Below are 56,669 nucleotides of genomic sequence, written 5' to 3'. Positions count from 1 at the left end.
ATCCCAATGGGTGGCGATCAGTCCCTGAACCTGGACGGTAACATCTACCGCACCACCGACACTGGCAGCTCCAAGGCTGGTGAGATCAGCAACACCGCGTTCTCCCTGGCAGCTGCTTTCTCGTTCCTGAAAGCGCACACCATCACCGTTGGCTTCCAGAAAATCAACGGCGACACGCCGTTCGACTACATCGGTGTAGGCAAGAACAACCGCGGCGGCGACTCGATCTTCCTCGCCAACTCCATCCAGTACTCTGACTTCAACGGTCCTAACGAGAAATCTGCCCAGGTCCGTTACGACATCAAGATGGCTGAGTACGGCGTTCCTGGTCTGAGCTTCATGACCCGTTACGTTAAAGGTTGGGACATCGACGGTACCAACACTCCAGCAGGCAGCCCTTACGCTGGTCTGTACGGTGCAGACGGCAAGCACAACGAAACCAACTTGGAAGCCAAGTACGTTGTTCAGTCTGGCCCGGCCAAAGATCTTTCCTTCCGTGTTCGTCAAGCCTGGCACTACGCTAACGCTGACGAAGGCGAAGGCGATATCAAAGAGTTCCGCCTGATCGTCGACTACCCGATTTCGGTTCTGTAATCACCGAAAGCTAGTTCGCGGTAATCAAAAAAAGGCCCATCCTCGGATGGGCCTTTTTTATTGGCTTTAGTTAACCGACCCACTCTTTCTAAAAATTTGATCAAGCGGTCAAACATGAGCCGAACGACTGATCGTTACACCGATGTCGATTCCTGAACCACCCGAATCACTCGCTGTGGGAACGGAATATCAATACCGGCGTCCTTCAAACGATCGCGCGCCTGCTCATTGAGCATGAAGATCACGCTCCAGTAATCCGCCGTTTTCACCCATGCCCGCAACGACACAGTGATCGAACTGTCGCCCAAGGTGGAAATCACCGCTTCCGGTGCTGGATCGGCCAGCACGCGCTCATCCTTGGCCAACGCCAACAACACTTCCCGGGCTTTCTGCAGGTCAGCCTGATAATCCACGCCGACATCGAACACTACCTTGCGGGTCGGCTGGCGATTGGTGTTGGTGATGATGCCGTTCGACAGATTGCCGTTTGGCACGATGACGGTCTTGTTGTCACCGGTGCGAATCACGGTGTGGAAGATCTGGATGCTGTCGACCGTACCGGCCACACCCTGGGCTTCGATCCAGTCACCGATGCGGAACGGGCGAAACAGCAGGATCAGCACGCCACCGGCGAAGTTCGCCAGGCTACCTTGCAGGGCCAGGCCAATCGCCAGGCCGGCCGCACCGATAGCGGCGACGAACGAAGTGGTTTCCACACCGATCATCGAAGCAACACTGACGATCAGCAATATCTTCAGGATGATGTTTGCCAGGGTACTGATAAACCCTTGCAGCGCCAGGTCGGCGTTACGCAAAGCCAGCAGCGCGCCCAGTTTCTGTGTCACCTTGTTGATCAACCACCAGCCGATGGCCAGGGTGATGACGGCCAGCAGCACGCGGCTGCCGTATTCCATGATCATGGGGATCCAGGTCTGGGAAGCCTTGACCAGGTTGTCCACTTCAGCATTCAAATCCATCTTTCTCTCCTATTCCTGTTGCACGCGGCATTTTGTGGCGCGGAGATTTATCCCCGCGCCACAATGTTTAATACAACCCAGTATCAGTCGCGGAAGTTGTTGAATTGCAGCGGCATGCCGAATTCCTTGCCCCGCAGTGCCGCAATGGCTTCCTGCAAGTCGTCACGCTTCTTGCCGGTGACTCGCACCTGTTCGCCCTGGATGGCGGCTTGCACCTTGAGCTTGGCGTCCTTGATATGAGCGACGATCTTCTTCGCCAGCTCCTTGTCGATGCCTTCCTTGAGCACGGCTTCCTGCTTCATCAGCTTGCCCGAGGCATAGGCGTCCTTGACCTCAAGGCACTGCACGTCGATCTTGCGCTTGACCAGCGCCAGCTTGAGGATCTCGATCATCGCCTCGAGCTGGAAATCGGCCTCGGCGGTCAGGTTCACGGTCAGGTCTTTTTCCTTGAACTCGAAACTGCCCTTGCCCTTGAGGTCATAACGACGGTCGAGTTCCTTGACGGCGTTTTCAACCGCGTTGGTGACTTCGTGCTTGTCCAGTTCGGATACCACGTCGAATGACGGCATGTAGTGTTCTCCAAATAAAAAGGCGCGCCAGTATCAACGGCGCGCGCTTGGCTTGTGGTTAAAATCGGGCTCATTATAACGGCTCTTTTCCTGCCGACACTGCGAGCCCTCAGATGCCTGCGCCAATCCGAGTAAAAAACTGATGTCTACCACCTGGCATGTCCTGGGGGCCGGCAGTCTCGGCACGTTGTGGGCCACGCGCCTGGCCCGGGCCGGGTTGCCGGTTCGGCTGGTGTTGCGCAACGAAGCCCGCCTGCAGGCCTACCGCAGCGCCGGCGGCTTGACGCTGGTGGAACAGGGCCAGGCGCAGAGCTACCCGATACCTGGCGAAACGGCGGACAACCCGGAACCGATCAGGCGCCTGCTATTGGCCTGCAAAGCCTACGACGCGGAAGCGGCCGTGGCCTCGGTGGCCCATCGCCTGGACGCCGAATCGGAGCTGATCCTGTTGCAGAACGGCCTCGGCAGCCAGGATGCGGTGGCCAATTGCGTGCCCCAAGCCCGTTGCATCAGCGCCTCCAGCACCGAAGGCGCGTTCCGCGACGGTGACTGGCGCGTGGTATTCGCCGGCCACGGCTACACCTGGCTGGGCGACCCTGCTCACCCAGTGGCGCCGTTCTGGCTCGACGATCTGGCCGCTGCCGGCATTCCCCACGAATGGAGCGCCGACATCCTCACCCGGCTCTGGCGCAAGCTGGCGCTCAATTGCGCAATCAACCCGCTGACCGTGCTGCACCACTGCAAGAACGGCGGCTTGCAGGAACACCGCTGCGAAGTGGCGACCTTGTGCGCAGAGCTCACTGACCTGCTCGAACGCTGCGGCCAGCCCGCGGCGGCCGAAGATTTGCAGCCGGAAGTCGAACGGGTGATCCAGGCCACCGCCGCCAATTACTCCTCGATGTACCAGGATGTCGCCAATCGGCGCCGCACCGAAATCAGCTACTTGCTCGGTTATGCCTGCAAGGTCGCCCAACGCCATGAACTGAGCGTGCCGCACCTGGAACAACTGCGACAGCGACTGATTGTCCACTTGCACAACCTCGGATTGCCCAGCGACTGAGCAGCGGCTACGCTGGCCCTCGTATTCCTTTTTAGCGACGAGTCTGATGCCATTGCGCCAGCGCCTTGAAAACCTCCCGGTCGGCCAGAAACTGCTGGCCGCCCTGTTGGTGTTGTTGACCACTGTCCTGCTGGTGGCCAACCTGACCTTTATCAGCGCCGCCTACTACATCTCCCAGGAAAGCATGGCACCCCAGGCCCTGCAGACCATTGGCCGACTGGTGGCCAATCCGAGCCTGATCTCCGACGCCCTGCAATCGCCACAAAGTGCCCAACGCTTGCTCGACGAGCTCAACAGCTACGCACCGCTGCGGGCGGCGGCGCTGTACGACGGCCAGGGCGAACGCCTGGCACAACTGCAACAGGGCGAAAAGCTCAAGCTGCCGGACCAATACCGCAACATACAAACCTGGCAGGCGGGCGAATTTCGCAGCAACCAGGTCATTACCCTGCCCCGCCCCGGCACGCTGCCCGGCCATCTGTTACTGGTGGCCAGCAGCGAATTGCCGACCGCGTTCTACACCGGCACCCTGACTGCCAGCCTTGGCATCCTGATTTTCAGCGTGTTGCTGTGGCTGATCATTGCCCAGCAGATCAAGCGCCTGATCACCCAGCCGATTCATCAACTTGAAGAACTGTCACGCCAGGTCACTCGCGAAGAGAACTATGCCCTGCGTGCCGCACGCGGCAACCACGATGAGATCGGCAGCCTGGCCGAGGCGTTCAACACCATGTTGTCGCGGATCGAAGCCCGGGAGCAGCAACTCAAGCGCGCGCGGGACGATTCCCAGGCCGCCTACGACCAGGCCCAGGGCCTGGCGGAAGAAACCCGCCATACCAATCGCAAGCTGGAGCTGGAAGTCCAGGTGCGCAGCAAGATCGAGAAAAAGCTCACCGGTTTCCAGAATTACCTCAACAGCATCATCGACTCCATGCCGTCGGCGCTAATCGCCCTCGACGAGCAGCTCTACGTCACCCAATGGAACCAGGAAGCCAGCGCCCTCTCCGGCACACGGCTGGACGAGGCGCTGAACCAGCCGATCTTCCTCGCTTTCGAACCGCTCAAGCCGTACCTGCCCCAACTCAAGCAGACCGTCGAGCAGCACACGGTGGCCAAGATCGAACGCGTCACCTGGACCAAGGACGACGAAGCCCGCCACTACGCCCTCACCTTCTACCCACTGATGGGGGGCGCCGGGCGTGGCGTGGTCATCCGGATCGATGACATCACCCAGCGCCTGTCGCTGGAAGAAATGATGGTGCAATCGGAGAAAATGCTCTCGGTCGGCGGCCTCGCGGCGGGCATGGCCCATGAAATCAACAACCCGTTGGGCGCGATCCTGCACAACGTGCAGAACATCCGCCGACGCCTGTCGCCGGAACTGCCCAAGAACCTCGAACAGGCCGAGCTGCTGGGTATCCCGTTAGAGGAGGTCAATCGTTACCTCCAGGGTAGGGAGATCCCGCAGCTGCTCGACGGCATCCAGCAAGCCGGCGCCCGGGCGGCAAAAATCGTTACCCACATGCTCAGTTTCAGTCGGCGCAGTACCCGGCAAATGGCGCCTTGCGACCTGCCCGCGCTGATCGACCAGGCAGTGGAAATCGCCGGCAACGACTTCGACCTGGCCATCGGCTTCGACTTCAAGGGCCAGGCGATCACCCGTCAATTCGATCCGAACCTGGGCCCGGTACCCGGTACGGCCAACGAGCTGGAACAGGTGCTGCTCAATCTGCTGAAAAACGCCGCCCAGGCGATCCATCAACGCCAGGACGACAGCGAGCCGGGGCGTATCATCCTGCGTACGCGGTTGAATCCACCGTGGGCGGAAATCCAGGTCGAGGACAACGGCATCGGCATGAGCGAGAACGTGCGCAAACGCACCTTCGAGCCTTTCTTCACCACCAAGGAGATCGGCCAGGGCACGGGCCTGGGGCTGTCGGTCTCGTATTTCATCATCACCAACAATCACAAGGGCCAGATGGAAGTGCAGTCGGCGCCGGGTCAAGGCACCTGCTTCACCTTGCGCCTGCCCCTGGCGGGCACTTCGATGGTGCCGCAGGAAAACAGACAACTGGAGCGCTGAGCATGGGTTTTCGCCTGTCGAAGATTTACACCCGCACCGGCGACAAAGGTGAAACCGGGTTGGGCGATGGTCGCCGCGTGGCAAAGGACCACCCACGGGTCGAGGCCATCGGCGAAGTGGATACACTGAATAGCCAGCTGGGTTTATTGCTGGCCGGGCTCGCCACTGAAACGACCCGACATCCGGGGCTGAAGGAGGTCAGTGACGTGCTGGCGCCTTGTCAGCACCGTCTGTTCGACCTCGGCGGGGAACTGGCGATGCCGGCTTATCAGGCCTTGAACGTCGCGGAAATCGAGCGGCTGGAAGCGGCGATCGATGGCTGGAACGAGGAATTGGGCCCCCTGGAAAACTTCATCCTGCCCGGTGGCTCGACGCTGGTAGCCCAGGCCCACGTCTGCCGCAGCCTGGCCCGCAGCGCCGAGCGGCGTTGCCAGCAATTGAACGCCATGGAGCCGCTGGCCGGGCCGGGGCTGGCCTATATCAATCGGTTGTCGGATCTGCTGTTCGTGGCCGCGCGGGTCATTGCCCGGCGGCAAGGGGTGGCGGAAGTGCTTTGGGTGGCGGCGGCCAAGCCTGGGGGCTGAATCGTTCTTGAGGCCGCCATCGCGAGCAAGCTCGCTCCCACACGGGATCTTCGACGCTCACAGAACCCCTGTGGGAGCGAGCTTGCTCGCGATGGCGTCAGCGGTTACACCACAAAATCAAGCCTCAGGCCAAAACGCCCGAATCCCCGCCACACCCTGCGCCCCGGCCTCCCAGGCTTTTTGTCGCTCGCCAGGCCCGACCCCGCCCAACAGATAAACCGGCCTGTTAAAGCCCTCGATCAACCGCGCCGCCTCTGCCCACCCCAACGGCTGTGCGTCAGGATGAGTCTGGGTCGGCTGCACCGGCGAGAGTGTCACGAAATCCACGTCCATCTGCTGCGCCAGGGACAGTTCCTCGGCGTTATGGCAGGAGGCCGCCAGCCAGCGGTCCTTGCCGAACGGTCGACCGGCCGCAGCATGCTTGCGCAGTTGTGCGGCGGTAATGTGCCAGCCAGCGGAAGGAAAATCCCCCAGCCATTCGAACGGCCCCTTGAGCATCAACTGGGCCTTGCCGGCACACAGCCCCGCCGCGTCCACCGCCAGATCGCGGTATTGCGGGTCGTAACCGTTGGGGGCACGTAGCTGGACCAACTTGATCCCACCGGCAATCGCCTTCTGCATGCCGCGCAGCAAGGCCGGCGTCTCAAGACCTTCAGGGGTAATCAGGTACTCACCCGGCAAACGGGCCGCCGCGACGATCGGCTGATTGGCCGCCGGAAACTCATAGTTCGTCAGGTCGCGGGCCGTCACCCAGGCCAACGGCTGCCCTTCGGCGCCGTGGGGCTCACCGGTGAACGCCGAGACTTCCCAGACATCCAGCAACACCTGTTTGTCCGGGTAGTCGTGACGCACCTTGATCAACGGTCGAGCAGCCTCGACGACAATGCCCAGCTCTTCATGAAGTTCGCGGGCCAGGGCAGTTTCGACGGACTCATCGGCCTCGACCTTGCCACCGGGGAACTCCCACAGGCCGCCCTGGTGCTGGGTGTCGGCCCGTCGGGCGATCAGGATTTTACCGGCGGCATCGCGGATGACCGCCGCCGCCACATGGACTCGTTTCACCGCGCAGTGTCCTCCAGGCCAGCTTGTTGCCACGCCTTGAACGCTGGCCATTGATATAGGGTTTCGACGTAGGCCTCATCGACCTCCGACAGTTTCACCTGATAAGTGCGCAAGCGCACGGCAACAGGAGCAAAAAACGCATCGGCCAGGCTCACGCGGCCAAACAGATAGGGACCGGTTTCGGTCGCCGTGGCACGGCATTCGGCCCATAGCGCCAGCATCCGCTGGATTTCCGCCTGCACATCAGATGGCATCGGCGACAACGGCGCATCGTGCAGCAGGTCCATGGGCATGTGGCTGCGCAGGGCAAAAAAACCGCTGTGCATCTGCGCACAGGCCGAGCGTGCCTGGGCCCGGGCGGCCACATCCTTGGGCCAGAGACTGGCCTCGGGAAACTGTTCAGCCAGGTATTCGGCAATCGCCAGGGAATCGGCGATCACGCCGAACTCGGTCTTGAGCAACGGGACCTTGGCCGTGGCCGAATACTTGAGCAGCTTCTCGCGGGTGTCGGGTTGATCGAGCCTGACCAGCTCTTCGGTGTACTTCGCGCCGGTCAGCGCCAGGGCCAACGCGCCGCGCAGGGACCAGGAAGATAGATCTTTGTCGCCGATGATCAGGTGCAGGCTCATGTGGATTCCTTTCTTGTGGTTCTGAGGTGTCTGTTCTGGCGCCATCGCGAGCAAGCTCGCTCCCACAGTGGATCGGTGGTGTGAACACTTTCTAAGTCACCCAACAAATCCCTGTGGGAGCGAGCCTGCTCGCGAAAGGAGCGACTCGGTCCCGAGCCTGTTAAGTCCGGTACTCAGCGTTGATCTTCACGTACTCGTGGGACAGATCAGTTGTCCAGATGGTTTCGCTGCAATCCCCCCGTCCCAGCTCGATACGGATGGTGATTTCTTCCTGTTGCATGACCGCCGCGCCCTGGGCTTCGGTGTAGGTCGCAGCGCGAGCGCCTTGGCTGGCGATGCAGACTTCACCGAGGAACACGTCGATCTTGCTCACGTCCAGCTCAGGCACGCCGGCACGGCCAACGGCGGCGAGAATGCGGCCCCAGTTCGGGTCGGAGGCGAACAGCGCGGTCTTGATCAGCGGCGAGTGGGCCACGGTGTAGCCAACATCCAGGCATTCCTGGTGATTGCCACCGCCGTTGACCTGCACGGTCACGAACTTGGTCGCGCCTTCGCCGTCACGGACGATGGCCTGGGCCACTTCCATGCACACTTCAAACACCGCCTGTTTCAGAGCCGCGAACAGCGGGCCGCTGGCTTCGGTGATTTCCGGCAGGCTAGCCTTGCCGGTGGCGATCAGCATGCAGCAGTCGTTGGTGGAGGTGTCGCCGTCGATGGTGATGCGGTTGAACGACTTGTTGGCACCGTCGAGCATCAGGTCTTGCAGCACCTGGCGCGAGACTTTGGCGTCGGTGGCGATGTAGCCGAGCATGGTCGCCATGTTCGGGCGGATCATGCCAGCGCCTTTGCTGATACCGGTGACCGTGATGGTCACGCCATCGTGCTCGAACTGGCGGCTCGCGCCCTTGGGCAAGGTGTCGGTGGTCATGATGCCGGTGGCGGCCGCGGCCCAGTTGTTTTCCGACAGGTCATCGAGCGCGGCTTGCAGCGCGCCTTCGATCTTCTCGACCGGCAGCGGCTCGCCGATCACGCCAGTGGAATACGGCAGCACCTGGCTGGCGTCGACACCGGTCAGCTCAGCCAGCTTGGCGCAAGTACGCTCGGCAGCGGCCAGGCCTGGCGCGCCGGTACCGGCGTTGGCGTTACCGGTGTTGGTCAGCAGGTAACGCACCGGCCCCTGCACGCGTTGCTTGGCCAGGATGACTGGAGCGGCACAGAAGGCGTTGAGGGTGAACACGCCAGCCACCGTCGAGCCTTCGGCGCAACGCATGACCACGACGTCCTTGCGCCCGGGGCGCTTGATGCCCGCCGAGGCAATACCGAGTTCAAAACCGGCAACCGGGTGCAACGTTGGCAACGGACCAAGACCAACAGCCATGAATGCGCTCCTAAATGAGATGTCTATCGACGCCGTCCTCATCGAGACGGCGAATCAAAATGGCAAAACGCCGCGACGGATAAAATCCGGTCGCGGCGCGGGTGGATCAGCGTTGGAACGGGATTATTGGATCTGCCCGTGGCAATGCTTGTATTTCTTGCCCGAACCGCAATAGCACAGTTCGTTACGGCCCAGCTTCTGCTCGTTGCGCACCGGTGCGGTCGCCAAGGCGACATCCACATCGACGCCCTCTTCGGCAACCACTTCCAGGCCCGGGGCCTCGGCGTGTTCGAACTGCATGCGCGCAGCCAGGGCTTCGGCTTCCTGGCGCAGGCGGGCTTCTTCTTCGGCCGGGTCTTCGCGGCGAACCTGAACGTGGGACAGCACACGGATCGAGTCGCGCTTGATCGAGTCGAGCAACTCGGAGAACAGCGTGTAGGACTCGCGCTTGTACTCCTGCTTCGGGTTCTTCTGGGCGTAACCGCGCAAATGGATACCGTGACGCAGGTGGTCCATGGTCGACAGGTGGTCTTTCCACAAGTCGTCCAGTACCCGCAGCACAATCTGCTTCTCGAAGGAACGCAGTGCCTCGGCGCCCGCCTGGTCTTCCTTCTCGTTGTAGGCCGCGATCAGTTCGGCCAGCAGTTTCTCGCGCAGGGTTTCTTCATACAGGTGATCGTCTTCGTCGAGCCATTGCTGGATCGGCAATGCCACGCCGAAATCGTTCTGCAAGGCGGATTCCAGGCCGGCGACGTCCCACTGTTCCGGCAGCGATTGCGGCGGGATGTGGGCGCTGACGGTGGCGTTGAGCACGTCCTGGCGGAAATCGGCGATGGTTTCGCCAATGTTGTCGGCGGCCAACAAACTGTTACGCATGTGATAGATCACTTTACGCTGTTCGTTGTTGACGTCGTCGAACTCGAGCAATTGCTTACGGATATCGAAGTTGCGGCCTTCGACCTTGCGCTGGGCCTTCTCGATGGCGTTGGTCACCATGCGGTGCTCGATCGCCTCGCCTGGCTGCATGCCCAGGGCCTTCATGAAGTTCTTCACCCGGTCAGAGGCGAAGATGCGCATCAGGCTGTCTTCCAGGGACAGGTAGAAACGGCTGGAACCGGCGTCACCCTGGCGACCGGCACGGCCACGCAGCTGGTTGTCGATACGACGCGACTCGTGACGCTCGGAAGCGATCACCTGCAAACCGCCGGATTCGAGTACCTGCTGGTGACGTTTCTGCCAGTCAGCCTTGATCTGCGCGATCTGCTCTGGGGTCGGGCTTTCCAGGCTGGCGACTTCCACTTCCCAGTTGCCGCCCAAGAGGATGTCGGTACCACGGCCAGCCATGTTGGTGGCGATGGTCAACGCACCCGGGCGGCCGGCCTGGGCGATGATCTCGGCTTCCTTCTCGTGGAACTTGGCGTTGAGGACCTTGTGCTCGATGCCTTCCTTGTTGAGCAGGGCGGACATGTGCTCGGAGGTCTCGATGGTGGCGGTACCCACCAGGATCGGACGGCCCTGGGCCATGCCGTCCTTGATGTCGTTGATGATCGCCGCGTACTTCTCTTCGGCGGTCAGGAACACCAGGTCGTTGTAGTCTTTACGGGCCAGCGGCTTGTTCGGCGGAATCACCACCACTTGCAGGCCGTAGATCTGGTGGAACTCGAACGCTTCGGTATCAGCGGTACCGGTCATGCCGGACAGCTTGTTATACAGGCGGAAGTAGTTCTGGAAGGTGGTCGAGGCCAGGGTCTGGCTCTCGGCCTGGATGTTCAGGCCTTCCTTCGCTTCGATGGCCTGGTGCAGGCCTTCGGACAGGCGACGACCCGGCATGGTACGGCCGGTGTGTTCGTCCACCAGTACGACCTGGCCGTCCTGCACGATGTATTCGACGTTGCGATGGAACAGCTTGTGCGCACGCAGGCCAGCATAAACGTGGGTCAGCAGGCCCAGGTTGTGGGCCGAGTACAGGCTCTCGCCTTCGGCCAGCAAACCAATACGGGTGAGCATTTCCTCGACGAACTGGTGACCCGCTTCGTTGAGCTCGACCTGACGGGTCTTCTCGTCAACGGTGTAGTGCCCGGCCTGGGTCACTTCGCCTTCGACTTCCTCGACGTGCAACTTGAGCTGCGGGATCAGTTTGTTGATCTCGATGTACAGCTTGGAGCTGTCCTCGGCCTGACCGGAAATGATCAGCGGGGTACGGGCTTCGTCGATGAGGATGGAGTCGACTTCGTCGATCACGGCAAAGTTGAGTTCACGCTGGAATTTTTCTTCCATGCTGAACGCCATGTTGTCGCGCAGGTAGTCGAACCCGAATTCGTTGTTGGTGCCGTAGGTGATGTCGGCAGCGTAGGCGGCGCGCTTCTCTTCCGGCGGCTGGAACGGCGTGACGACGCCGACAGTCAGGCCGAGGAATTCGTAGAGCGGGCGCATCCAGTTGGCGTCGCGACGGGCCAGGTAGTCGTTGACCGTCACTACGTGCACGCCCTTGCCGGACAGCGCGTTGAGGTACACGCCCAAGGTCGCCACGAGGGTCTTGCCCTCACCGGTACGCATTTCGGCGATCTTGCCTTCGTGCAAGGTCATGCCGCCGATCAACTGAACGTCGAAGTGGCGCATGCCCATGATCCGCTTGCCGGCTTCACGGGCGACCGCAAAGGCTTCAGGCAGGAGCTGGTCAAGGGTTTCCCCCTTGGCGATGCGGTCCTTGAATTCGGCAGTCTTGGCGCGTAACTGATCGTCCGAAAGGGCCACCATTTGCTCTTCGAAGGCATTGACAGTCTGTACCGTCTTGAGCATGCGCTTGACTTCACGCTCGTTCTTGCTTCCAAAAAGTTTCTTTAACAAAGGCGCAAACATATCGGCAGGATCTTCCACACTAAAGGGATGGAGGGCGGCCCCGTGAGTCGCCCGTGCAGCCCTCATGGCCGCATGCGAACGAGCATTCTACCCGGAAACGATGGAGAGGAAAGTGGCGTTATTCCACGATGCTGGCACAGCGCTGTGACGGGGCTTGCATAAAATAAGGGCTTTTGCGCGAACTTCAACCCATCCAGAGCAGAAGTTACTCATTGATTGTGCAGCCAAAAGCCGCTGGGCGAGAGGGTCGAGGCGCATCCGGCGCTTTCTGCTACCATGGCGCCTCTGTCACTTGCGGTATTCATTCATGGCCTTTCGCCCTCTTCCAGCCAAGGCGCCCGCCGTTCTGCTGCGCGAAGCCAAGCCGCTGAAAGCCATCTTTGGCCACGCCAAACGCCTGGGTCACCTGCAACGCCTGCTCGACAGCCAGTTGCAACCGGCTGCGCGCGAGCATTGCCACGTGGCCTCCTGGCGCGAAGGCAGCTTGCTGCTGATCGTCACCGACGGCCACTGGGCCACACGCCTGCGCTATCAGCAAAAACGCCTGCTGCGCCAACTCCAGGTCTTCGAAGAATTCGCCAACCTGACGCGGATCCTGTTCAAGGTACAACCGCCCACCGTCCAGGTCGGCGTCAAGGGGCACACGCTGGATTTGTCCACCGACGCCGCGGCGACTATCCAGGCCACGGCGGACGGCATCACCGACCCCAACCTGCGGGCGGCGCTTGAGCGATTGGCGGCGCATGCCAGGCCCAAGGGCTGAGATTTTCGGCGGCAGTTAGATAGCTATCGCGAGCAGGCTCGCTCCCACAGTAGATGTCTGCCAGACACAAAATGTGTGTACGACGCTGATCCAGTGTGGGAGCGAGCTTGCTCGCGATAGCGGCGGGTCAGCCAGCCTATTTTTCGCCTGCTAGACCGCTTTCGCGAGCAAGCTCGCTCCCACAGGGGATCTGCGGCGGGCACCTGTTTCGTGCACGACGCCGATCCCTTGTGGGAGCGAGCCTGCTCGCGAAAGGGACAACTCGGTCCTGACTACCGGCGCTTGCTGCCACCGAGCAACGACCCCATCAACCCACGCACCAATTGCCGGCCCAACTGATTGGCCGCCTGGCGCATCGCCGATTTAAGCGCCTGGCCGGCTGCCGTGCCGAGGAATTCCCCGGCCTTTTCGGTGAAGCTCGGTTCTTCCGCCGTCGGCTTGCCCGGCGCCTCTTCGGCCTGCGGCTCCAGCCCTTTGCGGCCCATCAGCACTTCATAGGCCGATTCGCGATCAATGGGCTTGTCATAGCGCCCTTGCAACGGCGAACTGGCGATCAACCCGGCGCGCTCGGCTTCGCTCAGCGGCCCGATGCGCGATTGCGGTGGCGCCACCAGCACGCGCTGGACCACTTCCGGCGTACCTTTTTCCTGCAAGGTGCCCACCAAGGCTTCACCGATGCCCAGTTCGGTCAGCACCGCCAGGGCATCGAACTGCGGGTTGGGCCGGAAACCGTCGGCCACCGCCCGCAGGGATTTCTGCTCCTTGGCAGTAAAGGCCCGCAACCCGTGCTGGATGCGCAAGCCCAACTGCGCCAGCACGTCGTCCGGCAAGTCGCCCGGCGACTGGGTCACGAAATACACCCCCACGCCCTTGGAACGGATCAGCCGCACCACTTGCTCCAGGCGCTCCTGCAAGGCCTTGGGCGTGCCGGCAAAAAGCAAATGCGCCTCGTCGAAGAACAGCGCCAACAGCGGTTTGTCTGCATCGCCGCGCTCGGGCAATTGCTCGAACAGCTCAGCCAGCAGCCATAACAGGAATGTCGCGTAGACCTTCGGCGCCTCGTGGACCAGGCGGCTGGCGTCGAGCAAGTGGATGCGGCCACGGCCATCGCTGGCCGGTTGCAGGATGTCTTCGAGCTGCAAGGCTGGCTCGCCGAACAACGCGTCCGCGCCCTGCTGTTCCAGGGTGGACAAGCGTCGCAACAACGCCTGGCTGGAACCGGTGGTCATCAAGGCCGCGTCGTCCCCCAGCAACTCGGGATTGTCCTTGAGATGGTTGAGCAGCGCCTTCAGGTCCTTGAGGTCCAGCAGCAACAGACCTTCGCGGTCGGCCACCTTGAACGCGGCGTAGAGCGCCGACTGCTGGCTGTCCGTCAGTTCCAGCAGACTGCCGATCAACAACGGGCCCATTTCACTCAAGGTGGTGCGCAGTGGATGACCGGACTGGCCATGGATATCCCACAAGGTCACCGGGTAAGCCTGGGGCTTGTGGTTGAGCCAAGGCATGCCGGCGATGCGCTCGGCGATCTTGCCCTGGGGGTTGCCCGCCGCGCCCAGGCCGCACAGGTCACCCTTGATGTCCGCCGCGAACACCGCCACGCCGGCATCGCTGAACATTTCGGCCAGGCGCTGCAAGGTGACGGTCTTGCCGGTACCGGTGGCACCCGCCACCAGACCATGACGGTTCGCCAGGCGCATGGCCTGGGCGATGGGCTGGCCGCTAAGGTCGGCCCCGATAACGAGTTGCGATGAGTCAGGCATGTGGTCACCCGTGGTGTTTGCGATATGACGCCATTTTGCACGTTTATATAAAAGCATGCCTGGCGCATTAAGCCCCTGGCGCCAGGAATAATAGCCGGCGAACCAGGACTGGCCCTATCGCGAGCAAGCTCGCTCCCACATGGGATCGGTGCCCCTCCTGTGGGAGCGAGCTTGCTCGCGATAGGGCCCTGTCAAACCCGGCAATACTCCACTGACACCCCACCCCCACAACCCCAACCGAACATCTATTCTTACTAAAGGTCAACACAGGAGAACACTGACCGGAGGGACGTTCATCGTGCATATAGCGGACATAACCATGTTCTACGCCCCCGCCAGCGGAGGCGTGCGCACTTATCTGGATGCCAAGCACCGGCGCCTGGGCGATCGGCCCGGTATTCGCCACAGCCTGTTGATCCCCGGCGCGCATTTGAGCGAGCACGATGGGATCTACAAGGTTCCTGCCCCTGCACTGCCGTTCGGCAAGGGCTATCGCTTCCCCCTTCGCCTGGCCCCCTGGCGCAATGTCCTGCGCGATCTACAGCCCGATCTGATTGAAGTCGGCGATCCCTACCTCACGGCCTGGGCCGCACTGGATGCCCGTCGCCAGCTCGACGTGCCCGTCATCGGTTTCTATCACTCCGACCTGCCACTGCTGGTCAGCAACCGCATGGGCAACTGGTTCACCCCCAACATCGAAGCTTATGTCAGCAAGTTGTACGGCAATTTCGACCGGGTCCTGGCGCCGAGCCAGGTCATGGCCGACAAACTGACCGGGTTGGGGGTCAAGAACGTCTACGTGCAACCGTTGGGCGTCGACCTGCAAACCTTCAACCCGGCCGCCCGCGACCCGGAGCTGCGCGCCGAGCTGGGCATCGCCGAAGACGCGCGCCTGCTGATTTTCGCCGGGCGCGGCTCCAAGGAAAAAAACCTGCCGGTGCTGCTCAAGTGCATGAAACGCCTGGGCGAGCGCTACCACCTGCTGCTGGTGGGCTCGTCGATGCCCGCCTTGGTGCCGGACAACGTCACGGTGATCGATGAATTCTGCCCGGCACCGCAAGTCGCCCGGCTCATGGCCAGCTCCGATGCCCTGCTGCACGCCGGCGACCAGGAAACCTTCGGCCTGGTGATCCTCGAAGCCATGGCCAGTGGCATTCCCGTGGTGGCGGTGGCGGCCGGGGCCTTTACCGAAATCGTCGATGAAGACTGCGGCCTGCTGTGCACACCCAACAATCCACAGGCCATGGCCAATGCCGTGCGCCAACTGTTTGCCGAAGGCTGCCAGCGCCGTGGTGTGCTGGCGCGCCAGCATGTGGAGCAGCATTACGCCTGGGATACCGTGGTCAACAGCTTGCTGGGGCACTACTACGCGGTGCTCGGCGGGCAGATGCCACTGCTGGCCAATGGTTGAGGTGAGGTCCGTGTCGATGAACCGCTCGCCCCGCGCGCTCCTGCTGGTGCTGCACGACGTGGCACCGCAAACCTGGCCCGACTACCAGCCCTTCGTCGAAGCCGTCGACGCCCTCGGCCAGGTGCCGATGACCTGGTTGGTGGTGCCTGACTTTCACCGCAACAACGCCCTGGAGGCTCACCCCGGCTTTCGGCGCCTGCTCGACAGCCGGGTCGAGCGCGGCGACGAACTGGTGTTGCATGGCTACTACCATTGCGACGACGGCCCTGTCGCCCGCCACCCCAAGGACTGGTTCATGCGCCGGGTCTATACCCATGAGGGTGAGTTCTACAACCTGTCCGAGGCCGCCGCCCTCGCCCGCCTGCGCGCCGGTATCGAAACCTTTGAACGCTACCACTGGCCGTTGGAAGGTTTCGTCGCCCCGGCCTGGCTGATGAGCGAAGGCACGCGCCAGGCCTTGCGCCAGTTGCCGCTGAGCTACACCAGCGACACCCGACACCTTTATCGCCTGCCTGACTTCACCGCCATCGATGCGCCGGGGCTGGTCTGGAGTGCCCGCAGCGCCTGGCGCCGTGGCCTGTCGAAAGTCATCAGTGACCAACGCGAACAGCGCTGGCGCCAGGCCCCGGTGATTCGCCTGGGCCTGCACCCGGTGGACATGCGCCATGCCTTTTCCCGGGACTATTGGCTGCGCACCCTCGAACGCCTGCTCAACGACGGTCGTGTACCCATGACCAAAGTCGACTGGCTGGCGACCCAGGGGCTGCGGGCCCGCAGCGCCGCATGAAACGGCTGATCTGGTTGGGCGCCGCCCTGCTCACGGCGCTACTGGTGCCGCTGCTGGTCGGTGGCGGGGAAATGTGGTCGCGGGTGCAGCGCTTTCCCTTGCCGCTACTGCTGGCCATGCTCGGCATGATCGTGCTGTGCTGGGGCTTGAACTCCGTGCGCTTGCGCCTGCTGCTGGGGGAGCACCGTGGGCGCATCGGCGCTCTGAAAAGCATCGGCGTGGTGATGTCCACCGAGTTCGCCATGTGCGCGACGCCCGGTGGCAGTGGCGGCCCACTGACGCTGATGGCCTTGCTGGCGCGCAACGGCGTGCGCCCGGCCCATGGCAGCGCGGTGTTTGCCATGGATCAGTTGAGTGACTTGCTGTTCTTCCTCTGCGCCTTGGTGGGCATTCTGTTTTACGCGCTGTTCCAGAACCTCAGCCAGCGCATGGAATGGATGCTGGCGTTAAGCGCGATTTCATTGTTTGGCGGGTTGTTCGGCTGCGTGCTGGTGGCCCGCTATCACCGCAGATTGATTCTGCTGGGCGCTCGACTGCTGCGCCACTTGCGTGTCAAAGCTGTCACCCGTCGGCGCTGGGCCCGCAAGATCCTGAGCTTTCTGGCGGCGTTCACCGACACCTTGAAACTGCCAAAACAGACACTGTTCCAGGTCTTCGGCCTGACCTGCCTGCATTGGGCGCTGCGCTACAGCGTGTTGTACCTGGCATTGAAGGGGCTGGGGGCAGATTTGCAGTGGGCCTGGAGTTTCCTGATCCAGATGCTGTCCCTGAGCGCGGGACAGTTCAGCCTGCTACCGGGCGGCGCCGGGGCGGCCGAATTGACTTCCGCGGCGCTGCTGGCACCCATGGTGGGCAAATCTACCGCGGCGGCGGCGATTCTGATCTGGCGGGCGGTGACCTATTACTTTTATCTGGTGGCCGGTGGGCCGGTGTTCTTCCTGATGGTCGGGCGGCCGTTGCTCAAGAAACTGATCAGGCTCAGACAGGCCTGACGTATCACGGCTTCTGCTCGGGCTCGTCCTGGGGATGCAGTTGCTCCCACAATTGCGCAGCATCGGGAAACTCAGTGCCGTCCTCCGGGCCCAACGCATCTGGGTCATAGCGGCTGAGGCAGCCCTCGCCCAAGGTCGCCGGCGCCTTGGAGGTGGCTTTGTCCAATGGATCGGTCATGGCGCAATGCTGCTCCCGTAAGAAGGTTGCATGAATGCTGCGCCTGTAGGAGCTGACGAGCGAAGCGAGGCTGCGATCTTTCCCCTACCGCTTGAGTCTCGAGCGAAAGATCAAAATCAAAAGATCGCAGCCTTCGGCAGCTCCTACAAGTGCCCAAAGCCAGTCAGAACACCACGGTCTTGTTGCCGTGCACCAGCACCCGGTCTTCCAGGTGATAACGCAGTCCCCGGGCCAACACCATCTTCTCTACGTCACGGCCGAAACGCACCATGTCTTCGATGCTGTCGCTGTGGCTGACGCGCACCACGTCCTGCTCGATGATCGGGCCGGCATCCAACTCTTCGGTCACGTAGTGACAGGTGGCGCCAATCAGCTTCACACCACGCATCGACGCCTGGTGATACGGCTTGGCACCGACGAACGACGGCAGGAAACTGTGGTGGATGTTGATGACCTTATGGGCGTATTCGCGGCACAAGGCCGGCGGCAGGATTTGCATGTAGCGGGCCAGCACCACCACCTCGGCATCGTGCTGCTTGACCAGCCGCGAGACTTCGGCGAACGCCGGCTGCTTGTCCTGCGGATTGACCGGCACGTGGTAGTAAGGGATGCCGTGCCATTCCACCATGCTGCGCAAGTCGTCATGATTGGAAATCACACAGGCGATGTCGCAATCGAGCTCATCGCTGTGCCAGCGGTGCAACAGGTCGGCCAGGCAGTGGGACTCACGACTGGCCATCAGCACCACGCGTTTTTTCTGCGCGGTGTCGGTGATACGCCAGTCCATTGAGAACTCTTCGGCAATGGGGGCGAATGCTTCACGGAAGGCTTCGATACCGAAGGGCAGCGAATCGGCACGAATCTCGTGACGCATGAAAAACCAACCACTTTGATTGTCCGAGTGATGGCTTGCTTCGGTGATCCAGCCGTTATGGGACGCCAGAAAGTTACTGACTTTAGCAACGATGCCGACGCGGTCCGGACAAGCAATCACCAGACGAAAAGTGCGCATTAGGGAAACTCCAGAACTTCGCAAAGGCGGCCATTCTAGCCATTGCGCGGCAAAACTGCAGTATCGATGAGACGCCAAATCTCGACGATGGCCCCAAAGCCACGACCGGCGTGACCCGGAAAAGCAGGCTATATGTGTGAACAGATGTGAAGACTCTGTCGCGGTATTTAACTGCAACAGGCGTTTTTGTGGCGCAGCACTAATTAATTAAATAAAACACCGGTTAAATGTTTACTTGATGAAACTGTCTGATTACTATTGCCGCACTGTGTCCTTGTCACCCGCGTCCTACATAAGGTAGTCCACATGTCCTTGATCAATGAATACCGCGCCACAGAAGAAGCTATCAAAGAACTGCAAGCTCGCCTGAAAAACCTGTCCCAAGACGACAAACTGCAAACCGAGCTTGAATTCGAAGGCAAACTGCGCACTCTGATGGGCGAATACTCCAAGTCGCTGCGCGACATCATTGCCCTGCTGGATCCAGAAGCCAAGTCGAGCAAAGCACCACGTGGCGCCGTGAAAACTACTGGCACCAAACGCGCTCGCAAAGTTAAGCAATACAAGAACCCGCACAACGGCGAAGTCATCGAAACCAAAGGTGGCAACCACAAGACTCTGAAAGAGTGGAAAGCCAAGTGGGGCGGTGACGTGGTGGAAGGCTGGGCAACCCTGCTGGGCTAAGCCTCACCGGTTCGCACCGTTCTTAGCGAACAAAAAAACGCCAGCGATTGCTGGCGTTTTTTATGCCTGTCATCTTTTTACTTCATCACGGTTCAAGGCTTAAACGTTTGCGCAATTGCTGACTGTAGCCCTGCCACTCCCTGAGTACTTCTTGCTGCACGGGTGTAGACAGAGCCATCCACTCCCCCATCGCCGCATCAAAACTTTCCAAGGTATTAGGCGCGCCCCACTCCGGGGATGACAGCCGCTGTTGACAGAAAAGTCTCCAACGCGCCTGCTCTTCAGGACTCAACGTGTCTGGAAAGTTGCGCGCGCGATATCGGAACAATAGTTCTGGCAAACGCTCATCATCGAAAGGCCAGCGTTCTTGAGCCAATTGCGCGGGGTCAGCCATACGCACTTGTTCACATAAACGTCGATCGCGATCCCCCAGGAAGCCCGCGTATAACTGTTGCTCGGGATCCTCGCTGGCGGTGAAATCCTCCCGACCATAAATAGCCTGAAGTTTATCCTGCCAAACTTTCTGTGCGTCAGTTAGCCGCAATGCCCGTTGCTGATAGCCCTCCATGTCCAATTCCAGTCGCTGCTGGTCCTCGGCACGCAGCACCGACAATGGCGCGATCACCGGGCATTTGTTGATATGGATAAGCTTGAGCGGCACCGGCAACTCACCTTCGAGCAATTCTTCACGGCGGGTATATAAACGCTGGCGCAGGCTTTCGGCATCGTCGTCCAGCAGGCCCTGGGGGTCCAGGTGCAGGTCGCAGACGATCAGGGCGTTGCGATTTTTCGGGTGCCAGGCCAGCGGCAAGACCACACCGATGTAGTTGCGCGCCGCCGAGAAGCGACCGGAAATATGCACCATGGGCTGCAACAGGCGAATCTGGTCCATCACCTTCTGTTTGCTGCGTAACTGGAACAGCCAGTCGTAGAGCCGGGGCTGCTGCTGACGGATCAGCCGCGCCAGGGCGATGGTCGCGCGCACGTCCGACAACGCATCGTGGGCCTGGCCATGGTCGATGCCATTGGCGGCGGTCAGGCGCTCGAGCTTGAGGGTCACGCGACCGTCTTCTTGCGGCCAGACAATGCCTTGCGGGCGCAGCGCATAGGCCGCACGCACCAGGTCGATCAAATCCCAGCGACTGTTGCCGCCCTGCCATTCCCGTGCGTACGGGTCGAAAAAATTCCGATAGAGGCTGTAGCGGGTCATTTCATCGTCGAAGCGCAGGGTGTTGTAGCCGGCGCCACAGGTACCGGGCGCGGCCAGGTGGCCGTGGACACGGGTCATGAAATCGGCTTCGCTCAAGCCTTTTTCGGCCAGGCATGTCGGGGTGATGCCGGTAATCGCACAGGCCGCCGGATGCGGCAGGATGTCATCGCTGGGCCGGCAATACAGGTTCACCGGTTCGTCGATTTCATTGAGTTCGAAATCGGTACGGATACCCGCCACCTGCAAGGGCCGGTCGCAACGCGGGTTGATGCCGGTGGTTTCGTAGTCGTACCAGAAAATGGAAGTCACGGGCTGTTCCTGAACTGAAGACTGGCGAAGTCTAGGCGCTCGAACCCGCCTGCGACCAGCAGTCCTGTAACTTTTGAATGCCAACACGAGGCGCTTACACAGATCATGCTGTTCATTTAAGGCATTCAATAAACCCGTGGCGAGGGAGCTTGCTCCCGCTTGAGTGCGAAGCGCTCACAAAAGGGGCCGCTACGCAGCCCAGCGGGAGCAAGCTCCCTCGCCACAGGTTCATCATTTACTTAAGTGAACAGCAACTGGGACAACTGGATAGTACAGACAGTGTTCGCCCTCTCAATCCTGTTGCAAACCATGAATGACACACACAGCTCTATCGTTTGCCCGCACGAAGACTGCTAGCATCTGGGCCGAGATTGAACATTCGGTCTGGCCCATCACAGGTTGCCCATGCTCGAGACACCAGCACTGCAAAGGAACGCGACGCTGCCCGCGCCCCTGGACACGCGCTATCAGGTTGAAACGCCCGAAGGCATCGACCTGCCGCTGCGCCCGGCGGGACTGATGCCGCGTGCAATCGCCTTCTCCATCGACCTGGGCATACGCGGGCTGGTCCTGGGGCTTTTCTTCCTGGTCCTGGCGTTTTTCGGCGAACTGGGGATGGGCCTTGGGTCCATCCTGCTGTTTGTCGTCAGCTGGTGGTACATGGTGCTGTTCGAGGTGCTCAACCAGGGGCGCTCTCCCGGCAAGCAGATCATGGGGCTGCGCGTGGTGCAGGACGATGGCCGGCCCATCGGCTGGTCGGCGTCGTTGATCCGCAACCTGCTGCGTTTCGTCGACATGCTGCCCTTCGGCTACACCTTCGGGGCCATCAGTTGCCTGCAGCATCCGGCGTTCAAGCGCTTGGGCGATCTCGCGGCCGGCACGCTGGTGGTGTATCGCGAACAGCCGGTCAAACGCCCCGCCTTGCCGATGGCCCCGCCGATACGCACGCCTTTCACCCTCAGCCTGCATGAGCAACGCGCCGTGCTGGGCTTCGCCGAACGCCAGGCAGAACTGTCCCAGGCGCGAGTCAACGAACTGGCTGCCATCCTGGCCGCGCCACTGAACGTCCAGGTGCCAAACGCCGCGGCCGAACTCAATGGCGTCGCCCGCGGCCTGCTGGGGCCAACATGAAGCAAAGCCTGTTCGAAAGCCGTCACCAAGGGGAATGGGAGCACCTGACCCGGCAACTCGACCAACTGGAGCGCAGCCGCAGCGTGCCCCAGAGCAGCGACTTCCCTGCCACCTACCGACGGCTTTGCCATCACCTGGCACTGGCCCAGGCCCGGGGCTACAGCAGCTTGCTGGTCGACACACTGCAACAATTGGCGTTGCGCGGTCACCAGCAACTCTATCGGGACCGCAGCCGGCCCTCGGCCAGTCTCTCGGCGTTTATCCTGGCCGGTTTTCCCCGACTGGTGCGTGAACAATGGCGATTCGTGCTGGCCGCCAGCCTGATGTTCCTGGGCAGCCTGGTGGGCATCGGGCTGCTGGTCTATCTGTTCCCGGAACTGGTCTACAGCGTGCTCGGCGCTGACGAAATCAGCCAGATCCGCAGCATGTACGACCCCGCGTCCGGGCACCTGGGGCGCTCGGTCGAGCGGGCCGCCAGCGAGGACTGGGTCATGTTCGGTTACTACATCATGCACAACATCGGCATTGCCTTTCAGACCTTTGCCAGTGGCTTGATGTTTGGCCTGGGGAGCGCGTTTTTCCTGTTTTTCAATGGCCTGACCATTGGCGCGGTGGCCGGGCACCTGACCCAGATCGGCTCCGGGGGAACGTTCTGGTCGTTCGTGATTGGCCACGGCGCCTTCGAACTCACCGCCATCGCCCTCGCCGGGGCCGCAGGCCTGCAGCTGGGCTGGGCCTTGATTGCGCCGGGACGCCTGACCCGAGGCGAGGCCTTGCGGCTCGCGGCGGGCAAAAGCGTGCTGATGATCGGCGGTGTGATGCTGTTCCTGCTCATTGCCGCGTTCATCGAGGCCTACTGGTCTTCCAGCGCCGTGACGCCCGCCACCAAATACACGGTGGGCGCCTTGTTGTGGCTGTTGGTGATCAGCTATCTGTCGCTTGCCGGACGGGTCCGCCATGCGCCTGAGTGACGCCACCGTCGTCATCCGCCCACGCACCACCTGGGAAGCCATGGACCTTGGGGTGTTGATGAGCCAGCAGCATCGCCGCCTGCTGATGACCAGTTGGGCGCTCATCACGCTGCCGGTGTACCTGTTGCTGACCCTGCTGCTGTGGGACTCACCGTCGCTGGTGGTGATGCTGTTCTGGTGGTTGAAGCCGGCCTTCGACCGGCTGCCGCTGTACATTCTGTCCAAGGCACTGTTTGGCGAAACCCCCACCTTGCGCCAGGCGTTGCGCCAGTGGCCTGCGCTGCTCAAGCCGCAGTTGTTGGCCAGCCTGACCTGGCGCCGGCTGAGCCTGAGCCGCAGCTTCCTGATGCCGGTGGTGCAACTCGAGGGGCTTAGCGGTGAGGCGCGGACGCAGCGCTTGCGGGTACTGCTGCAACGCAACCGCGGCGCGGCGCAATGGTTGACCATCATCGGCGCGCACCTGGAAACCGCCTTGTGGTTCGGCCTGATGGCCCTGTTCTACCTGTTCGTGCCGCAACAAGTCGAACTGCAATGGGATTGGGAGACGCTGGTGTCAGCGGCCGAGCACGACTGGTTGTGGTTCGAACACCTGGTCAACTTCCTCTACCCGCTGCTGCTGATTTTGTGGGAGCCGGTGTATGTCGCCTGCGGCTTCAGCCTCTACCTGAACCGGCGCACGATCCTCGAGGCGTGGGACATCGAACTGGTGTTCCGGCGCCTGCGCCAGCGCCTGAGCGGCGTGGCCCCGGTGTTGATGCTGCTGGCGCTCATGCTGCTGCCGCTGACGCCCCCGGCATTTGCTGCAGAAGACAGCGACGCCCCCGATAGCCCGCGGCTGCTCAACCAGCCCCTCACCAGCGAAGCCTCCCGGGACGGTATCAAGGCAATCCTCGACGCCCCACCGTTCAAGAACCCCGAGACCGTCATCCGTTATCGTTTCGGCGAAGAAGCGACCGAATCCCCCGAGACCGAGACCGAGGCCAAACCGAGCTGGCTCAAGGACCTGTTCAAATGGCTCGGCAGCCAACGTTTCGACATCGCCGCCGCACTGATCCAGGTGGTGCTGTGGGCCTGCCTGGTGGCGGCAATCGTCTGGCTGGCCTGGCGCTACCGTGAAAGACTCAAGGCCCTGGCCAATCGCCGACCGAGGCAGCGCCTGCCGGTGGAACGCGCCGTACCGGCGCGCATGTTCGGCCTGGATATTCGCGAAGAGAGCCTGCCCGCCGACGTGGCCACCAGCGTCGAACAACTGTGGGCCACGCAACCCCGTGAAGCCCTGGGCCTGCTGTACCGGGCGCTGCTCAGCCGGTTGCATCATGACTTCAAGATCCCCTTGAAGCCGGCCGACACCGAAGGCCAGGTGCTGGAACGCGTCGAACAGCTCAAGCAGGACAACCTGCTGGGCTTCAGCAAAAACCTGACCCTGCATTGGCAGAACATTGCCTATGGGCATCGTCCACCGCCGACACACCTGCAACAGGAATTGTGTGACGGCTGGCGCGAGCTGTTCGGTCCGGGAGCCTCTCGATGAGCCGGCACGCAGGATGGCTGATCGGCGCCGTGCTGGCCGCGCTGGTGTGCGCATTCGGCCTCTACCTCTACACCAAGGCCGAGCCCTATGAAGAGGTCGTCGAGCACGGCCCCTCCCCTGAAGCCCAGGCCAATCCTTACCTGGCCGCCGAACTTTTCCTGCGCCAGCGGGGTATCAATGTCGAGCATGCCAACAGCCTGGACGTGCTGCCCACCCTGGAACCTCGCCAGCACAGCCTGCTGTTGCTGGGCGAGCGAACCCACATGACGCCACGGGAAGTCGAACAACTGATGAACTGGACCCGGGCCGGCGGGCGCTTGCTCTTCGTTGCCGAAGCCTTGTGGGACGACAGCACCGGCAGCAGCGGCGACCTGCTGCTCGACCGCGTGCGCCTGCGGCAACTTTTGAGCAAGGACCTCAAGGAACCGGCCCCTGAATTGATCAAGGACCATTACCCGGAACTGACCAAGCTCTACCTGGAGGACGAAGAGGCGCCGGCGTATATCGGCTTCGACACCGACTTCCACCTCGAAGACCCGCATAACCTGGCCCAGGCCTGGGCCAACAGCGCGCTGTCGACCCACATGATGCAGTTGAACCTCGGCCTGGGCTCGATCACCGTGATCACCGACGCCGAGCTGTGGAAGAACGAGTCCATCGACCAGTACGACAACGCCTGGCTGCTCTGGTATTTGAGCGCCGACACGGACGTCACGCTGCTGTTCAACAGCGACCACGACAACTTGCTGACCCTGCTGCTGCGCTATTTTCCCCAGGCATTGGTGGCACTGCTGGCCTTGATTGCCCTGTGGTTCTGGCGTTCAGCGGTGCGCCATGGCCCACTGCAACAACCGGCCTCCAAGGCGCGGCGTCAGTTGGAAGAGCATGTGCAGGCCGGCGCCGGTTTCCACCTGCGGCACAACGGCCAGGAGTACCTGTTGCATGCCTTGCAACAAGACGTGCTGCGCCGGGCACGTCATCTCCACCCAGGCTTCGAACAACTGGCCGTCGCCGAACAATGGCAGGTACTCGCCCGCCTGACCCGACAACCGACGCGAGCCATCAGCCAGGCCTTGAGCCCACGGCCGAAACAGCGCCTGTCCCGCGCCGATTTCTGCCGCCAGGTTGCCCATTTGCAAACCCTTAGGAATGCCTTATGACTGAACAGAACGAACCTGTCGACGGCCAGGCCCACGCCGCCCAACAGCGCCAGCGCGCCAGTCAGTTGGCCCAGGCCATCCGCACCGAGCTGCGTAAAGCGGTGGTCGGCCAGAGCGCGGTGATCGACGATGTGCTCACCGCGCTGATCGCCGGCGGGCATGTGCTGCTCGAAGGCGTTCCCGGGCTGGGCAAGACCTTGCTGGTGCGGGCCCTGGCCCGGTGTTTCAACGGCGAGTTCGCGCGTATCCAGTTCACCCCCGACCTGATGCCCAGCGACGTCACCGGGCACGCGGTGTACGACTTGCAGACCGAGCAGTTCAAACTGCGCAAGGGCCCGGTGTTCACCAACCTGCTGCTGGCCGACGAGATCAACCGCGCACCGGCCAAGACCCAGGCCGCGCTGCTCGAAGCCATGCAGGAACGCCAGGTCACCCTCGAAGGCCGCGCCCTGCCCATCAGCCAGCCGTTCATGGTCCTTGCCACCCAGAACCCCATCGAACAGGAAGGCACCTACCCGCTGCCGGAAGCCGAGCTCGACCGGTTCATGCTCAAGGTGCGCATGGACTACCCGGACGCCGACCAGGAGCTGGACATGGTGCGCCAGGTCAGCCGCTCGACCCGCGCCGACATGCTCGACGTGCAGCCGCTGCGCATGGTGTTGCAGGCCAAGGACGTGCAAGCGCTGCAACGCATTGCCAGCGACCTGCCGATGGATGATCAGGTACTCGACTACGCCGTGCGCCTGGCTCGCACTACCCGCAGTTGGCCGGGCTTGACCCTCGGCGCCGGCCCGCGCGCGTCGATTGCGCTGGTCCGTTGCGCCCGGGCCCGGGCGTTGTTGCGTGGCGGCGAGTTCGTCGTGCCGGATGACATCAAGGGCTGCGCCCTGGCCGTGCTGCGCCATCGCGTGCGCCTGGCGCCGGAACTGGACATCGAAGGGCTGTCGGTGGACCAGGTGCTGGGGCAACTGCTCGATCAAGTGCCGGCGCCGCGGTTGTGATGAGGGCGTCTGTGCCAAGCGTGCTTTTTGTGCCAGGAATACCTTCTATGGCAGGAATGTCTTCTGTACCAGGAATGCTATTTGTGCCAGGAAAATTCTTTGTGGCAGGCATGCTTTTTGTGGCGAGGGAGCTTGCTCCCGCTGGGCTGCGAAGCAGCCCCCAAGTTCTATCTGACACACCGCCAGGGGACGCTGCGCGTCCAGCGGGAGCAAGCTCCCTCGCCACAGGAAACCTCACTGCAGTAAATTTCCTTGCCAAGGCCAACATCCCCTGCAAGGGCACGCACCCATGAAACCCTCGCGCCTGCTGCTGACCTGGCTCGCCGTGCTGCTGGCCGTGAGTATCGTGCTCGGCGCGCTGCGGGCGTTGGGCATGGCGGTGCCATCGGCGCTGCTGTCGATCAACTGGGGGCTGCTGTTGGCCTTGCTGGCCCTGGCGCTGCTCGACGCGGTGCGCGTCAGGCGCCTGCCCTCGCCGCGGGTACAACGGCAGATGCCCGGCAGCCTGGCCCTGGGACGCTGGGGTGAAATCCGCTTGAACATCAGCCATGACGTTGCCCAGCCGTTGCACGTGCAGCTCTTCGACCATGTACCCAACGGCCTGGACTTCGAAAACCTGCCGCTGTCGGTCGAGCTGCAACCCGACCGGCGCAGCCAGGTCGGCTACCGCCTGCGCCCGCTCAAGCGCGGGCACTTCGCCTTCGAACATTGCGAAATCAACCTGCCGAGCCCGCTAGGCCTGTGGACCGACAAGCGTCTGCTGGACGCGGTCGATGAGACTCGGGTCTACCCGGATTTCGCCAGGCTCTACGACGGTCAACTGCTGGCGGTGGACAACTGGCTGAGCCAGCTCGGCATCCGCCAGCGGCAACGACGCGGCCAGGGCCAGGAATTCCATCAACTGCGCGAATTTCGCGAGGGCGACAGCCTGCGCCAGATCGACTGGAAAGCCACGGCCCGCCATCGCACGCCGATTGCCCGGGAATACGAAGACGAGCGCGACCAACAGATTATCTTCATGCTCGACTGCGGTCGGCGCATGCGCAGCCAGGACGGCGAGCTGTCGCACTTCGACCACGCCCTCAACGCCTGCCTGCTGCTCAGCTACACCGCGCTGCGCCAGGGCGATGCCGTGGGCCTGAACACGTTCGCCAGCGATCAGACCCGCTACCTCGCCCCGGTCAAAGGCACCGGCCAGCTCAACGTGTTGCTCAACACAGTGTACGACCTCGACAGCAGCCAACGCCCCGCCGACTACCAGGCCGCCGTCACCCAGCTGTTGGCCCGGCAAAAACGCCGGGCCCTGGTGGTGCTGGTGACCAACCTGCGGGATGAGGACGACGCGGATCTGCTCGCGGCCGTCAAACGCTTGGGCCAGCAGCATCGGGTGCTGGTGGCCAGCCTGCGGGAAGAGGCCCTCGACCGGTTGCGCCAGACGCCGGTGCAAACCTTGCCCGAGGCCTTGGCCTACTGCGGGACGGTGGATTATTTGAATGCACGGGCCGAACTGCACAAGCAGTTGGCCGCCCACGGCGTCCCGGCCCTGGATTCGCGTCCTAGTGAATTAGGTGCGGACCTGGTGACCCAATACCTGGCCTGGAAAAAGGCTGGGACGGCCTAGGTCCTACAGCGAGCCGGCAAAACTCCGGCTGACTACAGCGTCTTGCGCAACGGACTACAGATCCGCCAGAATCCGCCGGCTTGTGCGCTTTGACGTCGCCCCGTAACTTGATTCGCGTCGCTGATATCCAGCGATCGGGTTTAGTCGCCCGGGCAGTAGTAGCGTGTGCACAAGCGTCATCCAGTCAGGCCTCCCTATCCCTGCACTTGATGGTGGCTGTACGCAGGGCGCTCTCGGGCGCGCCGGTTTTGCTACTCCTCCCGGTCGACTAACCTGCGTATAGCCGCCACCCCCATCGTTTAGTCGCGAAAAAGTGACGGCTCCATTTCTAAAGGAGCAGTAAATGATCAAGCCGACCCCAAATCCACCCCACGAAACCCTCGACCCCGAAAAGCTCGACGAAGCCGCTCAAAGAGCCCTCGACTACTACCTCAAGCCCAACCACGGCCAACCCGACAAAAGGCCTTACAAACAACCGGACTACTTCATCGTCGCCCCCGACGCCGACCCCGAAGGCATGCTCGCGCACACCTACGAAACCTTCTGCTCGGTGAGCACGTTGATCCTGGATTTATCGGAAGACCTGGAAGGCGCCCCGCGCAACCTGGCCCTGGCGATTCACCAGATGGGCGAGATGGGGGTGTTGTTGCTGGAGAAGATGCTGGATAACGAGGCGAAGGTTCAGCGCTAAAGCTTTGGACTGTTTCTGAGTAACCTGTGGGAGCAAAGCTTGCTCGCGATGGCGACCGTGAAATCGCCATCGCGAGCAAGCTTTGCTCCCACAGAGGTATCAACCAGGCTGGTTATTCCATAGCCCGATCTCAGGCCGATTCCGGCAACGGATAAAAACTGAAATATTGCTGCAATGCGCTGATCAGTTGCCCGTACTCCGGCGGCGCCCATTTCAGGCTGAAACCGGCGTCGAAATGCTGCGGCGTCACGTCTTCGTGGCACCACAGGCAATTGGCCCTGAGCACAATGTTCTGCTGCGGTCCCTCATCGGCAGGGATTTTCAGGAGCAGGTCAAAGTCCGCGCCGACCATTAACGGTAAATGGCTGATCAGCATCAGGCCATCTGCGGAGACATTGCCCAGGAAACCGATAGGCCTGCCGTTGACACCATTGAACACTCTCAGGAAACACGGCAGCTGATGCCGTTCGATTCGCCGCTTTTTGTACATGTCCTGTATCGCTTTTTGAACGACCCCGAATCGGGGCAACCTGATACTTCGGAACGAGCACACGCCAGCTCGCTCTCCCCGATCCCGGTGCCAGACGCTCACAAGCGTTCAGGCCCTAGTGCTGCCGGTCACAGGTGCCGCTTGAAGTTAGAGATTTAGCTCTAATGACGATTTGTACAAATATAGCTCAAGGTGGTGTGGAGGCCAGTCCTTGTGCAAACCTTTCATAAACAAAAACATGCCAGGCGCTTGTGGCCGGGGATCGCCCCGGCCAATGGCTTGGTGAGCCTGTCAGGACGCCGTCGGGCGGATCGCCGAGGCGCTGCGGGTCGGATAATGGCCCAGGCTCTGCAGGGTCTCGAGCCGGGCGCGGGCGCGGAAGGCGTATTCACTGTTAGGGTATTGCATGATGATGAACTGGTAGGTCTGCGCCGCATCGACAAACAGCTTCTGCCGTTCCAGGCACTGGCCGCGCAGCATCGAGACTTCCGGCTGCATATAGCGGCGGGCACGGCTGGCGCGGTCGACCTGGGACAGTTCGAGCATGACCTGCTCGCAATTGCCGCGGTCATAGGCCTTGTAGGCCAGGTTCATGTGATGGTTCATCGACCAACGGGTGCAGCCCGTGACGCTCAGGGCCAGGGCAACAAAAAGCACGAATCGCATGGGAGGTTCTCCTGTCTTGAGCTCTGTATCGACCTGGCTGGGAAAATCTGTAGGAGCTGCCGAAGGCTGCGATCTTTTGATCTTCCGCTTGGGATCCAAGTGCCTGGGGAAAGATCGCAGCCTCGTTGCACTCGGCAGCTCCTACAGGATGAGTTCACATGACAAAGGGGTCACCGCGTCACAAAAGGCGCAAAAATTTTCAGGAATGTTCATTTCGAAAAACAAACGAAAAAGTAGTGCATATGAACAATGACTACACCCAAAGAGCATAGTAGCCTTCGCTGGCGCTTGAACTTGAGGAGTCTTGCATGTCCGTCCGTCGCACCAAAATCGTCGCTACCCTTGGCCCGGCCAGTAATTCGCCGGAAGTTCTCGAACAGCTGATTCTGGCTGGCCTGGACGTTGCCCGCCTGAATTTCTCCCACGGTACCCCCGACGAGCACAAGGCTCGTGCCAAGCTGGTGCGCGACCTCGCCGCCAAGCACGGCCGCTTCGTTGCCCTGCTGGGTGACCTGCAAGGCCCGAAGATCCGTATCGCCAAATTCGCCAACAAGCGCATCGAGCTGAAGATCGGTGACGCCTTCACCTTCTCCACCAGCCATCCGCTGACCGAAGGCAACCAGCAAGTGGTCGGCATCGACTACCCGGACCTGGTCAAGGACTGCGGCGTGGGCGACGAGCTGCTGCTCGACGACGGTCGCGTGGTGATGCGCGTCGAAACCGCCACCGCCACTGAACTGCACTGCGTCGTGACCATCGGCGGCCCGCTGTCGGACCACAAAGGCATCAACCGTCGCGGCGGTGGCCTGACCGCTCCGGCCCTGACCGAAAAAGACAAGGCCGACATCAAGCTGGCCGCGGAAATGGAAGTCGACTACCTGGCCGTGTCCTTCCCGCGTGACGCTGCTGATATGGAATACGCCCGTCAACTGCGCGACGAAGCCGGCGGTACTGCCTGGCTGGTGGCCAAGATCGAACGCGCCGAAGCCGTGGCCGACGACGAAACCCTCGATGGCCTGATCAAGGCATCCGACGCCGTGATGGTGGCCCGTGGCGACCTGGGCGTGGAAATCGGCGACGCCGAGCTGGTGGGCATCCAGAAGAAGATCATTCTGCACGCACGCCGCCACAACAAAGCGGTGATCGTCGCGACCCAGATGATGGAGTCGATGATCCAGAACCCGATGCCGACCCGCGCCGAAGTGTCCGACGTAGCCAACGCCGTGCTCGACTACACCGACGCCGTGATGCTCTCGGCCGAGAGCGCCGCCGGCCTCTATCCGCTCGAAGCGGTGCAGGCCATGGCCCGCATCTGCATCGGCGCTGAAAAGCACCCGACCAGCAAGACCTCCAGCCACCGCATCGGCAAGACCTTCGAGCGCTGCGACGAGAGCATCGCCCTGGCGACGATGTACACCGCCAACCACTTCCCGGGCGTGAAGGCGATCATCGCCCTGACCGAAAGTGGCTACACGCCGCTGATCATGTCGCGCATCCGTTCCTCGGTGCCGATCTACGCGTTCTCCCCGCACCGCGAAACCCAGGCGCGCGCGTCCATGTTCCGTGGCGTCTACACCGTGCCGTTCGACCCGGCCGCCCTGCAACCGGGCGAAGTCAGCCAGGCGGCGGTGGATGAACTGGTCAAGCGTGGCGTGGTGCAGACCGGCGACTGGGTCATCCTGACCAAGGGCGACAGCTACCACACCATCGGCGGCACCAACGGGATGAAAATCCTGCATGTTGGCGACCCGATGGTCTGAGTGACCGAGCGCTGAAAAACAAAAGCCCTGCCATGTGAATGGCGGGGCTTTTTGGTTTTTGCTCTTGGAGAATGTAGTGCCTGAACTGCCGCTATCGCGAGCAAGCTCGCTCCCACAGTTTCAGGACGCCCCCATATGGAGTGCTCCCCCCACTCCTGTGGGAGCAAAGCTTGCTCGCGATGGCGCCAGCCTGCCTGCCCTCTTCTTCAATCACCTTGCGCAACTGTTCCCGGTCTGGAAACGCTCAACCACGGGGCAGGAAGACGTCGGCCAGCAGTTGATTGCGCGGCAAGCCGGCCAGGTACAAGCGCTTGGCAAAGGCCTCGACCCGGTCGGGATGGCCGCAGAGCAAGGCTTGGGTTTGCCGTGAAACAAGGCGCAGTTGCGCCAAGGCGGACGGCGCCTCGGCTGCGCTCAGCAGCTCCACGGTGAGGTTTTGATGCTTGGCCGCCAGCGCCGCCAGGGGTTTGGCCAGGTAATGCCCGGCCACATCATGGGCCACGTGAATAAGGCGAATCGCGCCTTGATGCTGCTGGCGCAACGCTTCGCGCAGCAAGCCAAACAACGGCGCCAGGCCGGTGCCGGCGGCGAGCAGCCACAACGGCCTGTCGTGCCAGTCGGGGTCGTAATGCAGGGCACCGCCGCGCAACTCGCCCAGGCGGATCGGATCACCGGCCTTCATCTGCCGGGCCGCATCAATGAACTGGCCGGGCTCGCGGCAATCGAGGTGGAACTCCAGGAATCGGTCTTCCTCGGGCAGGCTCGCCAGGGAATACGGCCGGGCCACGTCGCCGACCCACAGCACCAGGTGCTGCCCGGCCTGATAACGCAGCGACCGCTCGGGGGTGATGCGCAGGCGCAGCACCTCGCCACCGAGCCAATCCACCGCAGCTACGTGAGCGGCCTGGCCGTCGCGTTGCGGGTCGAAGGTGTGGATCTGCACATCCTCGACCACCTGGCATTGGCAGGCCAGCCGCCAGCCCTGGTCGCGTTGCACCGGGTTCAAGGCGTCGGGACGACTGTCGCGCACATCACCGTCCACACACTGCACCAGGCACGCGTGGCAACTGCCGGCACGACAACTGTAGGGCACGGCCACACCAGCGCCGTTCAACGCGTCCAGCAGGTTACTGCCCGCCGCCACCGTCCATTGCCGACCGGCGACTGTCAGTTCAGGCATCGACGTTCTCCCAGGCGGCAGCGCACCGATTTCGGCCGTCTCGCTTGGCACGGTAAAGGGCCTGGTCGGCACGCTGCAACGCGTTGTCCAGGTCATCGCCCATTTCCAGCATCGTCATGCCCGCCGACAAGCTGAGGGCGCCGACCTGCAGGCCGATCAGCTCGACTTCAGTGAACGCCAGCCGCAGCCGCTCGCAGCAGGCCGTCAGGCGCTGGGGGTCGCAGGCGGGCAGCAGCATGACGAATTCCTCGCCGCCATAACGAGCCAATACATCGCCCTCGCGCAGGCACGCCGTGGCGACCGCGGCAAATGCCTGCAGCACCTGGTCGCCAGCAGCGTGGCCGTGCAGGTCGTTGATGCGCTTGAAATGGTCGAGATCGATCAGGGCCAGGCCATGGGCGATGCCGGGCCTGAGGGTGTTGAGTTCGCGCGAAGCGAGGCGCAGGAAGTGCCGGCGATTGAACAGCCCGGTCAGCTCATCGGTGGCCACCAGGTCTTCGAGCTGGCGCATCATCCCGCGCAAGGTGTCCTGGTGCGCCTGCAGGGCAAACCGCCGCTGGCGCATGCGCTGGCGTGAGGTCTGGACGTAGCGGGCGTAGAACACCAGCCACACCAGCACGAGAAACAGCACGGCCACCTGCAACCCCGCCAAGGTGGGATCGGGAAGCCGGAAGAAGTAACCGTCCCACAGGGTAATAGCGGTGAAACTGATAAACACCAGCGTCGCGCAGCGCACAAAGGCCCGGCGTGACAGGTGAAACAGCCCGAACAGCAGGATCAATACATAAAACACCAGGAACACGCCCCGAGCCTGGTCCAGGTGCGCCATCATCCAGGTCTGCCAGCCCAGGCCGATCAACACCTGCGCTTCGGTAAGGCTGGGGTCGGCGAAGCGCAGGTTACGGTCGGTGATAAACAGCGCGAACAGTCCGGCCTGGCACAGCACCACCAACACGCTGCCGATGATGACATCGCGCAACGAATCGAGGTAATGACCACTGAAAAATGCCAGCCACAACAAAACCAGTGCCAGCGCGTACGTCGCGGTCGCCAAAGCGAAGCGTTTCAGCAAAAGACGTTGAATGGCGTTATGGGTCAATCGTTGACTCACCATGGGAAAGGAAACTGACAGGAGGCGTCCTACGCTACAGGCCAGACGCCACTTTAGTGGCGTGTAGGACAAATGACCATTCAATTCTGGAGCAGAAAAATGGCGTCAAAGCAATGGCCTATATTGACGCAGTGTTTTGAGGCCTGACACATAGCCTGCACATCGCCCTGTTGGGCTGTGGGAGCAAGGCTTCTGTGGGAGCAAAGCTTGCTCGCGATGCAGGCGCCTCGATTCCCCGGGAGACCGCGTTGTCTTCATCGCGGGCAAGCCTTGCTCCCACAGAAGCTTTGCTCCCACAGCCTTGCTCTCACAGCTCGCTCCCACAGGGGGCCGGCCTGCGATATACTGCCGCGCCTTTTTAGCGTCGCGCCAGCATGCCCGGCGTGCCTTATAGAGGTGCCGCCCGTCGACCGATGCACCCAAGCGGCCGGCACCTTATTGAATGTTCCCGTCTTTAGAGAGGAGCGCGACTCATGACCGTGATCAAGCAAGATGACCTGATACAGAGCGTTGCTGACGCTTTGCAGTTCATTTCCTACTACCACCCCGTGGATTTCATCCAGGCGATGCACGAGGCCTACCTGCGCGAAGAGTCGCCGGCAGCCCGTGACTCCATGGCGCAGATCCTGATCAACTCGCGCATGTGCGCCACCGGCCATCGGCCGATCTGCCAGGACACCGGCATCGTGACCGTGTTCGTGCGCGTGGGCATGGACGTGCGTTGGGACGGCGCGACCATGAGCCTGGACGACATGATCAACGAAGGCGTGCGTCGCGCCTACAACCTGCCGGAAAACGTCCTGCGTGCCTCCATCCTCGCCGACCCGGCAGGCGCACGCAAAAACACCAAGGACAACACCCCGGCGGTCATCCACTACTCCATCGTCCCGGGCAACACCGTGGAAGTGGACGTGGCGGCCAAGGGCGGCGGCTCCGAGAACAAGTCGAAGATGGCCATGCTCAACCCGTCCGACTCCATCGTCGACTGGGTGCTGAAAACCGTTCCGACCATGGGCGCCGGCTGGTGCCCACCGGGCATGCTCGGCATCGGCATCGGCGGCACCGCCGAGAAAGCCGCGGTCATGGCCAAGGAAGTGTTGATGGAATCCATCGACATCCACGAGCTCAAGGCTCGCGGCCCGCAGAACCGTATCGAAGAGATGCGCCTGGAGCTGTTCGAGAAGGTCAACCAACTGGGCATCGGTGCCCAGGGCCTGGGTGGCCTGACCACCGTGCTCGACGTGAAGATCATGGACTACCCGACCCACGCCGCCTCCCTGCCGGTGTGCATGATCCCCAACTGCGCCGCCACCCGTCACGCCCACTTCGTGCTCGACGGCAGCGGCCCGGCGTCGCTGGAAGCGCCACCGTTGGACGCTTACCCGGAAATCGTCTGGGAAGCCGGCCCGTCGGCCCGTCGCGTCAACCTCGACACCCTGACCCCGGAAGACGTGCAGAGCTGGAAACCGGGCGAGACCGTGCTGCTCAACGGCAAGATGCTCACCGGCCGCGATGCCGCGCACAAGCGCATGGTCGAGATGCTGAACAAGGGTGAAACCTTGCCGGTGGACCTCAAGGGCCGTTTCATCTACTACGTCGGCCCGGTCGACCCGGTAGGCGAAGAAGTCGTCGGCCCAGCCGGCCCGACCACCGCCACGCGGATGGACAAGTTCACCCGTCAGATCCTCGAGCAGACCGGCCTGTTGGGCATGATCGGCAAATCCGAGCGCGGCCCGACCGCCATCGAAGCGATCAAGGACAACAAGGCTGTCTACCTGATGGCCGTCGGCGGCGCCGCTTACCTGGTGGCCCAGGCGATCAAGAAATCCAAGGTCCTGGCGTTCGCCGAACTGGGGATGGAAGCGATCTACGAGTTCGAGGTCAAGGACATGCCGGTGACCGTTGCGGTCGATAGCAAAGGCGAGTCGGTACACATCACCGGTCCTGCCATCTGGCAGAAGAAGATCAGTGACAGCCTGGCGGTCGAAGTGCAGTAACAGGCATTTTGGCGCGGTGAAAAAGGCCGGTGGGGCGACAAGCCCACCGGCCTTTTTTTTGTGCGCAGATACCGAAAAGGCGCTTGCGCCCTCCGAGGGCGTAGGTACGTAGGTGCGTAGGAGCGTAGGAGCTGTCGAGTGCAACGAGGCTGCGATCTTTCCCCAAACACTTGAGTCCCAAGCGGAAGATCAAAAGATCGCAGGCTTCGCCAGCTCCTACAGGGCTCAGGGCGAGCGATGGCGGTGGTACAGGCCCCAAGACGTTCCAACATGCTATCGTGCCCGCCCGACTTTCCACTGGTTTACGCCAGCATGCTGCCGACTACCCGTACCTTGCGTCTGTCGTTGTACACCTTGCTGATCCTCACCGGCGCGGCCGTTGCCGCCACCCTTGCCGTGCGCCACGCCGAACGCGCGGCCCTGGAAGAAGACGCCAGCCGGGCCAACCAGCAGTTGGCGCTGTACGCCACTTCGCTGCATACCCTGATCGAACGCTACCGCGCCCTGCCCGCCGTGCTGGCGCTGGACCCGGAGTTACGCTCGGCCCTCAAGGGGCCGGTCAGCGCCGCGCAGCAGGATGCGTTGAACCGCAAGCTGGAACAGATCAATGGCGCCGCCCAGTCATCCACCCTGGAATTGCTCGACCACACAGGCCTGGCCGTCGCGGCCAGCAACTGGCGCCTGCCCAGCAGCTATGTCGGGCACAACTATGGCTTTCGTCCGTATTTCCTCCAGACCCGCACCCAGGGCACCGGGCGTTTTTATGCGGTGGGCGTGACCAGCGGCATCCCGGGGTACTTTCTCTCCAGCGCCGTGACCGACGACAACGGCGAGTTCCTCGGCGCAATGGTGGTAAAGCTGGAGTTTCCGGAGCTTGAGCGCGAATGGCGCCAGGGCAGCGACACCCTGCTGGTCAGCGATGCCCGGAGCATCATCTTCATCGCCAACCGCCCGGGCTGGCGTTATCGCCACTTACAGCCGCTGAGCGACAGCGACCGCGCCGAGCTCAAGGCCACCCGTCAATACGACAAGCAACCGTTGCAACCGCTGGCTTACGAGCCGTTACGGCGCTTTGACGACAATAGCCATCTGGCCCGGGTCGAGACCCCCGATGGCTCGACGGACTACCTGTGGGAATCCTTGCCGCTGACCGCCGAAGGCTGGACGCTGCACTTGCTGCGCCGTCCGCAGATCGCCTTCGAAGACCGGCGCAATGCCGGGCTCGCGGCCGCTGGGTCGTGGCTGGCGCTGGTGTTCCTGCTGCTGTTTCTCAACCAGCGCTGGCGCCTGGCAAAATTGCGCCAGCGCAGCCGCGAAGAGCTTGAGCGGTTGGTCGAAGAGCGTACCCGGGATCTGCGCACGGCCCAGGACGGGCTGGTGCAATCGGCCAAGCTGGCGGCACTGGGACAGATGTCCGCGGCCCTGGCCCATGAAATCAACCAGCCCTTGACCGCCCAACGCATGCAATTGGCGACCCTGCGCTTGTTGCTCGATCACGGCCGGGTCGATGACGCCTACAAGGCCCTCAAGCCGGTGGACGACATGCTGACCCGCATGGCCGCCCTCACCGGCCACCTGAAGACCTTTGCCCGTAAAAGCCCCAGCGGTCTGCGCGAACGCCTGGACCTGGCGGCGGTGGTCGACCAGGCGCTGCAATTGCTGGACACGCGCCTGCGCGACGAACAGATCAACACCGTGCTGCACGTGACTCGACCGGCCTGGGTGCGCGGCGATGCGATCCGCCTCGAACAGGTGTTGATCAACCTGCTGCGCAACGCCCTCGACGCCATGGCCGACCAACCCATCAAGCGCCTGGAAGTGCGCCTGGAGGCCGATGAGCAATTGTGGCGCCTGACCGTCAGTGACAGCGGCACCGGGATCGCCGAGGAACACCTGGCCCAGGTGTTCGATCCATTCTTCACCACCAAGGCGGTGGGCGATGGCCTGGGCCTGGGGCTGGCGGTTTCGTTTGCAATCATCCATGAATCCGGTGGACGACTGACGGCGGACAACCATGAGCACGGCGCGGTATTCTGCGTGACCTTGCCCATTGATCAGGAGGCGCAACTGCATGCTTGATTCAGTCATGGTCGTGGATGACGAAGGCAGCATCCGCAGTGCCGTCGAGCAGTGGTTGAGCCTGTCGGGGTTCCAGGTGCAGTTGTTCAGCCGCGCCGACGAATGCCTGGCCCGGTTGCCGGAGCATTTCCCCGGGGTGATCCTCAGCGATGTGCGCATGCCCGGCCTCAGCGGCCTGGAACTGTTGGCCGAAGTGCGCCGCCGCGATCCCGACCTGCCGGTGATTCTGTTGACCGGCCACGGCGACGTGCCGATGGCCGTGGAGGCCATGCGCGACGGCGCCTACGACTTCCTGGAGAAACCCTTCAGCCCCGAAGCCCTGCTCGGCAGCCTGCGCCGGGCCCTGGACAAGCGCAGCCTGGTCCTGGAAAACCGTCGCCTGCATGAACAGGCCGACGCCCGGGCCCGCCTCGATGGAACGCTGCTGGGGGTTTCCCGTGCGTTGCAAAACCTGCGGCGCCAGGTACTGGACCTGGCCGCATTGCCGGTCAACGTGTTGATCCGCGGCGAAACCGGCAGCGGCAAGGAACTGGTCGCCCGTTGCCTGCACGACTTCGGCCCGAGGGCGAGCAAACCCTTTGTCGCGTTGAACTGCGCGGCCATTCCCGAGGCGCTGTTCGAAGCGGAGCTGTTCGGCCACGAAAGCGGCGCCTTCACCGGCGCCCAAGGCAAGCGCATCGGCAAGCTCGAATACGCCGACGGCGGCACGCTGTTTCTCGACGAAATCGAAAGCATGCCCCTGGCCCAGCAGGTCAAGTTGCTGCGGGTATTGCAGGAACAGAAGCTCGAACGCCTGGGCTCCAACCAGAGCATACAGGTGGACCTGCGCATCATCGCCGCCACCAAGCCCGATCTGCTGGACGAAGCCCGGGCCGGGCGTTTTCGCGAAGACCTGGCCTATCGCCTGAACATCGCCGAGCTGCGCCTGCCGCCGCTGCGTGAACGGCGCGAGGACATTCCCTTGCTGTTCGAACATTTCACCCACAGCGCCGCCGAACGCCTGGGCCGCCCCGCCGCGCCCCTGAGCGGCCCGCAGTTGAGCCATCTGCTCAGCCACGACTGGCCCGGCAACGTGCGGGAACTGGCCAATGTCGCCGAACGCCAGGTGTTGGGGCTCGATCAACTGCCCGTTCTGGAGACGGAGCCGGGCCAGTCCCTCGCGGCCCAGCAGGAAGCCTTCGAAGCCCAATGCCTGCGCGCCGCCCTGACCCGGCACAAAGGTGATGTGAAAGCCGTGCTTGAGGAACTGCAACTGCCGCGCCGCACCTTCAATGAGAAGATGCAGCGGCATGGGTTGAGTCGGGAGATGTTTTTGTAAGGCCGGCTGAATTTGCTGTGTCTGTACCGGCCTCATCGCGAGCAAGCTCGCTCCCACAGGGGCCTGTGTACACCGGCCAAAATGTGAGAGCAACTGTCTTGGATGGTTTATTTAGCCATCCTTTCCAGGGACAGCAAGACTCCCACAGGGGCATGTGTACACCGGGCAAAATGTGGGAGCGAGCTTGCTCGCGATGGGGCCAGTACAGACAACAGACCTCCCCTGCATAAGCGGATTCCCGCCCACACCCCCAACCACAATGAGCGGCTTTCCGCTCATCCAGCGCCATGCCCCCCTCTAAACCGGCCCTCCAGCAACTGGCACAGCTCCTGCTATAGCCCTGTCAGGCTGCGTTCCAACGCGCTCCACAAAAACAATTAAACGAAGGATCCTTCAATGGACAACTCCAACGCCCTGCCCCTTGGGTCGGCTGCCGCGCCCGCCCGTGAAAGAACCACCGCCAGCCGCATCAAATCGATCTTCAGCGGCTCGGTCGGCAACATGGTCGAGTGGTATGACTGGTACGTCTACGCCGCATTCTCGTTGTACTTCGCCAAAGTCTTCTTCCCCAAGGGCGACACCACCGCCCAATTGCTCAATACCGCCGCGATCTTCGCCGTAGGCTTCCTGATGCGCCCGATCGGCGGGTGGTTGATGGGCCTGTACGCCGACCGTGCCGGTCGCAAACGTGCGTTGATGGCGTCGGTGTACCTGATGTGCTTCGGCTCGCTGATCATCGCCCTGAGCCCGAGCTACGAAACCATCGGCGTCGGCGCACCGATCCTGCTGGTGTTTGCCCGCCTGCTCCAAGGCCTGTCGGTGGGTGGCGAGTATGGCACCTCGGCGACCTACCTGAGCGAGATGGCGACCAAGGAACGTCGCGGCTTCTTCTCCAGCTTCCAGTACGTGACCCTGATCTCCGGCCAGCTCATCGCCCTGGGCGTGTTGATCGTGCTGCAACAGACCCTCACCACCGAACAGCTGTATGCCTGGGGCTGGCGCATCCCGTTCGCCATCGGCGCGCTGTGTGCGGTCGTGGCGCTGTACCTGCGACGCGGCATGGAAGAAACCGAGTCGTTCACCAAGAAGGAAAAAGCCAAGGAAAGCGCGATGCGCACCTTGATGCGCCATCCAAAAGAGCTGATGACCGTGGTCGGCCTGACCATGGGCGGCACCCTGGCGTTCTACACCTACACCACCTACATGCAGAAATACCTGGTGAACACGGTCGGCATGAGCATCTCCGACTCCACCACTATTTCCGCCGCCACGCTGTTCCTGTTCATGTGCCTGCAACCAGTGATCGGCGGGCTGTCGGACAAGATCGGACGTCGGCCGATCCTGATTGCCTTCGGCATCCTCGGCACCCTGTTCACCGTGCCGATCCTCACCACCTTGCACACCATCCAGACCTGGTGGGGCGCGTTCTTCCTGATCATGGCCGCGCTGATCATCGTCAGCGGCTACACCTCGATCAACGCCGTGGTGAAAGCCGAGTTGTTCCCCACCGAAATCCGCGCCCTGGGCGTCGGCCTGCCGTACGCACTGACCGTGTCGATCTTCGGCGGCACCGCTGAATACATCGCCCTGTGGTTCAAGAGCGTCGGCATGGAAACTGGCTACTACTGGTACGTGACGGCGTGCATCGCCGTGTCGCTGCTGGTGTACATCACCATGAAAGACACCCGCAAACACTCGCGGATCGTGACTGACTGATGAGTGTTCCTGCAGTTACTGCAACGGTGACTGCAATGGCCCCATCGCGAGCAGGCTCGCTCCCACAGGGTTGGCGTAAATCCCTGTGGGAGCGAGCCTGCTCGCGATTGGAAGCGACTCGGTTTCAAGTCAACTCAGCAGTGCCCTGCTTGCCATAACGGTTCTGCGCATAGGTTGCGCCAGCGATCATCACAATCAATATCCCCGCCAGCACCGCCGACGAACCGATGGTGCCGAAGTCCAGGCCACCCTTGTCATGAGACTTGGTCATCAAGTCGCCCAGCGTCGCTCCCAGGGGGCGCGTCAGCACGAACGCGATCCAGAACAACACCACCGACGAAATACGGGTGAAGTACTTGAGCAGCACGACCACGGCAATGGTCGAGCCGATCAGCAATGCGCCGCCAGCAAAGCCCAGGCCCGAATCGTCGGCCAGGTAATCACCGAGTGCGGTGCCCAAGGTGTTGGAAAACAGAATCGCCATCCAATAGAACATCTCGCCGCGAAAGGTCTGCACCTTGGTGACGTTGAGCGAATCCCCACTCAAGCGCCAAGCCGCGAAAATCGCCAACAGAATCGCAATCAGGATCATCGACCCTGTGGCGTAACCCAGCTCAAGGGTGCGATCCATGAAATCGGACATCGTGGTGCCCGCAGTGCTGGTGGACAGGATCACGATCCAGTACAGCATCGGCTTGTAGGTCTTGGCCATCAGTTGCGTAACCAGCGTCAGGACGAACACGCTGATCAGAATCAGCGAGCTGATGGCGTAACCGACATCAAGGGTCATCGACAGCAAATCCCCTGCGGTTTCGCCCAGGGTCGTCGCGCAGATCTTCATGACCCAGAAGGCCAGGGTAATTTGGGGCAATTTATTCATCGCAGGGCAATCTCCAGTGTGTGACGGCAGGCTCTTGGTGGCCACGGGGGGCAGACTGGGGATGCGTGGGTGAAAAACAGGTCGGGAATGTATGAAAAATCTGTCACACACGCCAAAACAGCGATTAATCACCCGTTAATGCTGACGCCGCATCTTGGACTCACCTGATCGATGACCTGCGCGACGTTCGCTCCGACGATGGAAGCGAATGACATACGCCGCCCTTAATATCTATTTAATCGATTGCTTTTAGCATTAATTTGCACATTTTAATCAATTTAGTTGGCGTGGCATTCAATCCATGCAAGACACATCGCCAACGAATCCGGAGTGACCACCATGAAAACCAAACTGATTGCCGCCCTGACCTTTTCTGTACTGGCCGGTAGCGCCTTCGCCGACGATGGCTTCGACCGCACCGGCACAGCCGCTTTTATCGCCACTGCCCACGAACGCGTCGGTTCAGCCACCGTTGCCAAGAAAGATGAAAACCACGCCATTGAGCCCGCCGTCGCCGCCGATGGCTCGGACCGTGCGGATGCGGCGTCTACCAACTGATCCCATTCATCACTACACCCTGTGGGAGCGAGCTTGCTCGCGATGACGGTGTGTCAGCCAAAATATTTTTAGCCGATACGCCGCCATCGCGAGCAAGCTCGCTCCAACAGGGTTTTAGGCTGCTGACAAAACGGGTTGATCGCTGCACTATCGTCGGATCCTCCCAATAGCACCGGACCTGTACATTCTCATGCCCGACGACATCCACTACTACGAACCCACCCAAGGCCACGGCCTGCCCCATGACCCGTTCAACGCCATCGTTGGCCCGCGTCCCATTGGCTGGATTTCGTCCCAGGATGCCGAAGGCCGCCTGAACCTGGCGCCCTACAGTTTCTTCAACGCCTTCAACTACATTCCGCCGATCATCGGGTTCTCCAGCGTCGGGCGCAAAGACAGCCTGAACAACATCGAACAGACCGGCGAATTCGCCTGGAACCTGGCCACGCGCCCGCTGGCCGAGCAGATGAACCAGAGCTGCGCGATGGTCGCGCCAGAGGTCAATGAGTTCGAACTGGCGGGTTTGACGCCAGCGGCGTCACGGGTAATCCAGGTTCCGCGCGTCGCCGAAAGCCCGGTGTCCTTCGAATGCAAGGTCACGCAGATCATTCAACTGCAGCGGGCGGACAAAGGGCTGGTGCCAAGCTGGCTGATCCTCGGCGAAGTAGTCGCCGTGCATATCGCCAAGTGGCTGTTGAAGGATGGGGTATACGACACCGCCGCCGCCGAGCCGATCTTGCGCGGTGGCGGGCCGGCGGATTATTTCCAGTTGGGGCCTGAGGCGTTGTTCAAGATGCATCGCCCAAAGTAGGAGCAGCGCGATCCCCTGTGGCGAGGGAGCTTGCTCCCGCTGGGCTGCGAAGCAGCCCCTTTTCTGGTGGGTGCTTCGCACCCAAGCGGGAGCAAGCTCCCTCGCCACAAAAGCATTCCCATCAATGCTGATTTACCAGACCAACCCGCCCTCCTCGTCGACACCCTGAAGGTGGGTCAGCTGCAGGGCTGCCGCTTCATCGGCTTTGACCGCGGTCTCGAAGGTCTGCTCTTCAAGGATCTTGTTGAAGCGCGGTGCACCTGAACCGCCGATGGCCTTGGTGGCAATGGCGGCATGGTAGCCGCCGCCTTCCTTGGGAACGACTGCGGAAACGGCTTCAAAGGTTTCAAAGGCTTTACGTGCCATGTCTTGTGCATCCTGGCGGTGGAAAATGACGCTCATTAAACCTTCAACCGGCCAGTTTGTGTACCTGCGCCCGGCACCCTTCGGTCGCCTGGGCGGCGGAGACTTCCCTGAAGGTATGAAAATCCAGGCTGCTCACCACCAGGTCCTGCACCAGCTCGGCGAAAATCGCCATGGCCGGTGAATTGAAGTAGGCATCCATCGACGACTGATTGACCCACAGCCCCGACACCAGCCACAAATCAGCGTCACATTGCGATTGCTGCAAGGCAAAGTGCAAACAACCGGGAGCCAGGCGCGAGGGCGCGATCAGCGTACTCAGGCGCGCCCCCAGTTGCCTGGAGCAACCGGTACGGGCCCGGACGAAAGCCATGTGACTGACGGGGATCTGTGTAGTCATGTTCAACCCTCCCAGGTAATCCGTTGTGCAGCCGGGGACAGCTGCGACAGGATCAAAGGTTAAGCGCCACGACGCCAGTTTCGTTAGTCGATTCCTGCCGACCCATTGCACAATCCTGCGCATCGGTATCACAGAATTTGCCATCGATCCGGTCGAAACCCGGGAAGTTGAAACAAAAGGTTTCAAGCAAGTTTCCACAGCATTGCAGCGTCATGGCCCCTTGCGCCGTGCAGGATCAGGCAAGCTTTCAACAGGATGTTGCTATCGCTGCGCCTTGCACAAACATAAGCTTTTGTTCATCGCTCCCTATCGCCTGAGGATCCCGGCATGTCGCCACTCGACCACGCCCACGTCCCGCTGGACACGTACCTGGAACAACAGCGCGCCGAACTGGCGTCGATCATCGACCGCAACACCAGCGAAGACGGCAGCTACGCCACGGCCATCGGCTCGCTGAATCTGTCACGGCACAGCCAGCCGCATAAGTTCGCTCCGGTGTTGGCACAACCGGCGCTGTGCATCATGGCCCAGGGCAGCAAACAGGTGCGCCTGGCGGATGAGTTGTTCAACTACGACCCACTCCATTACCTGGTGGTCTCGGTCTCGATGCCGTTGAGTGGTTGCATTGCCGACGTTTCGCCCGAGCAGCCGATCCTGGCACTGCGCCTGGACATCGACCCGGCGGAAATCACCGCGTTGATCGCCGATGCCGGCCCCTTGGGCGTGCCGACCCGCCCCGCCGGGCGTGGGCTGTACGTCGAACGCCTGGACACGCCGATGCTCGACGCCGTACTGCGCCTGGCGCGGTTGCTCGATACACCGAAAGACATCGCCATGCTCGCCCCGCTGGTTCGCCGGGAAATCCTCTATCGTCTGCTGCGCAGTCCCCAGGGCTATCGGCTGTACGAAATCGCTATCGCCAACAGTCAGAGCCATCGCATCAGCCAGGCGATCAAATGGCTCAACGGCCATTTCGAACAGCCGCTGCGCATCGATGACCTGGCCCGGGAAGTGAACCTCAGCGTCTCGACCCTGCATCACCGCTTCAAGGCCATGACCGCCATGAGCCCGCTGCAATACCAGAAGCAACTGCGCCTGCAGGAAGCCCGCCGGCTGATGCTCGCCGAAGGGCTGGAAGCCTCGGCGGCGGGGTATCGGGTGGGTTATGAAAGCCCTTCGCAGTTCAGCCGCGAGTACAGCCGGTTGTTCGGCGCGCCGCCGTTACGGGATCTGGCGCGGTTGCGGATGACTGTTTGAGCCTGGGGTTTGTGTAGCGTTTGCCGGCCCCATCGCGAGCAAGCTCGCTCCCACAGGGGCTCCCTGTTCACAACAATCTATTGTGGGAGCGAGCTTGCTCGCGATGAGGCCAGTAAAAACACCTCAGCACTTCGATGTCCAACCCCCCTGATCGATCTCAATCAATGTCGGCCCCTGCCGATCACGGGCCGCAAGCAACGCGGCACACAGTGACGGCACATCATCAATGGCTTCGGCAGCGCAGCCCAAGGCCTTGGCGACGCCGATGAAATCCGGGGTGTAGATGTCCACGCCCACCGGTTCGATGGCGCGGTTGACCATGTATTTCTTGATCTCTTCGTAGCCCTGGTTATTCCACAGCAGCACGATGACTGGCGTGCGCGCTTCCACGGCGCTGGCCAGTTCCGGCAGGGTGAACTGCAACCCGCCGTCGCCAATCAAACACACCACCGCCGGGCGACCATGGCCCTGGTCCTTGCCACCAAGCCAGGCGCCAATGGCCGCCGGCAAGGCGTAGCCGAGGGTGCCGTAGCCGGTGGATGAATTGAACCAGCGGCGTGTCTGCTCCGGGTTGAAGGTCAGGTTGCCGGTGTACACCGGTTGGGTCGAATCGCCGACGAACACCGCCTCCGGTAGCGCTTGCAAGACGGTGTCGAGAAACAAGGTCTGGGCGCGGGTCGCCTCGTCCCAACTGCCTTGAAGATCCGCGCGCAACCGGGCGGCACGCGTCGCTCCCCAATCGGCGCGGCGCTCGGCCAAGGGTTGCCGGTCCAGCTCATCAAGCAAGGCCCGGGCGGCGACACGGGCGTCGGCCACCAGCGCCAGATGCGGCGGGTAGTTGCGCACGGTCTGGTCCGCGTCGATGTCGATGCGCAGCAGCGCACCGGGGATCTCGAAGCCGCCGGCAAAGGTAATGTCGTAGTCGGTCTCGGCCAGTTCGGTGCCGATAGCCAGCACCACATCCGCCTCAGCCACCAACGCGCGAGTGGCGACCAGGCTCTGCGTGGAGCCGATCAGCAACGGATGCAGGGACGGCAACAGGCCCTTGGCATTGATGGTCAACGCCACTGGCGCGCCAAGACGTTCGGCCAGTTCGGTCAATTCGGCCGCCGCGTCGAGGGCGCCGCCACCGGCCAGGATCAATGGCCGCTTGGCCAATGCCAGCCTTGCAGCCATTTGCGCCACGGCACTCGGCGCAGCACCGGCGCGGTTGATGTTCACCGGCACGCTGGCGAGCAAGGCATCGGCGTCTTCAACCAGAACATCCAACGGGATTTCAATGTGCACCGGCCGCGGGCGCCCAGCCTGGAACACGGCAAACGCCCGGGCCAGCACGCTGGGCAATTCAGCGGCGGACATCAGCGTGTGGGAAAACGCCGCGACACCGCCCACCAATACAGCCTGGTTCGGCAGTTCATGCAACTTGCCGCGCCCGCCGCCCAACTGGCTGCGCGACTGCACGCTGGAGATCACCAGCATCGGGATCGAATCGGCGTAGGCCTGGCCCATGGCGGTGGTGATGTTGGTCATGCCGGGGCCGGTGATGATGAAACACACGCCGGGCTTGCCGCTGACCCGGGCGTAACCGTCGGCCATGAAACCTGCGCCCTGTTCATGACGCGGCGTCACATGGCGGATGCTGGAACGGGCCAGCCCGCGGTACAACTCGACGGTGTGCACGCCAGGAATGCCGAACACCTGCTCCACGCCATACGCTTGGAGCAACTTGACCAATACTTCGCCGCACGTCGCCATTGCCATTGCCTTTTTCTTGTCGTGTAAAGGGCCTCGCACAGCCTGCGGCGGGACCCTTTTTTGTCTTGGGAATGGCGTTATTGGAACGGGCAGGCCATAGCGGCAACAACGGATAAAAAGTCATACTAGCCATGTCTTCACGTCATGGCTGGGATCCGAAATGAAACGACTTCCCCCGCTGCCGGCGCTGCATACGTTTCTGATCACGGCCCAATACTGCAACTTCACCCGGGCCGCCGAACAACTGCACATCACCCAGGGCGCGGTGAGCCGGCAGATCGCCGGGCTGGAAGATCACCTGGGTTATGCGCTGTTCCAGCGCCAGGCACGCGGCCTGAGCCTGACCGCCGAAGGCCAGGCGTGGCTACCCCGGGTGCAGCAGGTGTTCAGCCTGATCGGGGACGCGGTCGAACAGGTCGGCGAAAAACGCCAGACCCTGCAACTCAAGGCCCCGACCTGCGTGATGCGCTGGCTGCTGCCGCGCCTGTTGCAATGGCAGAAGGAACGGCCGGACGTGCCGGTGGAATTGACCACCACGGTCAGGCACGGCGTGGATTTCCAGCGCGAAGCCTTCGACGCCGCGGTGGTCTATGGCCCACCACCCGACGCCTCGCTGGCGTGCGTGCATCTGTTCGATGAACAACTGACGCCCGTCTGCTCCCGCACGATCCTGGAAGGCCCGGTGCCGCTGCGTGAACCCGCCGACCTGCAACAACACCTGCTGTTGCACCCCACCCGTGACGAGCGCGACTGGAACGCCTGGCTGAAGGCAGCCGCTGTGCACTTGAGCAATGTCAGCAAGGGCCAGCATTTCGAAACCCTGGACCTGGCGATGTCCATGGCTTCCCAAGGCACGGGCGTGGCGATTGGCGACTGGTCGCTGATCGGTGACGACCTGAGCGCCGGCCGGCTGGTGATGCCGTTCGAACTGAAGGTCAAAACCGGGCTGGGTTATCACCTGGTGCATCCGCACAAACCCCAGGTGTCAGGGCCGTTGCAGGAGTTGATGGGGTGGTTGGTGGAGCAGGCACGGGCGCGGTAGCAACTGCCCCCTTCAAGGGTGAATGAAACTGTGGCGAGGGAGCTTGCTCCCGCTTGGGTTGCACTGTAGGAGCTGCCGAAGGCTGCGATCTTTTGATCTTGATCTTTCGCTCTTGATTCAATTGCCAGGGGAAAGATCGCAGCCTCGCTTCGCTCGACAGCTCCTACAGGCCCAGCGGAAGCAAGCTCCCTCGCCACAAAAGCCGGGCAGGCCTCAAGCCATCAGGGTTATCAGAGCAGATTAGGCGCCTGCACCGGCTCGATCTGCGCCCAGTGCGACGTGTCCTCGCGGTGCTGCTGCAGATACGGCAACACGGCCCCCAGCAATGGCGCCTTGAACGCCTCCTGGAAACGATGGGCCAGGCCCGGGATCAGCTTCAACTGGCTGCCCTGGATATGCGCCGCCAGATGCACGCCGTGCATCACCGGCAGCAAAGGGTCGGCGGTGCCGTGGACCACCAGCGTCGGCACCCGCAGTTGATTGAGCAGTGCCACCCGACTCGGCTCGGCCATGATCGCCATGATCTGGCGCTTCACGCCTTCGGGGTTGAAGGCCCGGTCATAGGCCACGGCGGCCTGATGCAGCAGCACCTGGCGATCATCCACCACCATCGGGCTGCCCAACGCGGCCAGCAGATCGGCCTGCTGCTGCAGGGCCGCTTCACGATCCGGCGCACTGCGCCGCGACAGCAACTGCACCAGCGCGGCGCTGGGTGCGGGCAAGCCTTCGGCCCCGGAACTGGTCATGATCAGGGTCAGGCTTTCGACCCGCTGCGGCGCCATCGCGGCCATGTGCTGGGCGATCATCCCGCCCATGCTCACGCCCAATACGTGGAAGCTTTGCACCTGCAAGGCGTCCATCAGCCCCAGCCCGTCGTCGGCCATGTCGGTCAAGGTATACGGCGCGGCCACGGGCAAGCCGAGTTTATAGCGCAGGGCTTCGAAGGTCAGGTTGGCGCTGCCGGGGGCCTGGCGCCAGGTGGACAGGCCGACGTCGCGGTTGTCGTAGCGAATCACTCGGAAACCTTGCTCGCACAGGGCGACCACCACTTCGTCCGGCCAATGGATCAACTGCCCACCCAGGCCCATCACCAGCAACAGCGCCGGATCCGAGGCACGGCCAACGCTCTGGTAGGCCAGGCTCACCTGATCCAGATCGACCCGTTGGGTCGCAACATTGATGTCACACCGAGAAGCCGCCATCGACGGCAGGCCGAAAAACAACGCGGCCAGGAAAATGAATACACGCATGAAGAAACACCGAAACGCAGAACCCCAGTAGAGCGCGAGTCTGATGAAGTTTGTTCAAGCGCGCTGCCACAGTTGCGTGACAGTTTGATGAAGATTGCGTAGGAGCTGCCGAAGGCTGCGATCTTTTGACCTTGATCTGCTGTTTTTTTCACTCATGACTCAATTGCCTGGGAAAAGATCGCAGCCTCGCTTCGCTCGACAGCTCCTACGCCAGCTGGCTACGCAACTGCCGCGCCGCCGCCACCATGTTCACCAGTGCCGCTTCCGTTTCCGGCCAGCCCCGGGTTTTCAACCCGCAGTCGGGGTTGATCCACAGCCGTTCGGCGGCGATCCGTTTTACCGCCTTGCTCATCAGCGCAACCATCTCGGCCGTGTCCGGCACCCGTGGCGAGTGGATGTCGTAGACGCCCGGGCCAATGTCGTTCGGGTAGTCGAACGCCTCGAAAGCCTCCAGCAATTCCATGTCCGAACGCGAGGTCTCGATGGTGATGACATCGGCGTCCATGTCGGCGATGGCCTTGATCACATCATTGAATTCGCTGTAGCACATGTGGGTATGGATCTGGGTTTCATCAGCCACCCCCGACGCGCACAAACGGAACGCGTCAACCGCCCAATCCAGGTACTCCTGCCATTGCCCGCGACGCAGCGGCAACCCTTCGCGAAACGCTGCCTCGTCGATCTGCACAATCTTGATCCCGGCCTTTTCCAGGTCCAGCACTTCGTCGCGCAGGGCCAGGGCCAGTTGTCGGGCCTGGACCTGGCGCGACACGTCTTCGCGGGGGAACGACCACATCAGCATGGTCACGGGACCGGTGAGCATGCCTTTCATGACCTTGTCGGTCAGGCTTTGCGCGTAGCGGATCCAGTCGACGGTCATGGCGCTCGGCCGACTGATGTCGCCATAGATGATCGCCGGTTTCACGCAGCGCGAACCGTAGCTCTGCACCCAACCGAAACGGGTGAAGACGTAGCCGTCCAATTGCTCGGCGAAGTATTCGACCATGTCGTTGCGCTCGGCTTCACCGTGCACCAGCACGTCCAGGCCCAGGCGTTCCTGGATCTGCACGGCATGGCGGATCTCGGTGTGCATGGCGTCCTGATAGTCATTGGCCGATAGCTTGCCTTGCTTGTAGGCCTGGCGCGCCAGGCGAATCGCCGGGGTCTGCGGGAAGGAGCCGATGGTGGTGGTGGGAAAGGCCGGCAGTTTCAGACGGGCGCGCTGACGTTCGATGCGTTTGGCAAACGGCGAACGCCGCTGGCTGTCCTGTGGCCCGATTGCCGCCAGGCGCGCCTGGACCGCGGGTTTGTGAATGCGCGCCGAGCTGGCGCGACTGGCCTGCACCACGCGGCTATCGGCCAAGGCCTGCTGCACAGCGGGGGCCTGTGGATCGTTCAGGGCATCGCGCAGCACCGCGACTTCACCACACTTCTGCACGGCAAAGGCGAGCCAGCTCTTGAGTTCCGGATCGAGCTGGTCTTCGCGCTCCAGGTCCACCGGGCTGTGCAACAGCGAGCACGAGGTGCTGACCCAGAGGTTGTCGCCAAAGCGCTCCTGGGCCGGTTGCAATTGCGCCAGCGCCTGTTCAAGTTCGCAGCGCCAGACGTTGCGCCCGTTGACCAGGCCCACCGAGAGAATCTTGTAGGTCGGCAGGCGGTCCAGCACTTGGCCCAGTTGTTCCGGGTCACGTACCGCGTCGATGTGCAAACCGTCCACTGGCAGGCTCACCGCCAGGCCGAGGTTGTCTTGCAGGCCACTGAAATAGGTGGCGACGAGCTTTTTCAATGGCGAGTACTGGAGGATGTGGTAAGCCCGCTCGAAGGCGCTCTTCCAGGCCAGTGGCAGGTCCAGGGTGAGGATCGGTTCGTCGATCTGCACCCATTCCACGCCCTGGGCCTTGAGGCGGTTGAGGATCTCACCGTAGACCGGCAGCAGGCGCTCCAGCAGGTCGAGCTTGTCGAACGCCTCGCCCTTGGCCTTGCCCAGCCACAAGTAGGTCAACGGACCGATGATCACCGGTTTGACCTGATGACCCAAGGCATGGGCCTCGTCCACTTCGTCGAACAACTGTTCCCAGCTCAGGGCGAAGGTCTGGTCGGCGGAAAACTCCGGGACCAGGTAGTGGTAGTTGGTGTCGAACCACTTGGTCAGCTCCTGGGCGTATTGCGCCTGGCCGTGGTCGGCACCGCAGCAACTGGTCGTGGCGCCACGGGCCATGGCGAACAGGGTGTCGAGGGTCGGCCGGCCCTGGGCATTCAAGGTGCTGTGGAAACGCTGTGGCACGGCGCCCAGGGTCAAGGAGTGGCTGAGCACCTGGTCGTACCAGGCAAAGTCGCCGACGGGCAGCAGGTCGATGCCGGCGTCTTTCTGCAATTGCCAGTGCCGGGCCCGCAGTTCGCGACCCACCGCCTGCAACGCGGCCGGGGCCAGGTCGCCCTTCCAGTAGGCTTCGAGGGCTTTTTTCAGTTCGCGGTCGGCGCCGATGCGCGGGAAACCGAGGGTGTGGGCCAGGGCCATGGTGTGCGTCCTCCTGTAAAAGATGGCGCCATTGTCGACAGCAGACCCTGCATGAGACAAACTCAACCTTTTCGTGTTGATCACAAGTTTTACTCATGGAGCAACTCCGGTGCTTGAACTCCGTCACCTCAAGACCCTGCACGCCCTGCGCGAAGCCGACAGCCTGGTCGAAGCCGCCGAACGCCTGCACCTGACCCAGTCCGCCCTCTCCCACCAGTTCAAGGAACTGGAAGAGCGCCTGGGCATGCAGTTGTTCGTGCGCAAGACCAAGCCGGTACGGTTCACCAGCGCCGGCCTGCGCCTGTTGCAACTGGCCGATGCCGCCCTGCCCTTGCTGCGCGGCGCCGAACGGGACATCGCCCGCCTGGCTGGCGGCACCGCCGGACGGCTGCACATGGCCATCGAGTGCCATAGCTGCTTCCAGTGGTTGATGCCAACCATCGACCAGTTCCGCGATGCCTGGCCGGAAGTCGAACTGGACCTGGCCTCGGGCTTCGCCTTCGCGCCGTTGCCAGCCCTGGCCCGGGGCGACCTCGACCTGGTGGTGACCTCCGACCCGCTGGAGCTGGCCGGCATCACCTACGTGCCATTGTTCACCTACGAAGCGATGCTCGCCGTGGCCAACCAGCATCGACTGGCGGGCAAGCCCTACATCGTGCCCGAGGACTTGATCAGCGAAACCCTGATCACCTACCCGGTGGAGCGCGACCGGCTGGACATCTTCACCCGTTTCCTGGAACCGGCCGACATCGAACCGGCCCAGGTGCGCACCTCTGAACTGACGGTGATGATGATGCAACTGGTGGCCAGCGGTCGCGGCGTCTGCGGCATGCCGCACTGGGCCCTGCATGAATACAGCTCGCGGGGCTACGTGAAGGCCAAGCGGCTGGGGGAGAAAGGCTTGTTTGCCACGCTGTACGCGGCGGTGCGCACCGACATGCTCGACGCGCCGTACATGCGCGACTTTTTGCTGACGGCCAAGGACACGTCGTTTTCGACATTGGATGGGGTCAGTGCCGTGCGCTGACTGCTTTTGTGGCGAGGGAGCTTGCTCCCGCTTGGGCGCGAAGCGGCCACAAAACGGGTCTGCTGCGCAGCCCAGCGGGAGCAAGCTCCCTCGCCACAAAAGCTCCATCACTCAAATCAGTGGTCAGCTCAAAGTTCGAGCCACATATGGATTTTGTCGTGGTATTCGTCGCCCACGCAGATCGCCATCGGCTCAAGGCCATACAGGACGAAGCCGCAACGCTGGTAGAGCTTGAGCGCCGGCTCGTTGCCGGCGGTGACGGTCAGTTGCACCAGACGCAGGAAGGGATGGCGCCGGGCTTCGACGAGGGCGGCTTGGACCAGTTGGTAGCCGAGCCCGCGATGGCGCTGTTCATCGGCGACGTACATGCCGAACAGCAGCGCCTTGTGTCGGGCTTTTTCCCGAGGCTCCAGGGCCAGGCCGACGATGCCGACCAGCTCTTGCTCGACAAACGCCCCCAACAACACATCGAGCCGGCTGCCCAGGCGTGACTCCCACCAGTTGATAGGCAGCTTGGCCCGCTCGGTGACGCTGGAGGTGAAGGCCTGCGGGTGCAATGCGTATGCCTGGAGCATCAGCTGGCGATACGCCTGGGCATCGCCGGCCCTCAACCGTCGGATGCTCACGCCGAACGCCGTTGCTCAAACATCAGGCGCAACGCCAGCGCACCGAGGACAAACCCCATGAAGTAGCGCTGCGCCGCCAGCCAGGTCGGGTTGTGGACGAACCACGAGGCAATTCCGGCAGCGAACAGGGCGATCAACAGGTTGACGCTGAAACTGACGCTGATCTGGGTCAGCCCGAGGATGATGCTCTGGGTGAACAGCGAACCGTGTTCCGGGCTGATGAACTGCGGGAACACCGACAGATAGAACACCGCGATCTTGGGGTTCAGGGCGCTGGTGAGAAAGCCCATGGTGATCAACTTGCGCGTCGAGTCCGCTGGCAACTGCTGGGCCTCGAAAGGCGAACGCGCGCCCGGCTTGACGGCCTGCCAGGCCAGCCACAACAGGTACAGCGCACCGGCCCATTTCAATACTTCATAGGCCACGGGCACCGCCAGGAACACCGCCGTCAACCCGGCGGCCGCGGCGAACATGTGCACGAAGAACCCCGCCACCACCCCCAGCAGGGAGGTGACGCCGGCCTTGCGGCCCTGGCAGATCGAACGGGAAATCAGGTAGATCATGTTCGGCCCGGGCGTCAGTACCATCAGCAACGCGGCGGCGGCGAAAATCAACAGGTCCGGCAATGGAATCATGAGCATCAGTCCTTGAGGCGTGAATCAGCAGGTAGCGAGAAGTGTCGCTCGATAAAACGGCAGGATCACCTCGCCTGTCAACGGTGCCAGCAAAAGATTGCTGTCCAGGACCGGGTCGATCCAGCACACCTCTTCAATTTCGGCAGCCGGCGAAACCGGGGCGTCGATGCTCAGCAAAAACACCTCGGCCTGCACGGTAAACCCCGGTTCGTTGGCCGCCGGCGCGCTGAACACGCCCAGGTAACGGGCCTGTGCCGGGTCGATCTGCAACCCAAGCTCTTCTTCCAGCTCGCGGGCCAGCGCCTGCACCGGTTGTTCATGGGCCTCGATCTTGCCGCCCGGCTGCATGAAGGCCCGGGTGCCGCGCTTGCGCACCAGCAGGGTTCGCCCGTCCGGCCCGAGCAACAGGGCGGCGGCGATGCGGATGAGGGAGGTGGTCATGGGTAATCGAAGCCTTGGCCGGGAAATGGCGGGGAGATTACAGCGCGTAGGGGTGGGAGCAAAGTCTGGTGCGGGACTAAAAATCAGCGCAGTTTCCCTGTGGGAGGCTAATGCTGTTCGCTTAAGGTGTGTATATCCGTTTCTTCGGTAACGGCGGCTGGCGGTTCCGCTCTTACAGCGGGTCACTTTTGGAAAGAGCGCCAAAAGTAACCAAAAACGCTCTGCCCCACCACTCGGCACCTCGCTCAGGCTCGGTGTGCCCTCACTCCGGCATTGCTCCGTGGGCCCGCCGCGAAGGGCCATCCATGGCCCAGCGCGGCTAACCCGGCATCCATGCCGGGTTGCCCACTGCGCAATGCCTGCGTTCGGCCAGCGTGGTTAACGGGGCGCCGAGATCAACGTCCACCGCGAGGCGGCCTTATAGCCGACCTGGTTCTTCCGGTCGTACACCCATCAGATCTGTGGGAGCAAAGCTTGCTCGCGAGGCGGCCTGACAGCCGACCTGGCTCTCCCGGTCGTACCCCGGTCCAATTGTGGAAGCGAGCCTTCTCGCTTCTGCGCGCGGTGTGGTCAAGGTTGTGTATTGACGTTATCCAGCATCCGATTCGCCAATAAAGCGCCCAGCTCGATCAGTTGCTGAATGCCAAGGGCAACATGGCGTCGCGAGCCTTTAAGGTCGAAGGCAAGGTCGCTGACCATGGCATCGGCTGAGGCCAAAGTTTCGCTGAGGTTGGCCAGCAGGCTTTCGGTGTCGACACCGGCCACGACGGTGAACAGTTGACCTGAGGGCTTTTTCTTTTTGGCTTGAGGCTTGGGGTCGAGATAATGGTCGATGGCGCGCTTGGCGGCTTCATCAAGTCCTTGGGGATCGGTTTCGGGGGGGGGGTTGGGTGTGGCTTTGAACATAGGGTGACACTCCGTCTACAGGTTGGAGCTGCCACGTTCGTTTCCAAGCGAGGGGTGGCAGCCGTACGCAGGTTGGAAAACCGGGGTAAACGAGCCCGACAGACCCGAAGGTCTCCCGCGCACAGCCGCCATAACGAAAGCATGGTCAAAAAACGACCGCAAGCATACGTCATGAAGGGCGCTTTCGCGCCGTCTACTTATCGGGTTTCCAAGCCCGGCCGCTGAATTTGCAGCGACGGGAAAAGACTAGCGACAGCCCTTCCCACCCGGCAACCGCCAGAGCTCGTCGGAAAAATCTGCTGCAACCCGGAGGATTGTCCGACCATTCCCACAATCCTGGTCGGCTGTCAGGCCGCCATCGCGAGCAAGCTCGCTCCCACACAGGTTTTTGGTCGTTTATAAGATCCGTGTCCACCGCCGATCCCTGTGGGAGCCGAGCTTGCTCGCGATAGCGATGGGTCTGCTTGCATCCATGTTGAATGTGCCGCCGCCTTCGCGAGCAGGCTCGCTCCCACAGTTGGATTGAAGTACAGCCGACAGGGACAGGGCGGCTGTTAGGCCGCCTTCGCGAGCAAGCTCGCTCCCACAATGGGATCGGGGTACGGCCGGAAGAATCAGGTCGGCTGTTAGGCCGCCTCGCGAGCAAGCTTTGCTCCCACAGGGGGAACGCGGTCTCCATCAAGAACCAGGTCGGCTGTTAGGCCGCCTCGTGGTGGACGTTGATCTCGGCGCCCCGTTAACCACGATGGCCGAACGCAGGCATTGCGCAGTGGGCACCTCGGCATGGATGCCGAGGTAGCCGCGCTGGGCCATGGATGGCCCTTCGCGGCGGCCCACGGAGCAATGCCGGAGTGAGGGCATGCCGAGCCTAGGCGA

General features: G+C 62.2%; 51 protein-coding genes (1 of these 51 running past the window's edge). 26 read left to right on the top strand and 25 right to left on the bottom strand.

The features are described from left to right. Positions 1-594, top strand: the 3' portion of a protein-coding gene (locus AB4Z20_RS03335) for an OprD family porin (RefSeq protein ID WP_214509413.1). 735 nt of this gene lie to the left of the window's left edge; only the last 594 of its 1,329 coding nucleotides appear in the window; its start codon lies beyond the left edge, outside the window; its stop codon occupies positions 592-594. Positions 595-728: 134 nt separating this feature from the next. Here the strand turns inward: AB4Z20_RS03335 and AB4Z20_RS03330 are convergent, their stop codons facing one another. Together AB4Z20_RS03330 and AB4Z20_RS03325 are read right to left on the bottom strand one after the other, a co-directional pair. Continuing rightward, positions 729-1,571 carry a mechanosensitive ion channel family protein gene (locus tag AB4Z20_RS03330; RefSeq protein WP_214509412.1) on the bottom strand — a complete coding sequence of 281 codons (843 nt, stop codon included), beginning with the start codon at positions 1,569-1,571 and terminating at the stop codon, positions 729-731. Positions 1,572-1,654: 83 nt separating this feature from the next. Next, a complete protein-coding gene (locus AB4Z20_RS03325) occupies positions 1,655-2,140 on the bottom strand; it encodes a YajQ family cyclic di-GMP-binding protein (RefSeq protein WP_003205057.1) in 486 nt (161 codons plus the stop codon). 142 nt (positions 2,141-2,282) lie between these two features. Between AB4Z20_RS03325 and AB4Z20_RS03320 the strand changes: the two genes are divergently transcribed. From AB4Z20_RS03320 to AB4Z20_RS03310, 3 genes are read left to right on the top strand one after another with little or no spacing between them, the layout of a single operon-like run. Continuing rightward, a complete protein-coding gene (locus AB4Z20_RS03320; protein ID WP_442089337.1) occupies positions 2,283-3,200 on the top strand; it encodes a putative 2-dehydropantoate 2-reductase in 918 nt (305 codons plus the stop codon). Positions 3,201-3,246: 46 nt separating this feature from the next. Beyond that, positions 3,247-5,283 carry a sensor histidine kinase gene (locus tag AB4Z20_RS03315; RefSeq protein WP_214509410.1) on the top strand — a complete coding sequence of 679 codons (2,037 nt, stop codon included), beginning with the start codon at positions 3,247-3,249 and terminating at the stop codon, positions 5,281-5,283. A 2-nt stretch (positions 5,284-5,285) separates the two neighbouring features. Then, positions 5,286-5,867: a cob(I)yrinic acid a,c-diamide adenosyltransferase gene (locus AB4Z20_RS03310; RefSeq protein ID WP_258689213.1), complete on the top strand. Its 582-nt coding sequence runs from the start codon at positions 5,286-5,288 to the stop codon at positions 5,865-5,867. Between the two features lie 117 nt (positions 5,868-5,984). On the opposite strand, the gene AB4Z20_RS03305 is transcribed toward AB4Z20_RS03310, so the two are convergent. The 4 genes from AB4Z20_RS03305 to secA form a co-directional block, all read right to left on the bottom strand. Then, entirely contained in the window at positions 5,985-6,929 is a 945-nt protein-coding gene (locus tag AB4Z20_RS03305; protein WP_253477589.1) for a Nudix family hydrolase, read from the bottom strand. After that, positions 6,926-7,558 (bottom strand): glutathione S-transferase family protein, encoded by a 633-nt coding sequence (locus AB4Z20_RS03300; protein WP_253477592.1) that lies wholly within the window; start codon positions 7,556-7,558, stop codon positions 6,926-6,928. The genes AB4Z20_RS03305 and AB4Z20_RS03300 overlap by 4 nt, the downstream gene beginning before the upstream one ends. A 160-nt stretch (positions 7,559-7,718) precedes the next feature. Next, the gene (argJ, locus tag AB4Z20_RS03295; protein ID WP_057452545.1) at positions 7,719-8,936 is read right to left on the bottom strand and encodes a bifunctional glutamate N-acetyltransferase/amino-acid acetyltransferase ArgJ; all 1,218 of its coding nucleotides are present in this window, start codon (positions 8,934-8,936) and stop codon (positions 7,719-7,721) included. A 123-nt stretch (positions 8,937-9,059) separates the two neighbouring features. Next, on the bottom strand, positions 9,060-11,795 hold the full coding sequence (gene secA, locus AB4Z20_RS03290) for a preprotein translocase subunit SecA (protein ID WP_253477597.1): 2,736 nt from the start codon (positions 11,793-11,795) through the stop codon (positions 9,060-9,062). A 307-nt stretch (positions 11,796-12,102) separates the two neighbouring features. Here secA and AB4Z20_RS03285 point away from each other — a divergent pair, with 307 nt between their 5' ends. Beyond that, a complete protein-coding gene (locus AB4Z20_RS03285; RefSeq protein ID WP_253477600.1) occupies positions 12,103-12,558 on the top strand; it encodes a DUF721 domain-containing protein in 456 nt (151 codons plus the stop codon). A gap of 272 nt (positions 12,559-12,830) precedes the next feature. Here the strand turns inward: AB4Z20_RS03285 and AB4Z20_RS03280 are convergent, their stop codons facing one another. Then, positions 12,831-14,318 carry a helicase HerA-like domain-containing protein gene (locus AB4Z20_RS03280; RefSeq protein WP_003205079.1) on the bottom strand — a complete coding sequence of 496 codons (1,488 nt, stop codon included), beginning with the start codon at positions 14,316-14,318 and terminating at the stop codon, positions 12,831-12,833. A 319-nt stretch (positions 14,319-14,637) separates the two neighbouring features. Here AB4Z20_RS03280 and AB4Z20_RS03275 point away from each other — a divergent pair, with 319 nt between their 5' ends. The 3 genes from AB4Z20_RS03275 to AB4Z20_RS03265 are packed head-to-tail and all read left to right on the top strand — an operon-like array spanning position 14,638 to position 17,508. Continuing rightward, on the top strand, positions 14,638-15,729 hold the full coding sequence (locus AB4Z20_RS03275) for a glycosyltransferase family 4 protein (protein WP_253477602.1): 1,092 nt from the start codon (positions 14,638-14,640) through the stop codon (positions 15,727-15,729). Positions 15,730-15,745: 16 nt separating this feature from the next. Further along, complete coding sequence (locus AB4Z20_RS03270) at positions 15,746-16,516, top strand: DUF2334 domain-containing protein (protein ID WP_258689215.1); 771 nt, start codon at positions 15,746-15,748, stop codon at positions 16,514-16,516. After that, positions 16,513-17,508: a lysylphosphatidylglycerol synthase transmembrane domain-containing protein gene (locus AB4Z20_RS03265; RefSeq protein ID WP_258689216.1), complete on the top strand. Its 996-nt coding sequence runs from the start codon at positions 16,513-16,515 to the stop codon at positions 17,506-17,508. Before AB4Z20_RS03270 ends, AB4Z20_RS03265 begins: the two co-directional genes overlap by 4 nt. Positions 17,509-17,512: 4 nt before the next feature. Here the strand turns inward: AB4Z20_RS03265 and AB4Z20_RS03260 are convergent, their stop codons facing one another. Together AB4Z20_RS03260 and purU are read right to left on the bottom strand one after the other, a co-directional pair. After that, positions 17,513-17,686, bottom strand: a complete 174-nt coding sequence (locus AB4Z20_RS03260; protein WP_003205087.1) for a hypothetical protein — start codon at positions 17,684-17,686, stop codon at positions 17,513-17,515. 163 nt (positions 17,687-17,849) lie between these two features. Beyond that, a complete protein-coding gene (gene purU, locus AB4Z20_RS03255) occupies positions 17,850-18,698 on the bottom strand; it encodes a formyltetrahydrofolate deformylase (protein ID WP_003205089.1) in 849 nt (282 codons plus the stop codon). Between the two features lie 306 nt (positions 18,699-19,004). On the opposite strand from purU, the gene mvaT reads away from it, so the two are divergent. Beyond that, the gene (gene mvaT / locus AB4Z20_RS03250; protein ID WP_003205091.1) at positions 19,005-19,382 is read left to right on the top strand and encodes a histone-like nucleoid-structuring protein MvaT; all 378 of its coding nucleotides are present in this window, start codon (positions 19,005-19,007) and stop codon (positions 19,380-19,382) included. An 85-nt stretch (positions 19,383-19,467) separates the two neighbouring features. Here mvaT and sbcB read toward each other — a convergent pair whose 3' ends face one another. After that, positions 19,468-20,901: an exodeoxyribonuclease I gene (gene sbcB / locus AB4Z20_RS03245; protein WP_253477611.1), complete on the bottom strand. Its 1,434-nt coding sequence runs from the start codon at positions 20,899-20,901 to the stop codon at positions 19,468-19,470. 405 nt (positions 20,902-21,306) lie between these two features. On the opposite strand from sbcB, the gene AB4Z20_RS03240 reads away from it, so the two are divergent. From AB4Z20_RS03240 to AB4Z20_RS03210, 7 genes are all read left to right on the top strand, one after another. Next, positions 21,307-22,032 carry an RDD family protein gene (locus AB4Z20_RS03240; RefSeq protein WP_442089336.1) on the top strand — a complete coding sequence of 242 codons (726 nt, stop codon included), beginning with the start codon at positions 21,307-21,309 and terminating at the stop codon, positions 22,030-22,032. Next, positions 22,029-23,003 carry a stage II sporulation protein M gene (locus AB4Z20_RS03235; protein ID WP_024617548.1) on the top strand — a complete coding sequence of 325 codons (975 nt, stop codon included), beginning with the start codon at positions 22,029-22,031 and terminating at the stop codon, positions 23,001-23,003. Before AB4Z20_RS03240 ends, AB4Z20_RS03235 begins: the two co-directional genes overlap by 4 nt. After that, positions 22,990-24,534 carry a DUF4129 domain-containing protein gene (locus AB4Z20_RS03230; protein ID WP_442089335.1) on the top strand — a complete coding sequence of 515 codons (1,545 nt, stop codon included), beginning with the start codon at positions 22,990-22,992 and terminating at the stop codon, positions 24,532-24,534. The genes AB4Z20_RS03235 and AB4Z20_RS03230 overlap by 14 nt, the downstream gene beginning before the upstream one ends. Continuing rightward, positions 24,531-25,694, top strand: coding sequence for a DUF4350 domain-containing protein (locus AB4Z20_RS03225; RefSeq protein ID WP_253477619.1), 1,164 nt, complete (start codon positions 24,531-24,533; stop codon positions 25,692-25,694). Before AB4Z20_RS03230 ends, AB4Z20_RS03225 begins: the two co-directional genes overlap by 4 nt. Next, the gene (locus tag AB4Z20_RS03220; RefSeq protein ID WP_077508509.1) at positions 25,691-26,695 is read left to right on the top strand and encodes an AAA family ATPase; all 1,005 of its coding nucleotides are present in this window, start codon (positions 25,691-25,693) and stop codon (positions 26,693-26,695) included. Before AB4Z20_RS03225 ends, AB4Z20_RS03220 begins: the two co-directional genes overlap by 4 nt. 289 nt (positions 26,696-26,984) lie before the next feature. After that, positions 26,985-28,316 (top strand): DUF58 domain-containing protein, encoded by a 1,332-nt coding sequence (locus AB4Z20_RS03215; protein ID WP_442089334.1) that lies wholly within the window; start codon positions 26,985-26,987, stop codon positions 28,314-28,316. A gap of 343 nt (positions 28,317-28,659) precedes the next feature. After that, positions 28,660-29,007: a DUF6124 family protein gene (locus AB4Z20_RS03210; protein ID WP_258689224.1), complete on the top strand. Its 348-nt coding sequence runs from the start codon at positions 28,660-28,662 to the stop codon at positions 29,005-29,007. Positions 29,008-29,137: 130 nt separating this feature from the next. On the opposite strand, the gene AB4Z20_RS03205 is transcribed toward AB4Z20_RS03210, so the two are convergent. Then, positions 29,138-29,497 carry a PilZ domain-containing protein gene (locus AB4Z20_RS03205; RefSeq protein WP_024617542.1) on the bottom strand — a complete coding sequence of 120 codons (360 nt, stop codon included), beginning with the start codon at positions 29,495-29,497 and terminating at the stop codon, positions 29,138-29,140. Positions 29,498-29,788: 291 nt separating this feature from the next. Continuing rightward, a complete protein-coding gene (locus AB4Z20_RS03200; protein WP_092223455.1) occupies positions 29,789-30,163 on the bottom strand; it encodes a tetratricopeptide repeat protein in 375 nt (124 codons plus the stop codon). A gap of 308 nt (positions 30,164-30,471) precedes the next feature. On the opposite strand from AB4Z20_RS03200, the gene pyk reads away from it, so the two are divergent. Then, complete coding sequence (gene pyk, locus AB4Z20_RS03195) at positions 30,472-31,923, top strand: pyruvate kinase (protein WP_018605630.1); 1,452 nt, start codon at positions 30,472-30,474, stop codon at positions 31,921-31,923. A gap of 244 nt (positions 31,924-32,167) precedes the next feature. On the opposite strand, the gene AB4Z20_RS03190 is transcribed toward pyk, so the two are convergent. Both AB4Z20_RS03190 and AB4Z20_RS03185 read right to left on the bottom strand, forming a co-directional pair. Then, positions 32,168-33,103, bottom strand: a complete 936-nt coding sequence (locus AB4Z20_RS03190; RefSeq protein WP_442089333.1) for an iron-sulfur-binding ferredoxin reductase — start codon at positions 33,101-33,103, stop codon at positions 32,168-32,170. After that, the gene (locus AB4Z20_RS03185; protein ID WP_442089332.1) at positions 33,096-34,202 is read right to left on the bottom strand and encodes a diguanylate cyclase domain-containing protein; all 1,107 of its coding nucleotides are present in this window, start codon (positions 34,200-34,202) and stop codon (positions 33,096-33,098) included. The genes AB4Z20_RS03190 and AB4Z20_RS03185 overlap by 8 nt, the downstream gene beginning before the upstream one ends. Positions 34,203-34,687: 485 nt before the next feature. Between AB4Z20_RS03185 and AB4Z20_RS03180 the strand changes: the two genes are divergently transcribed. From AB4Z20_RS03180 to AB4Z20_RS03165, 4 genes are all read left to right on the top strand, one after another. Beyond that, on the top strand, positions 34,688-36,211 hold the full coding sequence (locus AB4Z20_RS03180) for a fumarate hydratase (protein ID WP_053189777.1): 1,524 nt from the start codon (positions 34,688-34,690) through the stop codon (positions 36,209-36,211). A 312-nt stretch (positions 36,212-36,523) separates the two neighbouring features. Continuing rightward, positions 36,524-38,290 carry a sensor histidine kinase gene (locus tag AB4Z20_RS03175; RefSeq protein WP_442089331.1) on the top strand — a complete coding sequence of 589 codons (1,767 nt, stop codon included), beginning with the start codon at positions 36,524-36,526 and terminating at the stop codon, positions 38,288-38,290. Next, the gene (locus AB4Z20_RS03170; RefSeq protein ID WP_442089330.1) at positions 38,283-39,608 is read left to right on the top strand and encodes a sigma-54-dependent transcriptional regulator; all 1,326 of its coding nucleotides are present in this window, start codon (positions 38,283-38,285) and stop codon (positions 39,606-39,608) included. The genes AB4Z20_RS03175 and AB4Z20_RS03170 overlap by 8 nt, the downstream gene beginning before the upstream one ends. 396 nt (positions 39,609-40,004) lie before the next feature. Continuing rightward, positions 40,005-41,324 carry an MFS transporter gene (locus AB4Z20_RS03165; protein ID WP_253477636.1) on the top strand — a complete coding sequence of 440 codons (1,320 nt, stop codon included), beginning with the start codon at positions 40,005-40,007 and terminating at the stop codon, positions 41,322-41,324. Positions 41,325-41,448: 124 nt separating this feature from the next. Here the strand turns inward: AB4Z20_RS03165 and AB4Z20_RS03160 are convergent, their stop codons facing one another. After that, positions 41,449-42,204, bottom strand: coding sequence for a COG4705 family protein (locus AB4Z20_RS03160; RefSeq protein ID WP_258689231.1), 756 nt, complete (start codon positions 42,202-42,204; stop codon positions 41,449-41,451). Positions 42,205-42,543: 339 nt separating this feature from the next. On the opposite strand from AB4Z20_RS03160, the gene AB4Z20_RS03155 reads away from it, so the two are divergent. Next, complete coding sequence (locus tag AB4Z20_RS03155) at positions 42,544-42,762, top strand: hypothetical protein (protein WP_214509389.1); 219 nt, start codon at positions 42,544-42,546, stop codon at positions 42,760-42,762. 190 nt (positions 42,763-42,952) lie between these two features. Further along, complete coding sequence (locus tag AB4Z20_RS03150) at positions 42,953-43,573, top strand: flavin reductase family protein (protein WP_442089329.1); 621 nt, start codon at positions 42,953-42,955, stop codon at positions 43,571-43,573. A 132-nt stretch (positions 43,574-43,705) separates the two neighbouring features. Here the strand turns inward: AB4Z20_RS03150 and AB4Z20_RS03145 are convergent, their stop codons facing one another. Beyond that, positions 43,706-43,939, bottom strand: a complete 234-nt coding sequence (locus AB4Z20_RS03145; RefSeq protein WP_442089328.1) for a hypothetical protein — start codon at positions 43,937-43,939, stop codon at positions 43,706-43,708. A gap of 43 nt (positions 43,940-43,982) precedes the next feature. Continuing rightward, positions 43,983-44,336 carry a putative quinol monooxygenase gene (locus AB4Z20_RS03140; protein ID WP_253477644.1) on the bottom strand — a complete coding sequence of 118 codons (354 nt, stop codon included), beginning with the start codon at positions 44,334-44,336 and terminating at the stop codon, positions 43,983-43,985. Between the two features lie 327 nt (positions 44,337-44,663). Here AB4Z20_RS03140 and AB4Z20_RS03135 point away from each other — a divergent pair, with 327 nt between their 5' ends. Next, complete coding sequence (locus AB4Z20_RS03135) at positions 44,664-45,593, top strand: AraC family transcriptional regulator (protein ID WP_063324576.1); 930 nt, start codon at positions 44,664-44,666, stop codon at positions 45,591-45,593. 123 nt (positions 45,594-45,716) lie between these two features. Here the strand turns inward: AB4Z20_RS03135 and AB4Z20_RS03130 are convergent, their stop codons facing one another. Next, on the bottom strand, positions 45,717-47,348 hold the full coding sequence (locus tag AB4Z20_RS03130) for a 5-guanidino-2-oxopentanoate decarboxylase (RefSeq protein ID WP_442089366.1): 1,632 nt from the start codon (positions 47,346-47,348) through the stop codon (positions 45,717-45,719). A gap of 160 nt (positions 47,349-47,508) precedes the next feature. On the opposite strand from AB4Z20_RS03130, the gene AB4Z20_RS03125 reads away from it, so the two are divergent. After that, on the top strand, positions 47,509-48,390 hold the full coding sequence (locus AB4Z20_RS03125) for a LysR substrate-binding domain-containing protein (RefSeq protein WP_442089327.1): 882 nt from the start codon (positions 47,509-47,511) through the stop codon (positions 48,388-48,390). Positions 48,391-48,620: 230 nt separating this feature from the next. Here AB4Z20_RS03125 and AB4Z20_RS03120 read toward each other — a convergent pair whose 3' ends face one another. Together AB4Z20_RS03120 and metE are read right to left on the bottom strand one after the other, a co-directional pair. Next, positions 48,621-49,640: an alpha/beta fold hydrolase gene (locus AB4Z20_RS03120; RefSeq protein ID WP_214509379.1), complete on the bottom strand. Its 1,020-nt coding sequence runs from the start codon at positions 49,638-49,640 to the stop codon at positions 48,621-48,623. 205 nt (positions 49,641-49,845) lie between these two features. Next, positions 49,846-52,158, bottom strand: coding sequence for a 5-methyltetrahydropteroyltriglutamate--homocysteine S-methyltransferase (gene metE, locus AB4Z20_RS03115; RefSeq protein WP_442089326.1), 2,313 nt, complete (start codon positions 52,156-52,158; stop codon positions 49,846-49,848). A gap of 109 nt (positions 52,159-52,267) precedes the next feature. On the opposite strand from metE, the gene metR reads away from it, so the two are divergent. Next, a complete protein-coding gene (gene metR, locus AB4Z20_RS03110) occupies positions 52,268-53,185 on the top strand; it encodes a transcriptional regulator MetR (RefSeq protein WP_058546066.1) in 918 nt (305 codons plus the stop codon). Between the two features lie 128 nt (positions 53,186-53,313). Here metR and AB4Z20_RS03105 read toward each other — a convergent pair whose 3' ends face one another. The 5 genes from AB4Z20_RS03105 to AB4Z20_RS03085 all read right to left on the bottom strand — a co-directional run. Then, positions 53,314-53,811, bottom strand: coding sequence for a GNAT family N-acetyltransferase (locus AB4Z20_RS03105; RefSeq protein WP_442089325.1), 498 nt, complete (start codon positions 53,809-53,811; stop codon positions 53,314-53,316). Next, positions 53,808-54,446, bottom strand: a complete 639-nt coding sequence (locus tag AB4Z20_RS03100; RefSeq protein WP_013694135.1) for a LysE family translocator — start codon at positions 54,444-54,446, stop codon at positions 53,808-53,810. Before AB4Z20_RS03100 ends, AB4Z20_RS03105 begins: the two co-directional genes overlap by 4 nt. Positions 54,447-54,470: 24 nt before the next feature. Beyond that, the gene (locus AB4Z20_RS03095; protein WP_253477659.1) at positions 54,471-54,887 is read right to left on the bottom strand and encodes an NUDIX hydrolase; all 417 of its coding nucleotides are present in this window, start codon (positions 54,885-54,887) and stop codon (positions 54,471-54,473) included. Between the two features lie 570 nt (positions 54,888-55,457). After that, positions 55,458-55,793, bottom strand: coding sequence for a DUF6124 family protein (locus tag AB4Z20_RS03090; RefSeq protein WP_442089324.1), 336 nt, complete (start codon positions 55,791-55,793; stop codon positions 55,458-55,460). A 678-nt stretch (positions 55,794-56,471) separates the two neighbouring features. Then, positions 56,472-56,669, bottom strand: a 198-nt coding sequence (locus AB4Z20_RS03085) for a hypothetical protein (protein WP_442089323.1), incomplete at its 5' end; no start/stop codon positions are given.

Origin of the sequence: Pseudomonas sp. KB_12 (genome assembly GCF_052114545.1) — a bacterium.
GTDB lineage: Bacteria > Pseudomonadota > Gammaproteobacteria > Pseudomonadales > Pseudomonadaceae > Aquipseudomonas > Aquipseudomonas brassicacearum.
Note: the sequence above shows the minus strand (reverse complement) of the source record. Positions and strands in the feature narration are given on the sequence as shown.

Excerpts from the sequence above, each read along its gene's own strand:
- AB4Z20_RS03130 (WP_442089366.1), bottom strand. The coding sequence starts at position 47,348 with ATGGCGACGTGCGGCGAAGTATTGGTCAAGTTGCTCCAAGCGTATGGC.
- AB4Z20_RS03200 (WP_092223455.1), bottom strand. The coding sequence starts at position 30,163 with ATGCGATTCGTGCTTTTTGTTGCCCTGGCCCTGAGCGTCACGGGCTGC.
- AB4Z20_RS03190 (WP_442089333.1), bottom strand. The coding sequence starts at position 33,103 with ATGCCTGAACTGACAGTCGCCGGTCGGCAATGGACGGTGGCGGCGGGC.
- metE (WP_442089326.1), bottom strand. The coding sequence starts at position 52,158 with ATGGCCCTGGCCCACACCCTCGGTTTCCCGCGCATCGGCGCCGACCGC.
- AB4Z20_RS03120 (WP_214509379.1), bottom strand. The coding sequence starts at position 49,640 with ATGCGTGTATTCATTTTCCTGGCCGCGTTGTTTTTCGGCCTGCCGTCG.
- AB4Z20_RS03315 (WP_214509410.1), top strand. The coding sequence starts at position 3,247 with ATGCCATTGCGCCAGCGCCTTGAAAACCTCCCGGTCGGCCAGAAACTG.
- AB4Z20_RS03220 (WP_077508509.1), top strand. The coding sequence starts at position 25,691 with ATGACTGAACAGAACGAACCTGTCGACGGCCAGGCCCACGCCGCCCAA.
- AB4Z20_RS03275 (WP_253477602.1), top strand. The coding sequence starts at position 14,638 with ATGTTCTACGCCCCCGCCAGCGGAGGCGTGCGCACTTATCTGGATGCC.
- AB4Z20_RS03090 (WP_442089324.1), bottom strand. The coding sequence starts at position 55,793 with ATGTTCAAAGCCACACCCAACCCCCCCCCCGAAACCGATCCCCAAGGA.
- AB4Z20_RS03330 (WP_214509412.1), bottom strand. The coding sequence starts at position 1,571 with ATGGATTTGAATGCTGAAGTGGACAACCTGGTCAAGGCTTCCCAGACC.
- AB4Z20_RS03175 (WP_442089331.1), top strand. The coding sequence starts at position 36,524 with ATGCTGCCGACTACCCGTACCTTGCGTCTGTCGTTGTACACCTTGCTG.
- AB4Z20_RS03215 (WP_442089334.1), top strand. The coding sequence starts at position 26,985 with ATGAAACCCTCGCGCCTGCTGCTGACCTGGCTCGCCGTGCTGCTGGCC.
- AB4Z20_RS03165 (WP_253477636.1), top strand. The coding sequence starts at position 40,005 with ATGGACAACTCCAACGCCCTGCCCCTTGGGTCGGCTGCCGCGCCCGCC.
- mvaT (WP_003205091.1), top strand. The coding sequence starts at position 19,005 with ATGTCCTTGATCAATGAATACCGCGCCACAGAAGAAGCTATCAAAGAA.
- AB4Z20_RS03135 (WP_063324576.1), top strand. The coding sequence starts at position 44,664 with ATGTCGCCACTCGACCACGCCCACGTCCCGCTGGACACGTACCTGGAA.
- AB4Z20_RS03210 (WP_258689224.1), top strand. The coding sequence starts at position 28,660 with ATGATCAAGCCGACCCCAAATCCACCCCACGAAACCCTCGACCCCGAA.
- AB4Z20_RS03235 (WP_024617548.1), top strand. The coding sequence starts at position 22,029 with ATGAAGCAAAGCCTGTTCGAAAGCCGTCACCAAGGGGAATGGGAGCAC.
- AB4Z20_RS03100 (WP_013694135.1), bottom strand. The coding sequence starts at position 54,446 with ATGATTCCATTGCCGGACCTGTTGATTTTCGCCGCCGCCGCGTTGCTG.
- AB4Z20_RS03125 (WP_442089327.1), top strand. The coding sequence starts at position 47,509 with ATGAAACGACTTCCCCCGCTGCCGGCGCTGCATACGTTTCTGATCACG.
- argJ (WP_057452545.1), bottom strand. The coding sequence starts at position 8,936 with ATGGCTGTTGGTCTTGGTCCGTTGCCAACGTTGCACCCGGTTGCCGGT.
- AB4Z20_RS03140 (WP_253477644.1), bottom strand. The coding sequence starts at position 44,336 with ATGACTACACAGATCCCCGTCAGTCACATGGCTTTCGTCCGGGCCCGT.
- AB4Z20_RS03225 (WP_253477619.1), top strand. The coding sequence starts at position 24,531 with ATGAGCCGGCACGCAGGATGGCTGATCGGCGCCGTGCTGGCCGCGCTG.
- AB4Z20_RS03310 (WP_258689213.1), top strand. The coding sequence starts at position 5,286 with ATGGGTTTTCGCCTGTCGAAGATTTACACCCGCACCGGCGACAAAGGT.
- AB4Z20_RS03320 (WP_442089337.1), top strand. The coding sequence starts at position 2,283 with ATGTCTACCACCTGGCATGTCCTGGGGGCCGGCAGTCTCGGCACGTTG.
- AB4Z20_RS03230 (WP_442089335.1), top strand. The coding sequence starts at position 22,990 with ATGCGCCTGAGTGACGCCACCGTCGTCATCCGCCCACGCACCACCTGG.
- pyk (WP_018605630.1), top strand. The coding sequence starts at position 30,472 with ATGTCCGTCCGTCGCACCAAAATCGTCGCTACCCTTGGCCCGGCCAGT.
- AB4Z20_RS03160 (WP_258689231.1), bottom strand. The coding sequence starts at position 42,204 with ATGAATAAATTGCCCCAAATTACCCTGGCCTTCTGGGTCATGAAGATC.
- AB4Z20_RS03155 (WP_214509389.1), top strand. The coding sequence starts at position 42,544 with ATGAAAACCAAACTGATTGCCGCCCTGACCTTTTCTGTACTGGCCGGT.
- AB4Z20_RS03260 (WP_003205087.1), bottom strand. The coding sequence starts at position 17,686 with ATGACCGATCCATTGGACAAAGCCACCTCCAAGGCGCCGGCGACCTTG.
- AB4Z20_RS03270 (WP_258689215.1), top strand. The coding sequence starts at position 15,746 with ATGAACCGCTCGCCCCGCGCGCTCCTGCTGGTGCTGCACGACGTGGCA.
- AB4Z20_RS03325 (WP_003205057.1), bottom strand. The coding sequence starts at position 2,140 with ATGCCGTCATTCGACGTGGTATCCGAACTGGACAAGCACGAAGTCACC.
- AB4Z20_RS03300 (WP_253477592.1), bottom strand. The coding sequence starts at position 7,558 with ATGAGCCTGCACCTGATCATCGGCGACAAAGATCTATCTTCCTGGTCC.
- AB4Z20_RS03285 (WP_253477600.1), top strand. The coding sequence starts at position 12,103 with ATGGCCTTTCGCCCTCTTCCAGCCAAGGCGCCCGCCGTTCTGCTGCGC.
- AB4Z20_RS03145 (WP_442089328.1), bottom strand. The coding sequence starts at position 43,939 with ATGGCACGTAAAGCCTTTGAAACCTTTGAAGCCGTTTCCGCAGTCGTT.
- secA (WP_253477597.1), bottom strand. The coding sequence starts at position 11,795 with ATGTTTGCGCCTTTGTTAAAGAAACTTTTTGGAAGCAAGAACGAGCGT.
- purU (WP_003205089.1), bottom strand. The coding sequence starts at position 18,698 with ATGCGCACTTTTCGTCTGGTGATTGCTTGTCCGGACCGCGTCGGCATC.
- AB4Z20_RS03240 (WP_442089336.1), top strand. The coding sequence starts at position 21,307 with ATGCTCGAGACACCAGCACTGCAAAGGAACGCGACGCTGCCCGCGCCC.
- AB4Z20_RS03150 (WP_442089329.1), top strand. The coding sequence starts at position 42,953 with ATGCCCGACGACATCCACTACTACGAACCCACCCAAGGCCACGGCCTG.
- AB4Z20_RS03280 (WP_003205079.1), bottom strand. The coding sequence starts at position 14,318 with ATGCCTGACTCATCGCAACTCGTTATCGGGGCCGACCTTAGCGGCCAG.
- AB4Z20_RS03205 (WP_024617542.1), bottom strand. The coding sequence starts at position 29,497 with ATGTACAAAAAGCGGCGAATCGAACGGCATCAGCTGCCGTGTTTCCTG.
- AB4Z20_RS03180 (WP_053189777.1), top strand. The coding sequence starts at position 34,688 with ATGACCGTGATCAAGCAAGATGACCTGATACAGAGCGTTGCTGACGCT.
- AB4Z20_RS03265 (WP_258689216.1), top strand. The coding sequence starts at position 16,513 with ATGAAACGGCTGATCTGGTTGGGCGCCGCCCTGCTCACGGCGCTACTG.
- AB4Z20_RS03170 (WP_442089330.1), top strand. The coding sequence starts at position 38,283 with ATGCTTGATTCAGTCATGGTCGTGGATGACGAAGGCAGCATCCGCAGT.
- AB4Z20_RS03095 (WP_253477659.1), bottom strand. The coding sequence starts at position 54,887 with ATGACCACCTCCCTCATCCGCATCGCCGCCGCCCTGTTGCTCGGGCCG.